51 protein-coding genes and 1 pseudogene (1 of these 52 cut by a window edge) are annotated in these 55,536 nt (G+C 73.3%); 22 read left to right on the top strand and 30 right to left on the bottom strand.

Annotation, left to right across the window (positions count from 1 at the left end; genetic code table 11):
• Positions 1–71: the 3' portion of a M16 family metallopeptidase gene (locus ACIBFB_RS00475; RefSeq protein WP_397224586.1), read on the top strand. It extends 1,264 nt beyond the left edge of the window; the window shows 71 of its 1,335 coding nt (coding positions 1,265–1,335); its start codon lies off the left edge, out of view; the stop codon is at positions 69–71.
• A 66-nt stretch (positions 72–137) separates the two neighbouring features.
• On the opposite strand, the gene ACIBFB_RS00470 is transcribed toward ACIBFB_RS00475, so the two are convergent.
• From ACIBFB_RS00470 to ACIBFB_RS00450, 5 genes are all read right to left on the bottom strand, one after another.
• A complete protein-coding gene (locus ACIBFB_RS00470) occupies positions 138–1,400 on the bottom strand; it encodes a Dyp-type peroxidase (RefSeq protein ID WP_397224584.1) in 1,263 nt (420 codons plus the stop codon).
• The gene (locus tag ACIBFB_RS00465) at positions 1,400–2,005 is read right to left on the bottom strand and encodes a copper chaperone PCu(A)C (RefSeq protein ID WP_397224583.1); all 606 of its coding nucleotides are present in this window, start codon (positions 2,003–2,005) and stop codon (positions 1,400–1,402) included. Before ACIBFB_RS00465 ends, ACIBFB_RS00470 begins: the two co-directional genes overlap by 1 nt.
• 81 nt (positions 2,006–2,086) lie before the next feature.
• Positions 2,087–2,554 (bottom strand): Hsp20/alpha crystallin family protein, encoded by a 468-nt coding sequence (locus ACIBFB_RS00460; protein ID WP_397224581.1) that lies wholly within the window; start codon positions 2,552–2,554, stop codon positions 2,087–2,089.
• Positions 2,555–2,596: 42 nt separating this feature from the next.
• A complete protein-coding gene (locus ACIBFB_RS00455; protein WP_397225397.1) occupies positions 2,597–4,141 on the bottom strand; it encodes a BCCT family transporter in 1,545 nt (514 codons plus the stop codon).
• A gap of 235 nt (positions 4,142–4,376) precedes the next feature.
• The gene (locus ACIBFB_RS00450; protein WP_397224579.1) at positions 4,377–5,168 is read right to left on the bottom strand and encodes an aminotransferase class IV family protein; all 792 of its coding nucleotides are present in this window, start codon (positions 5,166–5,168) and stop codon (positions 4,377–4,379) included.
• Positions 5,169–6,099: 931 nt separating this feature from the next.
• Between ACIBFB_RS00450 and ACIBFB_RS00445 the strand changes: the two genes are divergently transcribed.
• Positions 6,100–7,551, top strand: coding sequence for an SDR family oxidoreductase (locus ACIBFB_RS00445; RefSeq protein WP_397224577.1), 1,452 nt, complete (start codon positions 6,100–6,102; stop codon positions 7,549–7,551).
• 136 nt (positions 7,552–7,687) lie between these two features.
• On the opposite strand, the gene ACIBFB_RS00440 is transcribed toward ACIBFB_RS00445, so the two are convergent.
• Positions 7,688–8,404 carry a GntR family transcriptional regulator gene (locus ACIBFB_RS00440; protein WP_397224575.1) on the bottom strand — a complete coding sequence of 239 codons (717 nt, stop codon included), beginning with the start codon at positions 8,402–8,404 and terminating at the stop codon, positions 7,688–7,690.
• A gap of 161 nt (positions 8,405–8,565) precedes the next feature.
• On the opposite strand from ACIBFB_RS00440, the gene ACIBFB_RS00435 reads away from it, so the two are divergent.
• The 5 genes from ACIBFB_RS00435 (at position 8,566) to ACIBFB_RS00415 (ending at position 12,941) form a co-directional block, all read left to right on the top strand.
• Positions 8,566–9,813: an NRAMP family divalent metal transporter gene (locus tag ACIBFB_RS00435; protein ID WP_397224573.1), complete on the top strand. Its 1,248-nt coding sequence runs from the start codon at positions 8,566–8,568 to the stop codon at positions 9,811–9,813.
• An 82-nt stretch (positions 9,814–9,895) separates the two neighbouring features.
• Complete coding sequence (locus ACIBFB_RS00430) at positions 9,896–10,654, top strand: LamB/YcsF family protein (protein WP_397224571.1); 759 nt, start codon at positions 9,896–9,898, stop codon at positions 10,652–10,654.
• Positions 10,655–10,672: 18 nt separating this feature from the next.
• Positions 10,673–11,284, top strand: coding sequence for an allophanate hydrolase subunit 1 (locus ACIBFB_RS00425; RefSeq protein WP_397224569.1), 612 nt, complete (start codon positions 10,673–10,675; stop codon positions 11,282–11,284).
• Positions 11,281–12,135, top strand: coding sequence for a biotin-dependent carboxyltransferase family protein (locus ACIBFB_RS00420; protein ID WP_397224567.1), 855 nt, complete (start codon positions 11,281–11,283; stop codon positions 12,133–12,135). Before ACIBFB_RS00425 ends, ACIBFB_RS00420 begins: the two co-directional genes overlap by 4 nt.
• A gap of 14 nt (positions 12,136–12,149) precedes the next feature.
• Complete coding sequence (locus ACIBFB_RS00415; protein WP_397224565.1) at positions 12,150–12,941, top strand: putative hydro-lyase; 792 nt, start codon at positions 12,150–12,152, stop codon at positions 12,939–12,941.
• Positions 12,942–13,138: 197 nt separating this feature from the next.
• On the opposite strand, the gene ACIBFB_RS00410 is transcribed toward ACIBFB_RS00415, so the two are convergent.
• Positions 13,139–13,303 (bottom strand): hypothetical protein, encoded by a 165-nt coding sequence (locus ACIBFB_RS00410; protein WP_397224563.1) that lies wholly within the window; start codon positions 13,301–13,303, stop codon positions 13,139–13,141.
• Positions 13,296–13,529 carry a hypothetical protein gene (locus tag ACIBFB_RS00405; protein WP_397224560.1) on the bottom strand — a complete coding sequence of 78 codons (234 nt, stop codon included), beginning with the start codon at positions 13,527–13,529 and terminating at the stop codon, positions 13,296–13,298. Before ACIBFB_RS00405 ends, ACIBFB_RS00410 begins: the two co-directional genes overlap by 8 nt.
• A gap of 129 nt (positions 13,530–13,658) precedes the next feature.
• On the opposite strand from ACIBFB_RS00405, the gene ACIBFB_RS00400 reads away from it, so the two are divergent.
• On the top strand, positions 13,659–14,963 hold the full coding sequence (locus ACIBFB_RS00400; RefSeq protein WP_397224558.1) for a helix-turn-helix domain-containing protein: 1,305 nt from the start codon (positions 13,659–13,661) through the stop codon (positions 14,961–14,963).
• On the top strand, positions 14,914–15,090 hold the full coding sequence (locus tag ACIBFB_RS00395) for a DUF397 domain-containing protein (protein WP_397224556.1): 177 nt from the start codon (positions 14,914–14,916) through the stop codon (positions 15,088–15,090). Before ACIBFB_RS00400 ends, ACIBFB_RS00395 begins: the two co-directional genes overlap by 50 nt.
• Positions 15,091–15,304: 214 nt before the next feature.
• Here ACIBFB_RS00395 and ACIBFB_RS00390 read toward each other — a convergent pair whose 3' ends face one another.
• Positions 15,305–15,952, bottom strand: coding sequence for a winged helix-turn-helix transcriptional regulator (locus ACIBFB_RS00390; RefSeq protein WP_397224553.1), 648 nt, complete (start codon positions 15,950–15,952; stop codon positions 15,305–15,307).
• Between the two features lie 91 nt (positions 15,953–16,043).
• Here ACIBFB_RS00390 and ACIBFB_RS00385 point away from each other — a divergent pair, with 91 nt between their 5' ends.
• Positions 16,044–16,424, top strand: coding sequence for a hypothetical protein (locus ACIBFB_RS00385; RefSeq protein WP_397224551.1), 381 nt, complete (start codon positions 16,044–16,046; stop codon positions 16,422–16,424).
• Positions 16,425–16,458: 34 nt separating this feature from the next.
• Here ACIBFB_RS00385 and ACIBFB_RS00380 read toward each other — a convergent pair whose 3' ends face one another.
• Both ACIBFB_RS00380 and ACIBFB_RS00375 read right to left on the bottom strand, forming a co-directional pair.
• Positions 16,459–17,715: a serine hydrolase domain-containing protein gene (locus ACIBFB_RS00380; protein WP_397224548.1), complete on the bottom strand. Its 1,257-nt coding sequence runs from the start codon at positions 17,713–17,715 to the stop codon at positions 16,459–16,461.
• A gap of 248 nt (positions 17,716–17,963) precedes the next feature.
• Complete coding sequence (locus ACIBFB_RS00375; protein ID WP_397224546.1) at positions 17,964–19,304, bottom strand: VWA domain-containing protein; 1,341 nt, start codon at positions 19,302–19,304, stop codon at positions 17,964–17,966.
• Positions 19,305–19,469: 165 nt separating this feature from the next.
• Between ACIBFB_RS00375 and ACIBFB_RS00370 the strand changes: the two genes are divergently transcribed.
• Positions 19,470–19,973, top strand: a complete 504-nt coding sequence (locus ACIBFB_RS00370; RefSeq protein WP_397224544.1) for a TspO/MBR family protein — start codon at positions 19,470–19,472, stop codon at positions 19,971–19,973.
• A 147-nt stretch (positions 19,974–20,120) separates the two neighbouring features.
• A complete protein-coding gene (galE, locus tag ACIBFB_RS00365) occupies positions 20,121–21,101 on the top strand; it encodes a UDP-glucose 4-epimerase GalE (protein WP_397224542.1) in 981 nt (326 codons plus the stop codon).
• 7 nt (positions 21,102–21,108) lie between these two features.
• On the opposite strand, the gene ACIBFB_RS00360 is transcribed toward galE, so the two are convergent.
• On the bottom strand, positions 21,109–21,879 hold the full coding sequence (locus ACIBFB_RS00360) for an alpha/beta fold hydrolase (RefSeq protein ID WP_397224540.1): 771 nt from the start codon (positions 21,877–21,879) through the stop codon (positions 21,109–21,111).
• Positions 21,880–21,936: 57 nt separating this feature from the next.
• Between ACIBFB_RS00360 and ACIBFB_RS00355 the strand changes: the two genes are divergently transcribed.
• Entirely contained in the window at positions 21,937–22,284 is a 348-nt protein-coding gene (locus ACIBFB_RS00355) for a MerR family transcriptional regulator (protein ID WP_397225395.1), read from the top strand.
• Between the two features lie 24 nt (positions 22,285–22,308).
• Here ACIBFB_RS00355 and ACIBFB_RS00350 read toward each other — a convergent pair whose 3' ends face one another.
• Together ACIBFB_RS00350 and ACIBFB_RS00345 are read right to left on the bottom strand one after the other, a co-directional pair.
• Positions 22,309–23,271 carry an arsenic resistance protein gene (locus ACIBFB_RS00350; RefSeq protein WP_397224539.1) on the bottom strand — a complete coding sequence of 321 codons (963 nt, stop codon included), beginning with the start codon at positions 23,269–23,271 and terminating at the stop codon, positions 22,309–22,311.
• 268 nt (positions 23,272–23,539) lie between these two features.
• Positions 23,540–24,364, bottom strand: coding sequence for an NmrA family transcriptional regulator (locus tag ACIBFB_RS00345; RefSeq protein WP_397224537.1), 825 nt, complete (start codon positions 24,362–24,364; stop codon positions 23,540–23,542).
• A 90-nt stretch (positions 24,365–24,454) separates the two neighbouring features.
• On the opposite strand from ACIBFB_RS00345, the gene ACIBFB_RS00340 reads away from it, so the two are divergent.
• The gene (locus ACIBFB_RS00340; protein ID WP_397224535.1) at positions 24,455–25,408 is read left to right on the top strand and encodes a cupin domain-containing protein; all 954 of its coding nucleotides are present in this window, start codon (positions 24,455–24,457) and stop codon (positions 25,406–25,408) included.
• On the opposite strand, the gene ACIBFB_RS00335 is transcribed toward ACIBFB_RS00340, so the two are convergent.
• The 3 genes from ACIBFB_RS00335 to ACIBFB_RS00325 form a co-directional block, all read right to left on the bottom strand.
• Positions 25,356–26,312, bottom strand: a complete 957-nt coding sequence (locus tag ACIBFB_RS00335) for a GlxA family transcriptional regulator (protein ID WP_397224533.1) — start codon at positions 26,310–26,312, stop codon at positions 25,356–25,358. The genes ACIBFB_RS00340 and ACIBFB_RS00335 overlap by 53 nt on opposite strands.
• Positions 26,309–26,914 carry an isochorismatase family protein gene (locus ACIBFB_RS00330; protein WP_397224531.1) on the bottom strand — a complete coding sequence of 202 codons (606 nt, stop codon included), beginning with the start codon at positions 26,912–26,914 and terminating at the stop codon, positions 26,309–26,311. Before ACIBFB_RS00330 ends, ACIBFB_RS00335 begins: the two co-directional genes overlap by 4 nt.
• A gap of 68 nt (positions 26,915–26,982) precedes the next feature.
• Entirely contained in the window at positions 26,983–27,456 is a 474-nt protein-coding gene (locus ACIBFB_RS00325) for a GNAT family N-acetyltransferase (protein ID WP_397224528.1), read from the bottom strand.
• A 51-nt stretch (positions 27,457–27,507) separates the two neighbouring features.
• Between ACIBFB_RS00325 and ACIBFB_RS00320 the strand changes: the two genes are divergently transcribed.
• A complete protein-coding gene (locus ACIBFB_RS00320) occupies positions 27,508–28,110 on the top strand; it encodes a TetR/AcrR family transcriptional regulator (RefSeq protein WP_397224526.1) in 603 nt (200 codons plus the stop codon).
• On the opposite strand, the gene ACIBFB_RS00315 is transcribed toward ACIBFB_RS00320, so the two are convergent.
• The 3 genes from ACIBFB_RS00315 to ACIBFB_RS00305 form a co-directional block, all read right to left on the bottom strand.
• Entirely contained in the window at positions 28,091–28,549 is a 459-nt protein-coding gene (locus tag ACIBFB_RS00315) for a GNAT family N-acetyltransferase (RefSeq protein WP_397224523.1), read from the bottom strand. The two genes, ACIBFB_RS00320 and ACIBFB_RS00315, sit on opposite strands and share 20 nt — an antisense overlap.
• Before the next feature lie 69 nt (positions 28,550–28,618).
• The gene (locus tag ACIBFB_RS00310; protein ID WP_397224520.1) at positions 28,619–29,272 is read right to left on the bottom strand and encodes an HAD-IA family hydrolase; all 654 of its coding nucleotides are present in this window, start codon (positions 29,270–29,272) and stop codon (positions 28,619–28,621) included.
• Positions 29,273–29,282: 10 nt separating this feature from the next.
• Positions 29,283–30,302, bottom strand: coding sequence for an endonuclease/exonuclease/phosphatase family protein (locus ACIBFB_RS00305; RefSeq protein ID WP_397224518.1), 1,020 nt, complete (start codon positions 30,300–30,302; stop codon positions 29,283–29,285).
• Between the two features lie 256 nt (positions 30,303–30,558).
• Between ACIBFB_RS00305 and ACIBFB_RS00300 the strand changes: the two genes are divergently transcribed.
• From ACIBFB_RS00300 to ACIBFB_RS00285, 4 genes are all read left to right on the top strand, one after another.
• Positions 30,559–31,569: an NADP-dependent oxidoreductase gene (locus tag ACIBFB_RS00300; protein ID WP_397224516.1), complete on the top strand. Its 1,011-nt coding sequence runs from the start codon at positions 30,559–30,561 to the stop codon at positions 31,567–31,569.
• A 63-nt stretch (positions 31,570–31,632) separates the two neighbouring features.
• On the top strand, positions 31,633–32,457 hold the full coding sequence (locus tag ACIBFB_RS00295) for an aldo/keto reductase (RefSeq protein ID WP_397224511.1): 825 nt from the start codon (positions 31,633–31,635) through the stop codon (positions 32,455–32,457).
• A gap of 308 nt (positions 32,458–32,765) precedes the next feature.
• Complete coding sequence (locus ACIBFB_RS00290) at positions 32,766–34,358, top strand: BCCT family transporter (protein WP_397224509.1); 1,593 nt, start codon at positions 32,766–32,768, stop codon at positions 34,356–34,358.
• Between the two features lie 138 nt (positions 34,359–34,496).
• Positions 34,497–34,922 carry an Hsp20/alpha crystallin family protein gene (locus ACIBFB_RS00285; RefSeq protein WP_397224507.1) on the top strand — a complete coding sequence of 142 codons (426 nt, stop codon included), beginning with the start codon at positions 34,497–34,499 and terminating at the stop codon, positions 34,920–34,922.
• A gap of 148 nt (positions 34,923–35,070) precedes the next feature.
• Here the strand turns inward: ACIBFB_RS00285 and ACIBFB_RS00280 are convergent, their stop codons facing one another.
• The 4 genes from ACIBFB_RS00280 to ACIBFB_RS00265 form a co-directional block, all read right to left on the bottom strand.
• Complete coding sequence (locus tag ACIBFB_RS00280) at positions 35,071–36,300, bottom strand: benzoate/H(+) symporter BenE family transporter (protein ID WP_397224505.1); 1,230 nt, start codon at positions 36,298–36,300, stop codon at positions 35,071–35,073.
• 81 nt (positions 36,301–36,381) lie between these two features.
• On the bottom strand, positions 36,382–36,747 hold the full coding sequence (locus ACIBFB_RS00275; protein WP_397224503.1) for an antibiotic biosynthesis monooxygenase family protein: 366 nt from the start codon (positions 36,745–36,747) through the stop codon (positions 36,382–36,384).
• Between the two features lie 99 nt (positions 36,748–36,846).
• On the bottom strand, positions 36,847–37,287 hold the full coding sequence (locus tag ACIBFB_RS00270) for a VOC family protein (RefSeq protein ID WP_397224501.1): 441 nt from the start codon (positions 37,285–37,287) through the stop codon (positions 36,847–36,849).
• A gap of 81 nt (positions 37,288–37,368) precedes the next feature.
• Positions 37,369–38,184: an SDR family oxidoreductase gene (locus tag ACIBFB_RS00265; protein WP_397224499.1), complete on the bottom strand. Its 816-nt coding sequence runs from the start codon at positions 38,182–38,184 to the stop codon at positions 37,369–37,371.
• A 158-nt stretch (positions 38,185–38,342) separates the two neighbouring features.
• On the opposite strand from ACIBFB_RS00265, the gene ACIBFB_RS00260 reads away from it, so the two are divergent.
• A complete protein-coding gene (locus tag ACIBFB_RS00260) occupies positions 38,343–39,608 on the top strand; it encodes an NAD(P)/FAD-dependent oxidoreductase (protein WP_397224497.1) in 1,266 nt (421 codons plus the stop codon).
• Positions 39,609–39,636: 28 nt separating this feature from the next.
• Here the strand turns inward: ACIBFB_RS00260 and ACIBFB_RS00255 are convergent.
• A pseudogene (locus ACIBFB_RS00255) lies at positions 39,637–39,936 on the bottom strand (LuxR C-terminal-related transcriptional regulator); the annotation flags it as partial.
• Positions 39,937–39,992: 56 nt separating this feature from the next.
• On the opposite strand from ACIBFB_RS00255, the gene ACIBFB_RS00250 reads away from it, so the two are divergent.
• Positions 39,993–40,592 (top strand): TetR/AcrR family transcriptional regulator, encoded by a 600-nt coding sequence (locus ACIBFB_RS00250; RefSeq protein WP_397224495.1) that lies wholly within the window; start codon positions 39,993–39,995, stop codon positions 40,590–40,592.
• An 84-nt stretch (positions 40,593–40,676) separates the two neighbouring features.
• On the opposite strand, the gene ACIBFB_RS00245 is transcribed toward ACIBFB_RS00250, so the two are convergent.
• From ACIBFB_RS00245 to ACIBFB_RS00230, 4 genes are all read right to left on the bottom strand, one after another.
• Positions 40,677–42,341: a phytoene desaturase family protein gene (locus tag ACIBFB_RS00245; protein ID WP_397224493.1), complete on the bottom strand. Its 1,665-nt coding sequence runs from the start codon at positions 42,339–42,341 to the stop codon at positions 40,677–40,679.
• A gap of 56 nt (positions 42,342–42,397) precedes the next feature.
• Positions 42,398–42,520 (bottom strand): hypothetical protein, encoded by a 123-nt coding sequence (locus tag ACIBFB_RS00240; protein ID WP_397224491.1) that lies wholly within the window; start codon positions 42,518–42,520, stop codon positions 42,398–42,400.
• Positions 42,507–51,932: an amino acid adenylation domain-containing protein gene (locus tag ACIBFB_RS00235; protein ID WP_397224489.1), complete on the bottom strand. Its 9,426-nt coding sequence runs from the start codon at positions 51,930–51,932 to the stop codon at positions 42,507–42,509. The genes ACIBFB_RS00240 and ACIBFB_RS00235 overlap by 14 nt, the downstream gene beginning before the upstream one ends.
• 467 nt (positions 51,933–52,399) lie before the next feature.
• Positions 52,400–53,053 carry a TetR/AcrR family transcriptional regulator gene (locus tag ACIBFB_RS00230; protein ID WP_397224487.1) on the bottom strand — a complete coding sequence of 218 codons (654 nt, stop codon included), beginning with the start codon at positions 53,051–53,053 and terminating at the stop codon, positions 52,400–52,402.
• 126 nt (positions 53,054–53,179) lie between these two features.
• On the opposite strand from ACIBFB_RS00230, the gene ACIBFB_RS00225 reads away from it, so the two are divergent.
• Positions 53,180–53,668: a hemerythrin domain-containing protein gene (locus ACIBFB_RS00225; RefSeq protein WP_397224485.1), complete on the top strand. Its 489-nt coding sequence runs from the start codon at positions 53,180–53,182 to the stop codon at positions 53,666–53,668.
• Between the two features lie 77 nt (positions 53,669–53,745).
• On the opposite strand, the gene ACIBFB_RS00220 is transcribed toward ACIBFB_RS00225, so the two are convergent.
• Entirely contained in the window at positions 53,746–55,239 is a 1,494-nt protein-coding gene (locus ACIBFB_RS00220; protein ID WP_397224483.1) for a SulP family inorganic anion transporter, read from the bottom strand.
• Positions 55,240–55,536: the final 297 nt, after the last annotated feature.

Here is a 55,536-nt window from a genome sequence, read left to right as displayed (position 1 = left end):
CCGCCGACCTGCTCGCGCGTCCGCGCGCCCTCGCCGTCATCGGCCCCTACGACAAGGACCGCCGCTTCTAGCGGACCGGAGGCCCGAGGAAGCACACGCCCGGCGTGCCGCCCGGATCGGGGCGGCACGCCCGGGGGTCAGCCCTCCAGCAGGGTCTGGCCGACGTACCCGCCCTCCTCGCAGCCCGGCGGCACGGCGAACACCGCCGACCCCACGGCCGTGACCCACTGGTTGAGCAGATCGAGTTCGTCCAGTCGGCGCTGGATGGGCACGAACTGACGCAGCGGGTCGGCCTGGTAGGAGACGAACAGCAGTCCGGCCTCGCCCTCCACGCCGTCGCGCAGGTCGTAGTTGTAGCCGCGGCGGAAGATCCGCTCGTCCGGGTCGCCCGTCCGGGCCCGCCGCACGTGCGCGAACGAGGGGATGACGGTCAGTCCGTCGGGACCGGTGGCCTCCAGGTCGACCTCGTCGTGCTCGTTCTCACCGGTCAGCGGCGCGCCGTTGCCGAGTCGGCGGCCCACGACCGCCTCGCGGGCGGGCCGGTCGATCTCGTCCCACGTGTCCAGGTCGGTGGCGATCCGGCGCAGGACGAGGCCGGTGCCCCCGGCCATCCAGTCCGGGCCGTTCCCACCCCAGACGAGGTGGTCGAAGTCCTCCGTCCCCGGCGCCGGGTTGACGGTGCCGTCCACCTGGCCCATGAGGTTGCGCATCGTGGTGCCGTCGGGTTGGGAGCCGTGGGCGCGCCGGAACCCGCTCTGGGACCAGCGCGGCCGGCCGAACGGCCGGGCGTCCCGGACCATCATCCGCACCGCGTGCGAGACGGTGACCGGGTCGTCCGCGCAGACCTGGACGAGCAGGTCGGCCTCACCCCACTCCGGGCGCAGGTCGTCCTGCTCGAACTCCGGCAGCGGCCCGAGCCAGTCGGGTACGGCGTCGGCGTCCACCCGTTCGACCAGTCCCCGCCCGAACCCGAAGGTGGTGGTCAGGCGGGCCGGGAGCTCGGCCAGTTCGGGCTCGGTGTCGGTGAGCGCGGGAACGCCCTGGGTGAGACGCGCGGCGTTGTCACTGAGGATGACCATGAGCCGCCGCACCGCGTCGGCGTCCGCGCCGTCGTCCAGGTCGAGTGCGACGAACGTGGCGTGCGACTGCGGCGGTGTCTCCACACCGGCCTGGCGCCGGCCGTGGAACGGCACGGTGCGGCCGCCGTGGAGGGGCGCCGACTCCGATCCGGGAGCCGGGTCGGCCGCCCCGGCCAGCCGGTGCGCCGCGGTGGCCCCGGCCGCGCCGATGCCCACCGCGCCGAGACCGGCCGCGCCGCCCAGGAGCAGTCCCCGACGGCTCATCCGGCCGCCGCGCGCCCCGCGGCCGTGTCTCCCGTCCTCGGGGTTCGCGTCGGCCATCACTCGTCCCCGTACCCGTCGCCGGAGCCGCCACCGTCCTCGCCCTCCATGCCCTCCATGCCGCCCGCGTCCTCGCCCTCGCCGCCGTCGTAGTCCTCGTTGGCGCCGGTGTAGGGGCGGATGGCCGCGTCGAAGGAGGCGGTCGAGCCGTCCGCGAACTCCACGGTCACGGTGAGCTCGTTCCCGGCCTCCAGGTCCTGGGTCAGCTGCATGAGCATGATGTGGTAGCCGCCGGGCTCCAGCGTGTAGGTCTCGCCCGCCGGGATGACGAAGCCGCCCTCGACCTCGCTCATCGTCGCGTCGGTCCCCTCCATGGAGACCTCGTGCAGCTCGACCGTGTCGGCTCCGTCGGCCTCGGCGGCGACGATGGTCATCTCGGATCCGGAGGTGTTGGAGATCTCCCCGAAGACGCCGGTCATCCCCTCCTCCTGGGAGACCGCCTTGATCCAGGGGTCGGTGATCTCGAAGCCGTCGGCCGCCGTCGCCTCCGCGGCGGCCTCCTCGGCCGGAGCCTCCTCCTGCTCGGCGGCGCCGCCGCCGCAGGCGGAGAGGGCGAGGGCGAACAGGGCCGCCGCCGTGGCGGAACGGGTCGTGCGCTGGTACATCGGGTGACTCCCGTGTCGGGCCGCGGACGCGGCCGTTCACCGTGACAGTCGCTCCGGAGCGGCGCCCGGTTCCCGGCGTTCTCAGCGCCGCCCGCGCCGACGGATCTCGATCGGGGTGGGCGCGGCGGCGTTGGCCGCGCCGTGCACGGTGATCTTCAGCAGTCCCTCGCCGTAGTCGGCCTCCACGTCCTCGTCCTCGACGTTCCCGGGGAGGGTGATGTCGCGGCGGAACGCGCCCATGTACCGCTCGGAGGAGTAGTAGACGACGTCGTCCTCGTCGCGGCGGCGCTGTCCGCTGATGGTGAGGACGTTCTGGCTGAGGCAGACCACGACGTCCTCCTGGTACACCCCGGGGATCTCGCACCTGATCACCAGGTCGTCGCCGCGCGCGAGGATGTCGGTGGGCGGGCTCCACGCGTCGGCGAAGCCCCGCTCGCGCTCTCCGGCGTGGCTGATCTCGCTGGAGGACATGGTCTCGGAGATGCGGTTCATCTCGGTGATCATGTCCATGACCCCGTGGAACGGGTTGCCCATCCTCTTGCGTGTCACGGCCGCCTCCTGCGGGTCTCGGTCTGCGTGTGGTCCACGGGATCACTCCTCCCGGGGGCGCGGGGCCGTGGCGCGGTCCCGGGCGAGGATGACGGCCCCGCCGTGGCGCGGCTCCTCGGCCAGCGCCCTGCCCAGGCCCCACAGCATGAAGAGCAGGATCACGGCGAAGGGCAGGCCGGTCACGACGGAGGCGGCCTGGAGCGCGGACAGGGCGTCGGAGCCGCCCAGGACGAGCAGGACGAGGGTGACGGCGCCCTCGGAGATCGCCCAGAAGGCGCGCTGCGCCCGGACCGGGTGGAGGTCGCCGCCGTTGGTCAGCGTGTCGACCACCAGGGAGCCGGAGTCGGACGAGGTGACGAAGAAGATCGTGACCACCAGGATGAGGAGCAGCGCGATCGCGTCGCCGAACACAGGGGAGAACGTGAACATCACGTCGACGAGGCGGAACGCGCGCTGTTCCTCCGGCAGGTCGGACAGTCCGCCGCCCTCGAAGAGCTCGTAGAACAGGCCGGAGCCGCCGAACACGCCGAACCACAGGATGGACACGATCACCGGCGCGAACAGCGCGCCGACGACGAACTCGCGGATGGTGCGGCCGTAGGAGATCCGGGCGAGGAAGACGCCGACGAAGGGCGCCCAGGAGATCCACCAACCCCAGTAGAAGATGCTCCACGCCGTGGTCCACCGGGCCGCCTGGGGGTCGGCGTGCGGGCTGGGGAAGGACAGGCTGAGCGGGATGAGGGCGGCCAGGTACTCGCCCGCGGCCGTGGTCATGGTGCTGATCATCCACAGCTTGGGGCCGAACAGGAAGACCACGATGAGCAGGAGGAACGCCAGCCACAGGTTGATCACGGACAGGCGGCGGATGCCCTTGTCGATCCCCGCGAGCACGCTGAGCAGCGCGATGCTGGTGATGGCGATGATGATCGCCGCCTGCACGGGCTGGTTGACCGGCACGCCGAACACGTGGTTGAGACCGCCGTTGATCTGGAGCGTGCCCAGGCCCAGGGACGTGGCCAGGCCGAAGAGCGTGCCGAACACCGCGAGGATGTCGACGAGGTTGCCGCTCCAGCCGAACGCGCGTTCGCCGAGCAGCGGGTAGAGGGCCGAGGCGGGGCGCAGCGGGAGGCCCTTGCGGAACGCGAAGTAGCCCAGCGAGAGCCCGAGCGCGATGTAGATCGCCCACGGATGGAAGCTCCAGTGGAAGAAGCTCAGCGCGAGCGCCTCGTCGGCGGCCTCCGTGGGGGGCGCCTCGCCCTCGGGGACGAGGAAGTCGGCGTTCCTCGGCCAGGTCAGGTGGTGGATGGGTTCGGACACGCCCCAGAACACCAGACCGATGCCCATGCCGGTGGTGAAGAGCATCGCGAACCACGCCAGGGTGCTGAACTCCGGGCGGGCGTCGTCGGGACCGAGGCGGATTCGGCCGAACCGGCTGAGCATGAGGTAGACGGCCATGACGAGGAAGAACGAGGTCGACAGGACGTAGAGCCAGCCGAGCTGGTTCCCGATCCAGTCGCGGGTGGCCGTGGCCGCGTTGAGCAGCGGCTCGGTGGCGAGGACGCCGACGACGACGAAGGCGATGATCACGGCCCCGGACACGAAGAAGACCGCGGGGTTCGTGTGCTCCCGTAGGTAGTCGCGCAGGGTTGAGATGGTGGCTCCTCCCCAGCCCCGGAGGGTCGGCGGTGTCCGGGGTCGAATGGCGTCCGTGCAGGCCACGGCCGGTGTAATCCGGATGTTAGGGGGAGGTCCGCAGCGGGGCCCGGGTGGCGCGATCCGGGAGTTTCGGGCACCATCCCTGACGAATCGGGGGGCGGGCGGGTCAGAGCGGCTGGCCCGGCAGGGCGGCGTAGGCCTCGGCGAGGCGGCCGATGAGCACCGACCGCGGCAGGTGGACGCCGTCGATCGCGGTCACCGGGCGCACCCCGGTCGCGGCGTTGGCGGTGAACGCGCCCGCCATCCGGGTGCAGGTCGCGGAGGCGATCGGCCGGGTGGAGACCGGGATTCCCAGGCCCACGGCGGCCCGCTCGACGAGCTGGGCGGTCACGCCCGGCAGGCACGGGGCCTGCGGCCACACCAGGCCGCCGCCGTCCAGGAAGCCGATGTTCCAGGTGGGTCCCTCCGAGACGCGGCCGTCCGGGGCGGTGAACAGGGCGTCGTCGTACCCGTCGAGTTGGGCGGTGCGGCGTTGGCGGATCGAGCCGAACAGGCCCGTGCTCTTGACCTGGGGGAGGTCCCTGGTGAACGGCCGCGTCACCAGGCGCAGGGGGCGCGGCGGGGCGGTCGGGTCGGGGGCGGGCCGCGTGGTGACGAGGACCTGCGGTAGAGCGCGGGCGGCCGGACGGCCCAGGTCCAGGTCCGGATCGTAGACGGTGACGCGAACGACCCGGGGGGAGGGGTGGGAGCGGGCGGCGCGGCGGACGAGTTCGCGGACGCGGGGCAGGTCCAGCTCCGTGCCGAAGAGGGTGCGGCAGTCGCGGGCGAGCCGTTCGGCGTGCAGGTCCAGGCCGCGAACGCGCAGGTCCGTCACGAGCATGGTGGTGAAGTGGCCGTATCCGTACAGGGCGAGGCCGGCGAGTTCCCCGGTGCTGACGGGGCGTCCGTTCAGTTCCATGTCCTCCCCATCATGGCATTCCGGGACCGGACGTTTCCCGGACGCTCGACCCCAGGGGGTCGGACGGAAACCGTACGCGCCCAGGGTCACCGCGGGGGTCGACCTGTTCTCGGGTCCCCAGGGGGTTGGGGAGTGCGTGCCCGCCCCGGGTCACCGCGGGGGTTGTCCTGTTCTCGGGTCCATGGGGGGTTGGGTGTGGTGTTTTACTGCCCCGGTCACCGGTGGGGGTGTGGCTCGTCCGGAGGGCGTGTTCGCGCAGCGAATTCGTTCCGGAGGGCGAGGTCCCTCACCTATGGTCACCGCTGGCGGTCCACAGATATGCAGGCGGCGGTCACCACGTGGGAACGTGATTCCGAAGTGATGACACCCCCGGCCCCAGGAGCGGGGGGTGGACGGTCCAGCAAACACCCGCCCCAGGCCCCACACCGGTCCGCACGTCCGTCACTGGAAAGGGGGTTTGGGCACGCTCGACTGTTCGGGTCACCACAGGGGGTGTCCGGTCCAGCAAACACCCGCCCCAAGCCCCACACCGGTCCGCACGTCCGTCACTGGAAAGGGGGTTTGGGCACGCTCGACTGTTCGGGTCACCACAGGGGGTGTCCGGAAGCCCTCCCGCCCCGTTCACCTCAGGGGGGTCGGGGGCCACCGTCCCCGGGCAGTTCCTCGACCTCGACCCCCGGGCGGCCGGGGCGCTGCGCCTCCTCGGCTCGGCGGCCGGGGCGCTGCGCCTCCTCGGTTCGGCGGCCGGGGCGCCGAGGTCCGGGGAGGCACGGTGTGACCTGGGCGGCGGCCAGTCGGCTCCGGCGGTGAACCGGTCTCGGCCGGATGCGGTCGGCTCCCACGGGGAACACCGATGGGGAAGGCGCGATGGAACCCCGGAGAGGCGTCCGGCCGCCCCGCGGCACCGGGCCCGTGAGGAGGTCTGGGCGTCGTGCGAATACTGGTGACCGGAGCCAGCGGATACGTCGGGGGTCGGCTGGTGCCCCGCCTCTTGGACGCTGGCCACGAAGTCAGGTGCCTGGCGCGCAATCCCGACAAGCTCAGGGACCACCCTTGGCGCGACCGGGCCGAGGTGGTACGCGGGGACGTGCTCGACGGGTCCGGCCTGGCCGAGGCGTCGGCCGGGATGGACGTCGCCTACTACCTCGTGCACGCGATGTCCGGCGGGGGCGGTTTCGTGAGCCAGGACGCGCGCGGCGCACGCACCTTCGCCCGCGCCGCGGAGGAGGCGGGGGTCGGCCGTGTGGTCTACCTGGGGGGTCTGGCCCCGCCGGGCGTCGCGCTCTCCCCGCACATGTCCTCGCGGTCGGAGGTCGGCGAGATCCTGCTGGCGTCCTCCGTGCCCGCCGTGGTGCTGCGCGCGGCGGTGATCATCGGTTCCGGGTCGGCGTCCTTCGAGATGCTGCGGCACCTGACCGAGCGCCTGCCGGTCATGACCACGCCCCGGTGGGTGCGCAGCAGGGTGCAGCCCATCGCCGTGCGCGACGTGCTGCGACTGCTCGTGGAGTCGGCGGAGCTGCCGGAGGGCATCAACCGAACCTTCGACATCGGCGGTCCGGAGGTGCTCACCTACGCGCGGATGATCCAGAGGTTCGCGGAGATCGCCGGGATCCGCCGTCGGTGGATCCTCCCGGTACCGCTCCTGTCGCCGGGCCTGTCCAGCCTCTGGGTGGGGCTCGTGACACCCGTTCCGCCGTCCATCGCGCGCCCCCTGGTGGAGTCGCTGCGCCACGACGCGGTGACGCGGGAGGACGACCTGTCCGACCTGCTCGACGACCACGACCGGCTCCGGTTCGACGAGGCGGTGCGGCTCGCGCTGCGCCGGGTGGACCAGGCGCACGTGGACACGCGGTGGTCGTCCGCCGCCTGGCCGACCGCCCCGTCGGACCCGCTGCCCACCGATCCTGACTGGGCGGGCGGAAGCCTGTACACGGACGAGCGTTCGCGGGTCGTGGACGCGTCGCCCGAACGGCTGTGGTCGGTCATCGAGGGCATCGGCGGCGAGCAGGGGTGGTACTCGTGGCCCTTGGCCTGGGCCGCGCGCGGATGGATCGACCTCGCCGTCGGCGGCGTCGGTCCGCGCCGGGGCCGGAGGGACCCCGCCCGCCTGCGTACGGGTGACTCGGTCGACTTCTGGCGGGTGGAGTCCGTCGTTCCCGGCCGGCTGCTGCGGCTGCGCGCGGAGATGCGGCTGCCCGGACCGGCGTGGCTCGACCTGGGCGTCGAGCGGGACGGGGGCCGCACGGTCTACCGCCAACGCGCGCTCTTCCACCCCCGGGGCCTGTTCGGGCACCTGTACTGGGCCGCGGTCACCCCGTTCCACGGCCTGGTGTTCGGCTCGATGGCCCGCAACATCGCGCGGCGGGCCGAGCGGGAGGCGTAGAGCGCCGGGGCGTCGGCGCGTGTCGGCCGACGTCGTGTCGGCGGCGGCCCTCGCGGAGGCGGCGGTCAGGCGCCGGTCGTTCCCGTTCCGCTCGGCGTTCCCGGGCGCCTCGGCGACCTCGTGGACGGGTCGGCGGTCAGGAGCCGTCCGAACCCCGCTCCATCGCCGTGAACGCCGTGACCAGCTGTTCCTCGGAGGTGTCCAGGTAGCGGGACAGCTCGGCGGCGGCGGCGTCGGCGTCGCGTTGGGCCAGCAGGAGGTGGATCCGCCGGTTCCAGTCCAGGTACGGGGCGTGGAACTGCTCGGGCGCGTTCATCACGTGGAAGACCAGGCGGGTCTCGGCCAGCACCTGGCTCATGAACTCGTCGATGCGCGCGCTGTCCGCCAGCCCGGCCAGCGCCCGGTGGAAGTGCATGTTGGCCGTGCCCATGCCCCACCAGTCGGCCTTCTCACGCGCCGCCTCGCCCTCGTCCACGGCGGCGCCGACGGCGGCGACCGCCTCCGCGGAGGCGTGCCGCGCCCCCCGGACGGCGGGGATCTCCAACGTCCGGCGCGCGCTGAACAGGTCGCGGACGTCGTCGCTGGTCGGTCGGCTGACGAAGACGCCCCGGTGCATCTGGTGCACCAGGAGCCGCTCCCGTGACAGGAGGCGGAAGGCCTCGCGCAGGGTGTTGCGGGAAACCCCGTACTTGCGGCTGAGCCGCTCCTCGGACAGGCGCATCCCGGGGGCGAGCGCCCCGTCGATGACGAAGACCCGGAGCATGTCGGCGACCCGTTCGGCCTGGCTGGTCGCACGGACCAGGGCCTCCGGTGGCTCGGGGAGCCGGTCGATGAGGTCGTCCGTGGCCGTCACGTGGGCTCCTTCGAGGGGCGGGATCGTCCCTTCCATGTTACGTACGGCGGGATCGAATTTACTTACCGGGTCTTTACCAGACCCGTTGGATTGAAGTATTGTTCAACAATCCCACGATGGTGTGGGTCACACCGATCCCCCTCCACACCCGGAGACACCCCATGGACGACTCCTCCGCCCCCTCCCGAGTGCGCCCCCGCCCCGGACGCGTCGCGTTGAACAGCGGCCTGCTCGGAGCACTGTTCCTCATGGCCACCAGCGCCGTGGGACCCGGCTTCATCACCCAGACCACGACCTTCACCGCCCAGCTGGGCGCCACCTTCGCCTTCGCCATCCTGGTGTCGGTCCTGGTGGACATCGCCGTCCAGCTGAACATCTGGCGCGTCATCGGTGTCGCCGACATGCGTGCCCAGGACCTCGCCAACCGCGTGCTTCCCGGGGCGGGCTACCTGCTGGCCGCCCTCATCGTCTTCGGCGGCCTGGTGTTCAACGTCGGCAACCTCGCCGGGACCGGACTCGGCCTGGAGGCGATGACCGGCCTCGACCCGCGCATCGGCGCCCTCCTGTCCGCGGTCCTGGCGGTCGTCATCCTCGGCGTCGCGCGGCTCGGGGTCGCCCTGGACCGGATCCTGGTCGTGCTGGGCGTCGTGATGATCGCCCTGACCCTGTACGTCGCGTTCGTGTCCCGGCCGCCGGTCGGGGAGGCGCTGCGCCAGTCGGTCCTGCCCGACCAGCTCGGCAGCGACGTCTTCCTCGCCACCGTCACCCTCATCGGCGGCACGGTCGGCGGCTACATCACCTACGCGGGCGCGCACCGCCTGGTCGAGCTGGGCAAGGGCGGCAGGGAGAACGTCTCCGCCGTCACCCGCACCTCCGTCACCGGCATCGTCGTCACCGGCGTCATGCGGGTCGTGCTCTTCCTCGCGATCCTCGGCGTGGTCGCGGGCGGCGCCGCCATCATGGACGCCGCCAACCCGGCCGCGGAGGTGTTCCGCGTGGCCTTGGGCGAGGTCGGGCTGCGGGTGTTCGGCGTCATCTTCTGGGCCGCCGCCGTCAGCTCCGTGATCGGCGCGTCCTACACCTCCGTCTCCTTCGTCACCACCTTCCACCCGGTGCTCACCCAGCGCCGAGGCCTGCTGGTCGCCGGCTTCGTCGGGGTCTCGCTGGCGGTGTTCCTGGTCGCCGGGCAGGCGCCCACCACGCTGCTCGTCCTGGCGGGCGCGCTCAACGGCGCCATCCTGCCCGTCGGTCTCGGCGTCATGCTCTACGCGGCCACCCGCCGCTCCCGCGACCTGCTCGGCGGCTACCGTTACCCGCGCTGGCTGCTCGCCATCGGCTGGGCCGCCTGGGCGCTGACGCTCTACATGGCCTGGAACGCGCTCGGCGGCATCGCCGCGCTCTGGCAGTAGGACACACCCCGACCCCGCCGTGCCCCGCCCGGCCCCGGCCGCCGGGCACGGGCGGGGCACGACCCCTTGAGGAGGACCCACGTTGCGCATCGACCTCAACGCCGACCTGGGCGAAGGCCACGGCCGTTGGGAACTGGGCGACGACCAGGCCCTGCTGTCCGTCGTCACCAGCGCCAACGTCGCCTGCGGCTTCCACGCCGGAGACCCGACCGTGCTGCGGCGCACCACCCGCGACGCCGCCGACCGCGGTGTGGCCGTCGGCGCGCACGTCGGATACCGCGACCTCACCGGATTCGGGCGGCGCTTCATCGACATGCCGCCCGGCGAACTGGCCGACGACGTCCTCTACCAACTGGGCGCGCTGTCCGCGTTCACCGGGACGGCCGGGGACCGCGTCCGCTACGTCAAGCCGCACGGCGCCCTGTACAACGCGATCGTGCACCACACCGACCAGGCGGGCGCCGTGGTCGAGGCGGTCCGCTCCTTCGACCCCGACCTGCCCGTGCTCGGCCTGCCCGGCTCCGAGTTCCTGCGGCTGGCGGAGCGGGCCGGGCTGCCGACCCACCGCGAGGCCTTCGCCGACCGCGCCTACACCCCCGAGGGCACCCTGGTCTCCCGCCGCGAACCCGGCGCCGTCCTGCACGACCCCGACCGGATCGCCGAACGCTGCCTGCGCATCGCCCGGGGCGAGCCGGTCACCGCGATCGACGGCAGCGAGATCCGGATCGGGGCCGACTCGCTCTGCGTGCACGGCGACAGCCCCGGCGCGGTCGCGATCGCCCGCACCGTCGCCGACAAGCTGAGGGCCGAGGGCGTCGCCCTCGCCGCCTTCACCGCCTGAACCGGAAAGGAACCGAACGTGCGCGTCCTGAGGTGCGCCGACACCGGGCTGCTGGTGGAGGTCGCCGACCTGACGGAGGTGATCGCCCTGCGCGCCGCGCTCGCGGCGCACCCTGTGCCCGGGGTCACCGACGTCGTCCCCGCCGCCCGCACCGTGCTGCTGCGGGTGGAGCCCGGAACGAACACCGACGCGGTCGCCGCAGCCGTCACCGCGCTTCCCCTGGGCGGGGCGGGACGGGAGGCCGACGGCGGCACGGTCACCATCCCGGTCACCTACGACGGCGAGGACCTGGCGGACGTCGCCGCGCTGACCGGGCTCACCGCGGCGGAGGTCGTCAAGGCCCACACCGCCGCCACCTGGACGGTCGCGTTCTGCGGCTTCGCGCCCGGGTTCGGGTACATGGTGGGCGACGACCCACGCCTGCACGTCCCCCGACGCCCCGAGGCGCGCACCCGCGTGCCCGCCGGCGCGGTGGCCCTGGCGGGGGAGTTCGCCGGGGTGTACCCGCGCAGCTCCCCGGGCGGGTGGCAGCTGATCGGCCGCACCGACGTACGGGTGTGGGACCTGGACCGCGATCCCCCGGGGCTGCTGCGTCCCGGTGTGCGCGTGCGATTCACGGAGGCGGCGTGAGCGAGCTGGAGATCCTGGCCACCGGGCCGATGACCACCGTGCAGGACGCGGGGCGGTTCGGCCACGCCGACCTCGGAGTGGGGCGCTCCGGCGCGGCCGACACCGCGTCCTACGCCCTGGCCAACCGGCTCGTGGCCAACCCCGTCGGCGCCGCCGCCCTGGAGGCCACCATGGGCGGTCTGCGCGTGCGCGCCCGCGGGGCGGTGACGGTGGCCGTCACCGGGGCGCCCGTGCCGCTGCGGGTGGACGGGCGCGGCGCGGCCGTGGACTCCGTCGTCCACCTGCCCGACGGGGCGGTGCTGACCATGGGGGTTCCCGCACGAGGGCTGCGCACCTACCTGGCCGTGCGCGGGGGCGTGGACGTCGCCCCCGTGCTGGGGTCGCGCAGCACCGACGTCCTGGCGGGGCTCGGCCCGGCCGTGCCCGCGCCCGGGGACCGGTTGCCCGTGGGTCCGGCGCCCGCCGCGTTCCCCCGGGTCGACCACGTGGCGACCGCGCCGGTGGGCGGTCCGTCGATCGGACTGCGCGTCGTGCTCGGTGCCCGGGACGACTGGTTCACCGACGAGGCCGTGGCCACGCTGCTGTCCCGGGAGTACGAGGTGACCTCGCGCAGCGACCGGGTGGGGGCCCGCCTGACCGGTCCGGCGCTGGAGCGGTCGCGCGGCGGTGAGCTGCCGAGCGAGGGCATGGTTCCGGGTGCGCTCCAGGTTCCGCCGAGCGGGGAGCCGGTGCTCTTCCTCGCCGACCATCCCGTGACCGGCGGGTACCCGGTCGTCGCCGTCGTGCGCTCCGCCGACCTGCCCCGGGCGGCCCAGGCCGTTCCCGGGACCCGGGTGCGGTTCACACTCTGATCCGGAGGTTTCCGATGTCCCATCCCGCCGCCCGCGCCGCGCTGTCCCCCGACGAGGCCCGAGCCCTGTTCCGCCGTGGGCTGCGGGTGCCCACGGCCGGGTACAGCGCGGGGTTCGCGCAGGCCAACCTCATCGCCCTGCCCCGGGACCTGGCGTTCGACTTCCTGCTGTTCGCCCAGCGCAACCCGAAGGCGTGCCCGGTGCTGGACGTCGCCGAGCCGGGGCAGACCTCGGCCCCGGTGTTCCGGGGCGACCTGCGCACCGACCTGCCCGCCTACCGGGTGTACCGGCACGGGGAGCTGGTGGAGGAGCGCGCGGACGTCACCGACCTGTGGCGGGACGATCTGGTGGCGTTCCTCATCGGGTGCAGCTTCACCTTCGAGGCCCCGCTGCTCGCCGCCGGGGTGCCCGTCCGGCACGTCGAGGCCGGGACCAACGTGCCGATGTACGTGACCGGTCGCCAGTGCCGTCCCGCCGGGCGGTTCCGCGGGCCGCTGGTGGTGTCGATGCGCCCCGTTCCCGCCGACCGGGTCGCCGACGCGGTGCGGATCACGTCGCGGTACCCGGCCGTCCACGGCGCTCCGGTGCACGTGGGCGACCCGGAGGGGCTGGGGATCGCGGATCTGGCGCGGCCCGACTTCGGCGACCCGGTCGAGGTGCGGCCGGGCGAGGTGCCGGTGTTCTGGGCGTGCGGGGTGACGCCGCAGGCGGCCGTGATGGCGTCCGCGCCGGAGTTCGCGATCGGCCACGCGCCCGGGCACATGGCGGTCACCGACGTCCGGGACGCCGACTACCAGGTGCCGTAGCCCTCGGTGCCGCGCCCCGGGTCGCGGTGATGGTGTGGCCGCAGCGGTCGCAGGTGGCGGTGGCCGTCGTTCCGTGGCGGACCGGGGGTTGGTCGGGGACGTAGTCGTGGCCCCGACCGCCGGGGCACGCGGTCGTGCCGTCCATGGGTGTGCTCCGGGCGTTCTCGGTCCGGGGGGAACGGTGGGCATCGGGTGGTTCAGGAGTCCAGCGCGGCGCGGAGAACGGCCTGGAGCCGGGCGACCGGGTCGCCGTCGGTCTCCGGTCTGGGCGGCAGGATCAGCGCGAATCCGACCGCGTCGGCGAGGCTGAGGGGGCTCGGGATCTCCACCGGGTCAGGCTGGTCCTCGTGGTGGTCACCCATGGGCGGCCTCCGGGGGTTCGAGCGGGGAGTGCCAGACCAGGGTGTCCGGGCGGTGGTCCGGGCATGCGCCTCGGGCGACGCGGGTGACGTGGCCCCGGGTGGCGCCGTAGACGGGGCGGTTCTCCAGATCGGGGCCGAGGTGGCGGACGCGCGCGCCGTGGGCGGCGGCCCAGGCGCGCAGCTCGGACACCGTGGACAGTTCGCGGATGTCGCAGACCCGGGTCATCGGTGCGTCCCCAGCCGGGAGAGGCCGTCCAGGGCCGCGCGCAGGACGCATTCGGGGACGGTCGTCGAGCGGGGGCGGGGGATGTAGGAGCGGACGCGGTGGGCGCGCCGGGGCCGACGGGGGAGGGGGATGGGGTGGTCGTTTTTCCCGTTTCGCGGAATTCGGGAGCACGCGTCGGTTGAGTTTCGCATTGGTCTTCCCTTTCTTTGTTGGGGTGAGGCCCCGCGCCCTGGGCCACTCCTGTCGGCACAGGGCGCTTTGTCGTTCTTCGGGCCGCCCCGCCCTCCCCCTCGCCGGAAGGCGGGACGGGTGGCCGTCCCGCCTGGTGCCGAGGCGGGACGGCCGGACCACCGGGTCCGCCTGAGCCGTGAGCGGAGACCCGTCCCGGTGGCCGCCCCGACCCGCGAGGCGGGTCGGATGCCGCCCTGGCTTGCGGCGGCAGTTGCCAGAATCGCGGAAGGACAACGAGAGAGAAAGGATTTCGGCCATCCGGGGGATAGCGGAATATTGTTGGTATTCTCTGGTGGACTTCAGTGGACCTCCGGTGGGCGTGCTTGGTTTAATGAAGGGGTGGGGAATCAAAAGAAAAAGAACATATCAGACATACGATTTGGGCAGGCTATAGCAAGGGCGAGGAGTAAGTCCGGTATGACCCAACTTCGGGTTGCTGGGCACCTCGGGTATACCAAGGGCTTCATCTCGCAGGTCGAATGTGGCTGGAAGCGCCTTGACCCCTCGAAGGTGCAGGATCTCGACGACCTTCTCAGCGCGGGGAGCCGACTGGTGAGGCTGTACGAGGATCTCTACGCACCGGAGCGTGTTGACTGGCAGGAGCAGCTACACGTGCTCCAGGCCGGTGCCGAGCTGATTCGTCAGTACAGCGGAGTTCTGGTGCCAGGAAATTTCCAGACGAAGGACTACGCTCGGGCGGTGTTCGAGGCTGGTGCCCCCTGGATGAAGGAGCCCGATATCGAGGAGAAGGCCACGATCAGGACTGAGCGAGCTGCTCGCGTCCTGGACGAGGACGGTCCTCAGTACCATGCCGTCCTTGACGACGTGGTGGTTCTGCGTCCAGTCGCTGAGAACCGGGTCATGCGGGAGCAGATCGACAGGCTCATCGCGCTGGCAATCTCTGGGCGGTTGCAGCTGCAGCTCTACGAGTGGGGAACATTGCCGCATGCCGGACCTGACGGCCCCTTCTCGTTGATAGCGTCACCCTCGGCACCAGAGGTCCTCCACGCCGAGTCCGTCTACCTTGGGCAGACGACGGACGAGCCGCACATGGTTCGTGCCTTTGTGACTCTGTTCAGTAGGTTGCAGGCCAATGCGAGGTCCGTTCGGGCGTCCGTGGACTACCTCCGACGCGTGAGAAGGAAGTACGAAGATGACGAAGGCGGTCTGGCACAAGTCGAGCTACAGCGACGGGGCGCATAACTGTGTGGAGGTCGCCGAGGGTCCGGTGACCGGTGTCCGTGACACTCGGCATCGGGATCTGGGTCATCTCGCTGTTCCCGCAGGTGAGTGGGCCGCACTCCTGGCCTCGGTGCGCGTCGACCGCTGAGCGGGAAACCGGCTCCGCTCTCCGCCTCGTCGCGGCGGGGGCCGGTCCCCTGTCGAGGCTCACCCGTGTGGGCGAACCCGTGACGTCACGTGAGCGCACCACCGGTCGGCGGCCTCGGCCATCGCCGGGGATCAGAAGTAGGTGGGCGTGCGGGTCCTCGGTGGGTCAGGTTCCGACGCGGTCGCAGAGATCGCGGTGCGGGTGTCCCGGGCCGTCAGCCATGGGGCCCTCCCGCGGGCAGCACGCGTTGGAGCGCGGCGGTGGAGCCGTCCACGACCAGCCCCTCGGCGCGGGCCGCCCCCATGCTCAGTTGTCCGGTGAAGAGCGCGACGATCACCTCGGGGGGGCCGGTGACCGCGGTGTCGGGTCGGCGCCCGGTCGAGCACGGGCGGACGTCGACGCGGCCGCCGTCGGCGACGATGTCACAGCCGTCGTCGAGGTCGCCAAGACGCACAGTGACGCCCGGCTCGTCGGGGGCTCCGTCGCGGCACAGGTGGCGCAGCGGCAGCGAGAACCAGTGCATCCGGAACGCGTCGTCCCCCGGCGGGTCGATCATCAGCGGCGCACCCCAGCGGGTCAGTTCGCGGACGACGCCGCCGAGGTCCCGCCCCCGGTCGGTGAGGCTGATCAGTGTGGCGGCGATCGGGGGCGGCTCGTCGTGCCGAACGATCAGCGCGGCCGACTCCATTTCGCGCAGGCGCTGTGCGAGCAGGTTGCTGGCGATACCGGGCAGCCCGCGCCGCAGGTCGGAGAATCGGCAGGATCCCTGGGTGAGCAGTTCGCGGACGATCAGCAGCGTCCACCGGTCACCGACCAGGTCCAGGGTGCGCGCCATCGAACAGTACTGGTGGTACGAGCGCATGACGACGATTCTAGCAGGGTGGTTGCTCTTCTCAATCTTATGGTTTACTTTCTCAACCACGGCGACGAGGCCGTGGGAAGAGGAGAGCGACATGACCGTGGTCAGCGACAACGCACCGGCCGTGATCCAGGACTACTACCGGGTGCTCACGGGCGGGATCGACGGCTACGAGGACGGCCGGCACCTGCTGCCACTCCTCGCCGACGACCTCGATTTCGAGGGTTCCATCGCCGGGAGGGTGACCGGCGCGGCGCGCTTCGCGGAAGGCGTCAGGGGATTCATCGCCAACGTCACCGGGATCGATCTGATCCAGGAGGTCCACGACTCCCAGGGGACGGCCACGGTGTACGACGCGCACCTGCCGAAGGGAGCCGTCAGGATCACGGAGTTCTTCGGGTTCGCCGACGGCAGGATCCAGCGGCTGCGCCTGCAGTACGACCCGGCCGACTACATCGCCAAGGGCGGTCGCTGAACGCAGTTGCCTGGCTGGGCACGGACGGCGGGGATCAGAAGTAGATCGGCGTGAGGTCCTCGGTGGGCCAGGTTCCGACCCGGTTCACCGCGCTCCACAGGTTCGGGTCGATCTCGGCCCAGTTCAGGTCGTCGCCCTCCTTGCGCTGGTTGAACAGCGCCACGACGGTGTAGCCGTTGCTGCGGGCGAGGAAGGTGTACGTGCCCGGCATGCTCCCGTAGTGCCAGGTGTTCTGACCGCTGCTGGTGGGGCGCACGGACCAGCCCAGGCCGTAGTGGGTCGCGCCCCCGCCGGTCTCGGGCGCCGCGAACGCCGTGGCGATCGACGCGGGCGTGAGCACTCCGGCGGCCTCGGGGGTGTCGTAGACGGTGCAGAACCGCGCGAGGTCGGCGGCCGAGGCCACCCAGCCCCCGTTGCCCAGCTGGATCTCCAGGTTGAACCCGCCGTAGGGGTAGGGGACCTGCGCGCCCGAGGGGTCCACGGCGGAGGTCGCCGTGTACGTCGAGTTGTACTCGACCTCGCCCTCCTGTCCGGCGGCCAGCGACCGGCCGGCGCGCATCCGCGCGATGTCCACCGCGCCGAGGATGTCGGAGACGACGTAGTCCTCGTAGCTCACGCCCGTGATCTCGGCGATCACGCGGGAGATCAGCAGGTACCCGTAGTTGCTGTAGGCGTACCGGGTCCCGGGCGTGTGGTCCAGCTCCATCCCGCTCGTGTGGGCGACGACCTCGCTCTCGCCGAGCGGCAGCTCCCATCCCCGCTCACGGGAGATCCGGATGGTGCTCCACAGCGGGTCGTAGGACAGGCTCCGGTCCCATCCGCCGAGGTGCTGGAGCGCGCGCCGGACGGTGACCTGGCCCAGCCTGGGGTCGGCGGTCTCCCCCGGCAGCGGGGAGAGGTCGATCAGGTCGGCCAGCGGCGCGTCCAGGTCCAGGGCGCCCTCCTGGACGAGCCGCATGACCGCCGTGCCCGCGATGGGCTTGCTCAGGCTCGCGATCCGGAAGACGTCGGTGGGCTGGGTGGTCGCGACGGTGTCGTCGCCCCACGTGTACCCGCGCGCCAGGGCCAGCCTGCCGTTCCTCGCCACGGCGAGCGAACCGGCCGTGATCCCGCGCGCCCGCATGTAGTCGCCCATCACGTCGTCGAAGTGGGCGAGCGGGGCCACGTCCTCACCGGTGACCCGCCAGGTGCGCTCGGCGGCGAGGGCCCGTCCCGCCGTCCCGAGGACACCGGACGTCGCGGCGGCCAGGCCGGCCGCGCCGGTCAGTCCGAGCATTCCGCGGCGTGACACACCCGCGGGGGAACCGGGGGCGAGGGGGAGGGAGAGGGAACGGCGCGACACGAAACCTCCGGGGAAAACGCGGATACCGCTGATGACCTGCGACAAAGATGACGTTTCAGCCTATTTGCTATTCTCTGTCGCGAAAGGGGTACCGTACCCGCGTTCGCCTGCCCCGGCAAACGCGAAAGCAGCGGGGGTGAATTCTCCTTTCCCGTTGTTGCGCGGAACGTGAATTCACCCGCCGCGCCTCTCGCGGTTCACTCCCGCGCGTCCCCCGGCGTCCCCTGGTCGGGGAAGGACTGGTCGCGGCCGGTCTCCTGTCCGCGGATCTGCTCCCCGCCCTGGGACCTCCGACGCCGCGCGTACCCCGACTGGCTGGCGTACAGGGACTTCGACGTCCGCGACGCGTTGTCCCGGCGCGCCCGCCGGGCCATCCGCGCGAGTTCGTCCGCCTGCTCGTTCACCTGCGGATCGGCGTGCGCCGCCGACCCCGGGGGCGGCGCGGGCAGGTTCCGGCGCGCCTCGTCCAGGATGTCCGCGGCCTCCGACCGGTTCCCGCGCCGCAGCGCCTCGCCCGCCCTGCGCTTGGCGGTCTGGGCGCGTTGCAGCGCCTCCTCCGTGCGCACCTCCGGCGCCGGTGTCCTGCCCGCGGCCTCGTCCCCCGGCACCACGTTCACCGTGATCGGCAGCGTTACCGTGTACGTGGTCAGTGTCGCCGGGTCGACGTAGACGGCCTCCAGGGTGGTGACCGCGACCGTTCCCAGCTCCGACACGCCGGGCACCTCGACGCGCAGCAGCAGGCGGCGGCTCTCGCCCGAGTAGAGGTCGCCCAGCTCCACCATGAGCGAACCGTCCGGCAGCGTCGACGACGGGACCTCGCCGAGCACCTCGACCCCCCGCACGTGCGGGCCGGACGGGACCCGCAGCGACACCGCCTGCGCCGACTTCGCCAGCAGGTAGTCGGCCTCCTGCGCGATCAGCCCGCCCGCGGTGTCCGGGTCCTCCGCGAACAGCGCGCCGCCCGCGCCGCCGTCGGCGATCGCCCCGAGCAGCGCCTCGTCGTAGCCCAGCCCGTAGCCGAGGGTCGTCGTGCTGACGCCGTGGCCGTAGGCGTCGGCCGCCACCTGCCTGAGCAGGTCGTGGTCGGTCACCCCCTGGTTGGCGTGCCCGTCCGAGACGAGCAGCAGCGTGGCGCCCCGGCCGCCGCTCGCGCGGCGCGCCTCCTGGACCCCGCGCAGCAGACCGCTGGACAGGTCCGTGCCGCCGTGCGCGGTGAGCGCCGCGATCCGGCGGCGCACCTCCGCCCTGTCCGTCAGCGGCGCCGCCGCCACCTCCACGGTCGCCTGGGTGTCGAACGCGACCAGCCCGAAGTTGTCCGTGGGTGCGAGCCGGTCCACCAACGCCAGCAGGGCCTCGACCGCCCCGCGCAGCCGTCCGCCGCCCATGGAGCCGCTGCGGTCGAGCACCACCTGGAGCGTCGCGGGCGGGCGCTCGGTGTCCGCCTCGCGCTCGGGCGCGGTGACGTCGAGCAGGACGGAGACGGCGTCGTCGGTGTCCAGCGGGACGACGTCGAAGTCCAACAGCGCGGACAGGTGCATGGGGCACTCCCGGGGGTCGGCTGACCCCAGCGTAGGAACGTGGCCGGACACGCGCCGTGCTGTGGCCGGATCAGGCCACGCGGGGGCCGCACCGGGTCCGGTCGAGGCCGGTGCGGCGAGGCGGCCGACCGCCCGGCCGCGTCCCGTGGCGTTACGATGGGCGACATGTCAGCTACGGCGTCCTCCGGTGGGCGCGACGGCCGGGGACGCGGACTGCCCTCCCTGGCGCTGTTCGTCGGCGCGTCCTACCTGGTGGCGATCGCGGGGTCCGCGGCGGCCTCGGACGCAGGGGCGCTGTACGCCTCGCTGGAACGACCGCCGTGGGCGCCTCCGCCGTGGCTGTTCGCCCCGGTGTGGACGGTCCTGTACGCGCTGATCGGCGTCTCCGCGTGGCTGGTGTGGCGGCGGGCGGGACGGGGCGCGCGCACCGCCCTGCTGTGGTGGTGGGCGCAACTCGTCCTGAACGCGCTGTGGACGCCCCTGTTCTTCGGCGTCCGGCAGTACGGACTGGCGTTCCTCGACATCTGTCTGCTGTTGATCGCCGTGGCGGTGACGACGGTCCTCTTCTGGCGCGCGCACCGGGCGGCGTCCCTGGTGCTGGCGCCCTACGCCCTCTGGGTCGCCTTCGCCTCGGCCCTCAACCTGAGCCTGTGGATCCACAACGCCTGACCCGTGCGGCCCGATCGGCGGCCGAACCCGGGCGCAATCGCCGGTGACGACGGGAATGGCCTGCTTTCTCCGAATGCGTTTTCCCTGGTCATTGCCCTAGGGTGAGGTCAGTCACGCACGTGGAGCGCCGAACACGGGGGAACGCCGATGAAAATCCTGGTCACCGGAGGCGCCGGATACGTCGGCAGCGTCGTCACCGCCCGGCTCGTCGAGGCGGGTCACCGGGTCACCGTCCTCGACGACCTGTCGACGGGGCACGCCGACGCCGTCCACCCGGGGGCCCGCCTCGTGCCCGGCACGGTCCGCGACCTCGCGGGCGACGTGCTCGCCGAGGGCCAGGACGCGGTCCTGCACTTCGCGGCGCGCTCGGTCGTCGCCGAGTCGGTCGCCCACCCCGGACGCTACTGGGACGGCAACGTCGGCACGTCGCTCGCCCTGTTGGAGGCGGTGCGCGCCACCGGCACGGGACGCCTGGTGTTCTCCTCGACCGCCGCCGTCTACGGCGAGCCCGAGACCACCCCGGTCACCGAGGACGCGCCCGTCCGCCCCACCAACCCCTACGGCGCCACCAAGGCGGCCGTCGACGCCGCCCTGACCGAGCACGCCCGCATGCACGGCACGGCGGCCGTCAGCCTCCGGTACTTCAACGTCGCCGGGGCCGACCGCGGGGTGGGGGAGCGGCACGGGGTCGAGACCCACCTCATCCCGATCGTCCTGTCGGCGGCGCTGGGGGAGCGGGAGTCGGTGTCGGTCCACGGCGACGACTACCCGACCCCCGACGGCACCTGCGTGCGCGACTACATCCACGTGGCCGACCTGGCGCGGGCGCACCTGCTGGCCCTGGAACACGCCCGGCCCGGCACGCACCAGATCCTCAACCTGGGCAACGGGACGGGCTTCTCCGTCCGGCGGGTGCTGGAGGTGTGCCGCGAGGTCACCGGGCACTCCATCCCCGCCGTGCCCGCTCCGCGCCGGCCCGGCGACCCCGCGACTCTGGTGGCCTCGTCCGCGCGCGCCGCGCGGGTGCTGGGCTGGCGGCCCGAGCGCTCCGACCTCCACACCATCGTCGCCGACGCCTGGGAGTTCGCCCGGAAGGCCACCCCCGCCACCGCACCGGTCGCCCTCTGACGACCGGTCAGGGGTGTGCGTCGAGGAACGCGCGCACCGCCGCCCGCCACGCGTCGGGCGCCTCGGCCGCGACCAGGTGCCCGGACTCGACCTCCACGAACCTCGCGCCGGGGATCCCGTCCGCCAGTGCGCGGGAGAGCGCGGGAGGCGCGAGCCGGTCGAGCGCGGCGGCGACGACCAGCGTCGGCACCGCGATCCCGGGGAGGTCGGCGGTGGTGTCGGCGCGCCCGACCAGGTCCACGTGCCCGGGGGTGCCCTCCGGGATGGACGCGGCCAGGTCGGACACCGCCCGCTCCAGGTCCGCCGCGTCCATCGCCTCCAGGACGTGGTCACTGGGCGCCACGAAGGTGAGGAAGCGCGCGAGCAGCTCCCGGTCGCCCTCCAGCAGCTCCCGCCACGCCTGGACGGCCAGCCGCATCCGGTTGTCCGGCCGGGCGAACCCGGCGGTGAGGATCAGCCCGGTCACCCGCTCCGGGTGCCGGGTGGCGGCGCGGACGGCGATCGCGGCCCCCAGTGAGTATCCGAGGACGGTGAACCGCTCCACCCCGGCCGCGACGGCCGTCGCCACGAGGGTGTCGGCCGTGGCGTCCAGGTCGAGCGGGGACGCGCTGCGCGGGGTGCCGCCGGTCCCGGGCAGGTCGGGGGCGACGACGGTGTGCGTGCTGGTGAGGTCGTCGAGCAGTGGGCCGAAGTTGGGCTCGATCCCTCCGCCGGCGCCGTGCGCGAGGACGAGACCGGGGCCGGAGCCCTTGACCGTGTGGGCGAAATGTTCGATCATGCGGCGACGTTAGGCAATGACACCGGTGTGAAGGTCAAGTGTGAGGCGGGGCACGTCGTGTTGATCGGGGAGCTGTCGGAGCGGACCGGGGTGAGCCGGAGGCTGCTGCGGTACTACGAGGACCAGGGACTGCTCGACTCCACGCGCTCGGCCAACGGCTACCGCGTCTACGGCCCCGACGCGGTGCGCACCGTCCACCACATCCGCGCGCTCCTGGACATGGGCCTGTCCACGGAGGTCATCGGCTCGGTCCTGCCGTGCGCGCGGGGCGGGGCCGACGAGCCGCTGGACCTGGAGATGTGCCCGGACCTGCTGGCCACGATCCGCCGTGAGCTGGCCGAGCTCGACTCCCGGATCGACCGCCTCCGGGGCCGCCGGGGCGCGCTGGCCGCGCACCTGGTCTGACGTCCGCCGGGTCCGGAACCGCCGTCAGCCGGGCGGATCCGCGCGCCGCACCCGCACGAGCTGGCTGAGCACCGCCAGCACCGGCAGTTCCAGGAGCGGACCCGCCACCAGGGCGACCGCGATGAGCGGCCGGTCGGGGAAGGCGGCCACGGCCACGGCCAGGGCGACGGGCGAGTTGCGGGCGACCGTCGTCATGGTGAGCGTGACCCGCTGGTCGGCGGGCAGCCGCAGCACGCGCGCGGCGCCCGCCGCGGCCAGGGGCGCGGCCACGAAGAACACCGCCAGCGGCAGCAGCAGGCCGACCAGGTCCCCGGCGTGCTCGGCCACCGTGCGCGCCTGCCACGCGAACATCGCCAGCACCGCCGTGTACAGCAGCGGCAGCACCGCGCGGTTGGCCCATCCCATGAGCACCCTGTCCCGCCAGAGGGGGCCGCGCCACCACCGGGCGGACCGGCGCAGGGCCACCGCCGCCGCCATGGGCAGCACCAGGACCAGGAGCACGGCCCCCACCAGGGTCTCCACGCCGACCCTCGCCGCCTCACCGCCCAGCAGCAGCACGTACACCGGGAGCAGGACGAGCTGGAGCACCAGGTTCAGCGGCAGCAACGCCGTGGCCGCGCCCATGTGTCCCCGGGCCAGCCCCGTGAACACCAGGTACCAGTCCGTGCAGGGCGTGACCAGCAGCAGGAGCAGCCCGATCCGCAGGTCGGGGGCGTCCCCGAGCAGCCCCGCCCCCAGAGCCCAGGCCAGGACCGGGGTCAGGACGAAGTTCAGCGCCAGACTCGCCGCGACCACCCGTCCGGACTCGCGGGCGGCACGGACCTGACCGGCGTCCACCTGGGTGAACACCGCGACGAGGAGCAGGATCAGGGCGGGCAGGACCGCGTGGCCCGCGGCGGCGCCGACGGGCCACAGAGTGCCCGCGGCCAGCCCGGCCAGCGCCGCCGCGGCCACGATCAGGCCCTGGAACCTCTCGGACGTGGACACGGGGCCTCTCACCTGTGCGATCGGGCGGGTGGTGCCCACACTAGGGCGTGCCCGGTGGAGGTCGGGTCACGGGCTCCTTGGCCTGAATGCACGTCGAGGTTCGGTGCTGTGGGGCGGCGGAGTGGGACCGTCGTCGACACCGTGGAGAAGGTGACCGGCCGACCGGCCCGCACGTTCGGGCAGTGGGCGTCCGAGCACGCGGATCGCTTCCAGGGCTCCGCCCCCGCCGCGGACTCCCGGGGGAGCCCGCGGCGTGCGGGCGGGGTGATCAGCCCCAGACGCCGGTGCGGGCGGCGCGCCGGGCGTAGTCGGCGAAGTCGCCGGCCGGGCGGCCCAGGACGAGCGCCACGTCGTCGGTCGGTTCGGTGTTCCGTCCGTCCAGGATCTCCTGGAAGATCTCCACCAGGCCCTGGGCGAGTTCGCCGGGGAACCCGCCCTCCACCGCGGCGCGGACGTACTCCTCCGGCGTGACCGACCGGTGCCCGACCGCCCGTCCCGACGCCTCGGACAGGACCGCCGCGGCCTCCGCGAAGGTCAGCGACCGGGGCCCGGTCAGGTCGTAGGTCCGCCCGGCGTGCCCGTCCCCGGTCAGCGCGGCCACGGCCACCTCCGCGAGGTCGTCCAGGTCGATGAACGGCTCGGCGATGTCCGGGACCGGCAGGAGCGTGGTTCCCGCTCGGACCTGGTCGGTGAAGAAGGACTCGGAGTAGTTCTGCGCGAAGACCGAGCACCGCGCCAGGGTCGTGGCCGGGAAGGCGTCCCGGACCGCCCGCTCGGCGGCGAGCGCGCCGTCCTCCCCGCGCCCGGACAGGAGCACCGCCCTGCGCACCCCGTGCCCGGCGGCGCGGGCGGCGAACGCCGCGACGGCCTCGGCCGCGCCGGGGAAGGCCAGGTCGGGGTGGTAGCAGAGGTAGACGCCCGTGACCCCCTCCAGCACGGGGTCCCAGGTGGCGGTGTCGTGCCACTCGAAGGGCGGGACGCCCGACCGCGAGCCGACGCGGGTGTCGACGCCGCGCTGCTTGAGGAGGTCGGTGACGCGGCGGCCGGTCATCCCCGTGCCGCCGGTGACAAGGACTCGTTCGTGTGTCGTCATGCGTTCAGTACAGCAGCGCCGGATCAGACGGAACATGGTTCAGATGCTGGATCACATAAGAGATCGTCTGAATCGGAGTAGGGTGGAGGCATGGATCCCCTCACTCAGCTCCTCGACGGGCCCCGTGCCCGGGGCGCCTGCACCCTGCACACGGTCATGAGCCCGCCGTGGGCGATCGAGGTGCGCGACCGCGCCGCGCTCACCCTCGTCGTCGTCACCTCGGGACGGGCGCGCGTGACCAGCCCGCACGGGGAGGCCGACCTGGGCCCCGGCGACGTCGCGCTGATGCGCGGCCCGGACCCGTACACGGTCTCCGACGGCGCCGGGCGCACCCCCGCGATCACCATCCTTCCCGGGCAGCGGTGCGTGTCCGCCGAGGGGGAGGACGTGTGCCTGACCATGCAGCACGGGATCGGGAGCTGGGGCAACGACCCCGACGGCGAGGACACGATGATCGTGGGCGCCTACGAGGACGACAGCGAGGTCGGCCGACTGGCCCTGGCCGCCCTGCCGCCGATGGCGGTCCTGGCGAACGGTCGCGTCGACCCGGCGCTCGTGGACCTGCTGACCCGGGAGATCACCTCCGGCCGGGTCGCCCAGGCCAGCCTCAACGACCGGCTCCTGGACTCCCTGCTGGTCATGGCCGTGCGCGCCTGGCTGGAGGAGGACTGCGACCGCTGCCCCAGCTGGCTCTACGGGCAGAGCGACCCCGTGGTCGCGCACGCCCTCGACCTGCTGCACGACCGCGTCGCCGAACCCTGGACCCTGGACACGCTCGCCCGCGCCTGCGCGGTCTCCCGCGCCACCCTGGCCGCCCGCTTCCAACGGGCCGTGGGCACGCCGCCCATGACCTACCTGCGCACGTGGCGGCTGACCCTGGCCGCCGACCTGCTCACCGCCGACCCCGGGCTGAGTCTGGAGGCGGTCGCGGCACGGGTCGGCTACGGCAGTGCCTTCGCCTTCAGCACGGCCTTCCGCAGGCACACGGGGGTCAGTCCGTCCGGGTACCGTTCCCGGCCGCGCGTCGAAGCGGTGCCCTCGTGAACCGCGACCGCAGGCGCCGCAGCATCCGGGCGTCCTGGAACCCGACCGCCCGCGCCGCCGCCTCCACGGTCTCCCCCGCGCCGATCAGGTGCTCGGCGCGCTCCCAGCGCAGCGCCTGCTGGTAGCGCAGCGGCGTCAACCCGGTCGCCGAGACGAACGCGCGGGTCAGCGTGCGCTCGCTCACCCCCGCCTCCGCCGCCAGGTCCGCCAGCCGCAGCGGCGACCGGTACCGCGCGTCGATCGTGTCCTGGACCCGGTGCACGACGTCCACGACGTGCCCCCGGTGCCGCAGCAGGGCGCTCGCCTGCGGCTCGTCGCCGTTGCGGCGCGCGTAGACGACCATGTTCCGGGCCACCGACGCCGCCGCCGACGGACCGTGCCGGACGGTGACCAGGTGCAGGGCCAGGTCGATGCCGCTGGCGATCCCCGCCGAGGTGACCACGCCCCCGTCGGCCACGTACAGCACGTCGGGCACCACGAGCGCCCGGGGGTGGCGCCGGGCCAGCTGCTCCTGGAGGTCGTGGTGGGTGGTGCACCGCCGCCCGTCCAACAGGCCCGCCTCGGCCAGGGCGAACGCACCCGAGCACACGCTCGCCACGGTGCCGCCCGCCGCGTGGTGCGCGGTCAGGGTCCGCCGCTGGGAGCCGGTCAGCACCCGGCCCACCGGGGCGTCGCCGATCCTCCAGCCCGGGACCACGACCAGGTCGTCCGGTCCCACGTCGGGCCAGGACGTCCCGGCCCTCAGGGGCACGCCCTGCGCGGTGGGGACGTCCTCGTGCTCGGCGACGTACCGGGTCCGGTAGTCCAGTCCCAGGTGGGACGCGGCGGTGGAGAACACCTGAGCCGGGCCCGCGAGGTCGAGCAGGTGCAGGCCCGGTGTGAGGAGGAAGACGACGGTGGTCACGATCCGGTCAGTGTAGCTGCCTCCTCCGTGATCTCGGCGACCGTGCGCACCCGCGCGAAGCGGCCCGCGAGCGCGTACACGGTCCGCTGGACGACGGCGTCGGGGAGCAGCGTGGCGGGGTCGGCGAGGACCTCGCGCAGCGGACGCCCGGCGGGGGACCCCGGGGCCTCGATCGGCTCGGTGGCGGTGGCGTCGACCGCGAACGTCACCCGGTAGCCGAGGTCGGAGGCGACCCGGGCGGTGGTCTCGCAGCACTGCTCGGTGCGCACGCCGCAGACGGTGACCTCGTCCACGCCCCGCTCGGTCAGGTATCCGTGCAGGTCGGCCCCGGTCATCGCGTTGTGCACGGTCTTGGTGCGGACCGGCTCGCCGTCACGCGGCACGAGCCCGTCCATGAGCTCGACGAAGCCGCGTTCGGGATCGAAGACGGTGCCGCTGCCGGGCTCGACGTGCAGGACCCAGACCACCAGGTCGCCCCGGTCGCGGGCGTGGTCGACCAGTGCGGAGATCCGGTCGGCCACGTTCGGGTCGGAGGCGGCGGTCCAGCTCTCGCGCTGGAGGAAGGACTTCTGGGCGTCGATGACGAGGAGTGCGTGTGCCATGCGTCGATCGTGTCAGCCGGACCCGGACCGCGACAGACACGATCGGGGCCGTGGCCGGACCGATCCGGTCACAGTCGCAGCACCCAGGTCTGGCCGACGAGGTCCTTCCCGAACAGGTCGTGCGGCTCCTGGTCGACCAGCACGAACCCGGCGGCCTCGTAGACGCGCCGCGCGCTGGTGAGGACGTCGTTGGTCCACAGCGACACGCGCTCGTACCCCGACGCGCGGGCCCACTCCACGCACCGGTCGACCAGGCGGGCCCCGAGCCCGTGGCCGCGCGCGTGGGGGAGCACCAGCAGGACGCGGAGCTTGGCGGTGCCCTCCTCGTCCCCGGGGACGCAGAAGACGCAGCCCGCGCGCTCGCCGTCGGCCTCGGCGATCCACGCGCCGCCCGTCTCCGGGTCGTGGTCGGCCGCGATCCGCGCGACGAGGGCCTCGAAGTCGCGGCCCCAGCCGAACTGCGCGGCGTAGGCCTCGCCGTGCGCCATGACGACCCAGCCCAGGTCCCCGGGGCGGCCGAGGGGACGGATCTCGCTGCTCATGGAACCTCCATGCTACTGACACAAGTGTTTCAGTGACTTTAGTCTAGGACCGTGAACAGCACAGAACCAACCCCCTCGCCGCGTCAGGTGGAGTTGCTCGAGGCCGCCTACCGGTACGCGCTGGAGCACGGACTGGCCGATCTGTCGCTGCGCCCGCTGGCCGCCGCCGTCGGCTCCAGCCCCCGGGTGCTCCTGTACCTCTTCGGCAGCAAGGACGGGCTGATCCGCGCCCTGCTGGAACGGGCGCGCGCCGACGAACTGGACATGCTGGCGCGCGTGCGCGCGGCCGACCTGGACACGGCCGCGTTGAGCGTGTGGGAGTGGCTGGCCGCGGAGGAGCACCGCGCGCTGCTCACGCTGTGGGTCGAGGGCTACGCCCGCTCGCTCGTCGACGCGACCGGCCCGTGGGCGGAGTTCGCCGAGGCGACCGTCCGGGACTGGCTCTCCCTTCTGGCTGGCGCGCAGTCCGACGACGAGCGGGACACGCCGGTCGGGGAGGCCCGCCGTACGCGCGCCCTCGCGGTCCTGCGCGGCGGTCTGCTCGACCTGCTCGCCACCGGGGACGCCGACCGCGTCGGCGCGGCCGTGCGCGGGCACTTCGCGGCGGGCGGCGGGCCGCCGCCCGCGCTCACCGTCAGCCCAGGAGCTTCTTGAACCCGACGTGCGAGGGCGCGTACCCCAGGCGCTCGTAGAACCGGTGGGCGTCCTGGCGCGAGGCGTCCGAGGTCAGCTGGAGCAGCGCGCACCCGCGTCGGCGCGCCTCCTGCTCGGCCCAGGCCATGAGGTCGGCGCCGACGCCGTCGCCGCGCTCGTCGGCGTGCACCCGGACGGCCTCGATCTGGGCGCGCGTCGCCCCGCCCCGGGACAGGCCGGGGACGAAGGAGAGCTGGAACGTGGCGACCACCCGTCCGTCGCGGCGGCCGACCATGAGCAGTTCGCCGGGGTCCCCGTCGATGGCCTCGAACGCGGCCAGGTAGGGGGCCAGGTCGTCGCCGTGTTCGCGTCCGGCCCCCAGGGGGTCGTCCGTGAGCAGGGCGAGGATCGCCGGGACGTCCTCGGCGCGGGCGGGGGTGAAGGTGACGCGTTCGGGCACGGGTCCTCCTCGTCTCGGGTGGTGCAAAAGTAGCGAAACGCCCGAATTCGGTGCGCCGCGCCCCGCTCCTCACACCAGGAGCCTGGCGGCCTCCCGCAGGTCCGCCACCACCACGGTGGCCTCCGCCAGTTCCCCGACGGTGTGGGTCGAGGCCACCGCCACCACGGGCATCCCGGCCGCCCGACCGGCGCTGACCCCGGCCGGGGAGTCCTCCACCGCCACGCAGCACCCGGGGTCGACCCCCATGCGCTCGGCGCCGAGCAGATACGGCTCGGGGTCCGGTTTGCCCTCCGCCACCTGGTCCGCGGTCACCAGGACGTCCGGAACCGGCAGCCGCGACGCCTCCAGACGGGCGTGCGCGATCAGGTCGCCGCCGGACGTCACGATCCCCCACGCCCGGCCGCGCCCGTCGAGCGCCGCGAGCAGCTCCCGGGCGTGCGGCATCGCCGTGACGTCCTCGGCCCGCGCCACCTCGTGGGCCTGGATCCGATGGGCCTCCGTCTCCGGATCCAGGTGCGGGGCCACGAGGCGGGCCAGGCCGAGGTCGGTGCGCCCCGAGTGGTACCGCAGCACCTCGTCCACGTCCAGGCCGCGCTCCTCGGCCCACGCGGTGAGCCCGCCGACGATGCTCGCCCCCGAGTCGACCAGGACCCCGTCCAGGTCGAACAGCACGGTCGCCCCGCCGTATCCGCCCACACGTCCCTCCGCCCCGTCGCCGCGCACGCGCGGAACCCTACCGCCCCGCGGGCAGCGACACCTCGGCGAGCACGGCCCGGTGGTCCGTGCCGTCCACGTCCAGCACCTCGACCTCCGCGACCCCCGCGCTCGCGTCCACGAGCACGTGGTCGATGGCGACCCTGGGCACCGGGCCGTCGGCCGGCCAGGTGCCGGTCAACCCGGCCCCGGCCACGCGTGCGGCGCTGACGTACCCGGTGTCCAGGACCGCGCGCATCCGCGCGTGGTCGAGTGTGGCGTTGAAGTCCCCCGCCAGGATCCGCACGGTCCCGGCCCCCCGCGCCTCCGGCAGCGCCGCCAGCCCCGCCAGCCACCGCGGCACGGTGTCCGGCCTGAGCGGTGGCACCGGGTGCACCGACACCACCTCCACGTCCGCGTCGAAGCCCGGCACCGCCGCCCCCGCGTGCGCCATGTTGAACCCGCCGGACTCCCGCCCGGGGTCGCCCAGGTCGGACAGCGGGAAGGCCGCGTGGACGCTGCTTCCCGACACGTCGTAGGAGGAGTGGTCGACGGCGTGCGGCAGGAGTGCGTCCAGACCGGCCGCGGTCAGGCCGTCGACGAGCGCGGGGGTCGTCTCCTGCAGGGCCAGGACGTCCACGTCGCGGTCGCGCACGAGCGCCACCACGTCGGCGGGGTCGACGTTGCCCGCCAGTGTGTTGAGCGTCAGCACCCGCAGCGCTGGCCCGCCCGCTCCGGTGGTCCCGAAGGGCACCGCGCGCGGCGCCACCGCCGCCGCCAGCACGGCCACCGCCAGGAGCAGCACCGCGCACGGCGCCCACCTGCGGAGCAGACCCGCGCCGACCGCCGCCGCGAGCCCGGCCGCCAGCACGTAGGGCGTGAAGGCCAGCATCGGCACGAGCGGATACCCGCGCTCCCACCCGAACAGCCGGACCGCGGCGAACAGCGCGAAGAGCGCCGCGACGACCGCCACCGCCGCGGTCACGGCCGCGCTCCCGCGCTGCTCGGAGGCCCCGCGCACCGCCATCGGGCCGGGTCCCCCCGTCCGCGCACCGTCCATCGCCCCGTCCTCCCCGTGGTCCCGTGGGGACTGTCACCCCTCGACGCCCATGGGATCACACCGGGCCCGCGAAGGTTCGCCCCCGCGCGGCGCGGAGCACGGCGGTGCACTCCGCTCTCAGGGGACCCATCGGAAAACCTATGACCTTCCCAGGCATTTCTATTGGTCATGTGATCAGAGAGCGGTCTACTGTGGGCGGGTGCGCGACCTCGGCCGCGTACGTCGGAATGCCAGGTCAGAGGTAAGAGGAAGCACCATGTCCGTCACCAGCAGGGAAGTCCGTCTCGTCGCGCGCCCGGTCGGCGAGCCCAAGCCCGGGGACTTCTCCCTGGCCGAGACCACCGTCGCCGACCCCGGACCGGGCCAGGTGTTGGTCCGCAACGACTGGATGTCCGTCGACCCCTACATGCGCGGGAGGATGAACGACGCCGAGTCCTACGTGCCCCCCTTCCGTCTGGGAGAGGCGATGGAGGGCGGCGCGATCGGCACCGTGACGGCCTCGGGCAGCGACGCCGTCCCCGTCGGCGCGACCGTCCTGCACATGGGCGGCTGGCGCGAGTACGCCCTGCTCGACGCGGACGCGGTGCGCGTGGTCGACGCCGACCGGGCGCCCGCCGAGGCCTACCTGGGCGTTCTGGGCATGACCGGTCTCACCGCGTACGCGGGTCTGACCCGGATCGCCCCGGTCGAGGAGGGCGACGTCGTGTTCGTCTCGGGCGCGGCGGGCGCGGTCGGCAGCCTCGCCGGACAGATCGCGCGCCGGCTCGGCGCCTCCAGGGTCGTCGGCTCGGCGGGCGGACCGGAGAAGAAGCGCCGCCTGCTGGAGGAGTTCGGCTACGACGCCGCGATCGACTACCGCGAGGGCGACCTGGAGGGCCAGCTGGCCGAGGCCGCCCCGGACGGGATCGACGTCTACTTCGACAACGTCGGCGGCGACCACCTGCGCGCCGCCGTCGGCGCCATGCGCACCCACGGGCGGATCGCGCTGTGCGGGGCCATCTCCATGTACAACGCGACCGAGCCGGTGCCCGGTCCCGACAACCTCTTCCTCGCGGTGGGCAAGCGGCTCACGCTGCGCGGGTTCATCGTCGGCGACCACTACGACCTGTTCGGCGAGTACGCCCAGCGCGCCGCGGCCTGGCTGGCCGAGGGCTCCCTGCGCGCCGAGCAGACGGTCGTCGAGGGGATCGACCACGCCGTCGACGGCTTCCTGGACATGATGCGCGGCGCCAACACCGGCAAGATGCTGGTGCGCCTGGGATCCTGACCGCGACGGCCGGGTCCGGGCCCCGGGCCCGACCGTCCCGCACCGCACCCACGAGAGGCACACATGCGCAACGTCACGCTGAACGACGGCCACACCATGCCGCAACTCGGTTTCGGCGTCTGGCAGGTCTCCGACGACGACGCCCAGAAGGCCGTCGCCACCGCGCTGGAGGCCGGATACCGCTCGATCGACACCGCCAAGCTCTACGCCAACGAGGCGGGCGTGGGCCGGGCCGTCGCGCAGGCGGGCCTGCCCCGCGAGGACCTGTTCCTCACCACGAAGCTGTGGAACGACGACCAGGGCTTCGACCGGGCCCTGCGCGCCTTCGACGCCAGCCTCGACCGGCTCGGCACGGAGTACGTCGACCTGTACCTGATCCACTGGCCGACCCCGGCACGGGGCCTGTACACCGAGACCTGGAGGGCGCTGGAGCGGATCCGGTCCGAGGGGCGCGCCCGGTCGATCGGCGTCTCCAACTTCACGGCCGACCACCTGGACCGGTTGGCCGCCGAGGCCGACGTCGTCCCGGCGGTCAACCAGATCGAGCTGCACCCCTACCTCGCCCAGAACGCGATGCGCGCCGCCAACGCCGCGCACGGCGTCCTCACCGAGGCCTGGAGCCCGCTGGGCCAGGGCAGGGGGCTGCTGGAGGACCCCGTCCTGACCGCGCTGGCGGACAGGCACGGCAAGAGCGCCGCGCAGGTCGTTCTGCGCTGGCACCTCCAGCTCGGCAACGCCGTGATCCCCAAGTCCGTGACGCCGGAGCGCATCCGCGAGAACATCGACGTCTTCGACTTCGAGCTCGGCGCCGACGACATGGCGGCGGTCTCCTCGCTCGACCGCGACGGCCGGATCGGCCCGGACCCGGCCACGTTCAACCGGGCCTGACGGGGCCCGCGCGTCCCGCCGCCCGTCGCCCTCCACCGCGACGGCCGTCGCGCCGCGAAGGACAGGGCCTGTCCGGAGAAATCATCCCAGAAATAGATGATTTCTCCGGAAACAGGCCCTCGTGCGAAAAGGGCGGGAGATTTCCCCGTGTGTCTTTCGGTGGGTCGGGAAAGAACGCACGCGACGCCGGAGCGTCGGAACGGTGCCGGTCCCCTTTTCCCCCGTCCGTTGTATCGTGCGAGGTCGGAGCGGCAGGCGAAATCCGCTCCGGCGCGGTGGAGCGGGCCACGGACACCAGAGAGCACAGAATGATCGAAAAAGTGACAGCGCGGCTGGGGCTGCGGACGGACCCCGTCATCTTCGCCGTCTCCGCCGCGCTGGCCATCCTGTTCGTGGTGTCCGCGATCGTCTTCACCGACGCCGTCGACAGGGCGTTCGGCGCGGTGTCCGACTGGATTCTCACCAACCTCGGATGGCTCTACATCCTGGGCGTCACGACGTTTCTCGTCTTCCTCATCGGGATCGCGCTCAGCCGGTACGGACACGTCCGGCTCGGGCCCCAGGACAGCGAGCCGGAGTACGGCGACTTCATCTGGTTCTGCATGCTGTTCGCGGCGGGGATCGGGAGCATCCTCATGTTCTGGGCCGTCGCCGAGCCGATCAGCCACTACGCGGACCCGCCCCGCGGGGACGTGGCCCCCGAGTCGGTGGAGGCGGCCCGGCAGGCCATGGGCTTCACGCTCTACCACTTCGGCCTGCACACCTGGACGATCTTCTGCCTGCCCGCGCTCGCCTTCGCCTACTTCGTGTACCGGAAGGGCCTGCCGTTCCGGGTCAGCTCGGTCCTGCACCCCTTCATCGGCGACGGCATCCACGGACCCGTCGGGCGGACCGTGGACATCGTCGCCGTCCTGGGCACCCTGTTCGGGGTGGCGGTCACCATCGGTCTGGGCACGATGCAGATCAACAGCGGGTTGAACGAGCTGTTCGGGATCCCGGAGACCCGGCTGACCCAGGTCGTGCTCATCGGTGTCGTCACGTGCATCGCCGTGGCGTCGGTGGCCTCCGGTCTGGACATCGGCATCAAGTGGCTGTCGACCCTCAACATCGTCCTGGCTGTGACGCTGCTCGTCTACGTCTTCGTGATGGGTTCACCGGTGTTCCTCGCCCGCGGGATCATCGAGACCACGGGCGTGTACCTGGAGGCGCTCGTCCCGCTGTCGTTCTGGAACGACACCTTCGGCGACACGGGATGGCAGGGCTCCTGGACCGTCTTCTACTGGGCCTGGACGATCACCTGGTCGCCGTTCGTGGGCATCTTCATCGCCCGCGTCTCCAAGGGGCGCACGATCCGCGAGTTCGTGGTCGGGGTCCTGTTCATCCCGACCGCGTTCAGCATCGTGTGGTTCAGCGTGTTCGGGCTGTCCGCGTTCGACATCGAGATGCACGGCGGCGGAGGACTCGTCCAGGCGGTGGTCGTCGAGCAGGACCTGCCCGGGGCCCTGTTCGCCTTCCTGGAGCACTATCCGCTCACGGTGTTCCTGTCGGCGGCGTCGATCGTCATCGTGGTCATCTTCTTCACCACCTCCTCCGACTCGGCGTCCCTGGTGGTGGACATGCTGTGCTCGGGGACGGCGCGGAACCCCACGCGGCAGCGCGTCTTCTGGGGCGTGGCCGAGGGGGTGGTGGCCGCCACCGTGCTCACCGCCTCCGGCGTCGGCGGACTGGACGCCCTGCAACAGACGATCATCGTGTTCGGGCTGCCGTTCTTCGTCATCGCCTTCGTCATGATGGCGGCCCTTCTCCGCTCCCTCAGACGGGAGACCGTGGCGGGTTCGGCGAGGGTGCGCCCGCTGTCGGTGCGGCGGCGGCGACGGCCCGGCGGCGAGGGCCCGCCCTGACGGACCCGTGGCGGACACCGGCGCGCGCCCGCCGTGTTCACCGCCTTGCCGCCTTGACTCCGGTGAGCCCGACGCGTGAGCCTGGAAGGAAGAGGACATGAGGTCACTACGACACGCTTCAGGATCTTGGAGGTCGTCATGATGCTCATGCGTACCGACCCGTTCCAGGAGTTCGACCGGATCACCCAGCGTCTCCTCGGTGACGTGATGCACCCGGCCGTCATGCCGATCGACGCCTACCGCGAGGGCGACGAGTTCGTCGTGCACTTCGACCTGCCCGGCGTCCGCGCCGACTCCATCGACCTGGAGATCGAGCGGAACGTCCTGACCTGCAGGGCGGAGCGCCGGTTGTCGATCCCGGAGGGCAGCGACGCGGTCGTGGCCGAGCGGCCCGCGGGGAACTTCTCGCGGCAGCTCTACCTCGGCGAGGAGCTGGACACGGAGAACCTGTCGGCCGACTACGCGGACGGCGTCCTCACCGTGCGCGTTCCGGTGGCGGAGCAGGCCAAGCCGCGCAGGATCAGCATCACCGGCGGTGCGGGGGCACGGCAGATCAAGGGTTGAGCGCCACGCCCGCCAGGGGCCGGACCCGACCGTCCGGCCCCGCGTGCGCGGCCAGGTCCCGGAGGCCCGCTGGACGACCTCGAAGGCCCGCGGCCCGCCACCGGTCGCGGCGGGCTTCGCCGCGTCCCCGCCGCCGGGGGCGAGCGGGTCACCCCTCGGCCGGGACCCGCGCCTCGTCGGTGGCGCCGTCCCGCGTACGGCGACGCCAGGAGCTCGTCATGACCAGCGTCAGCACTCCGGCGAGCAGCCCCCAGAAGGCCGATCCCACCCCGAGCAGCGTGAACCCCGACGCGGTCGCCAGGAAGGTCACCACCGCCGCCTCGCGGGACCGCTCGTCCCCGACCGCCGAGGCCAGCGAGCCGCCGATCGTGACCAGCAGGCCGAGCCCCGCGGTCGCCAGGACCAGCGTCGACGGCAGGGCCGCCAGCAGCGTCGCGACGGTGGCGCCGAACACCCCCACGCACAGGTAGGCCACCCCGGCCCACACGCCCGCCAGATAGCGCCGCTCCGGATCCGGGTGTGCCTGCGGCCCCGTGCACATCGCCGCGGTGATCGCGGCCAGGTTCATCCCGTAGCACCCGAACGGCGCCAGCAGCATGTTCGCCGCACCGGTCCACCCGACGACGGACGAGACCGGCACCCGGTAACCGTCCCCCCGCAGCACCGCCACCCCCGGCAGGTTCTGCGACGCCATCGTCACCACGAACAGCGGCAGGCCCACGCCCACGAGAACCTGCCACGAGAACTCCGGCGTCACGAACACGGGCCGCGCCACCTCCAGGCGCACCCCGCCGAGGTCCAGCGTTCCCTCCACCGCCGCCACCGTTCCGCCCGCCGCCAGGGACAGGATGACCGCGTACCGGGGCAGCCACCGGCGGCACGCCAGGTAGGCCGCGAACATCGCGACCACGACGGTGACGTCGCCCTCCATGCTGGTGAACAACCCGACGCCGAACTGCAACAGCACGCCCGCGAGCAGCCCCGACGCCAGCGGGACCGGGATGCGGTCCATCACCCGCTCGAACCACCGCGTCACACCGCTCAGCGCGATCAGCGCCCCCGAGAACAGGAAGGCGCCGATCGCCTGGGGCATCGTCACCCCGTCCAGACCCACCACCAGCAGGGCGGCGCCCGGCGTGGACCACGCGGTCACGATCGGGGCCCGGTGCCGCAGCGACAGCCCGACACACGTGACCGCCATGCCCACGCCCAGCGCCAGCATCCACGACGCGAGTTCCGCGGAGGTGGCTCCGGCGGTCTCGGCGGCGGTGAACACGATCGCCGCGGAACTGCTCACCCCGACCATGACCGAGATCAGACCGGCCGAGACGGCGGACAGCGGCGCGACCGACCGGACGCGGCGGACAAGGTTCCTCATGACGGACCATCCTGACGTGCGGTCCGCCACGGCGTTCGCCCGGGTCCGGCCGTCGGGCTCCGGCCCCGGGCGAACGGGCGGTCAGGCCGTGCCGGGAACCCGCTGGACGACCTCGAAGCCCCACAGCTCGCTACCGGTCGCGGCGGGCTTCGCCGCGCCCTCGCCGCCGTGCCCGTGCCCGTGCCCGGTCTGTCCGGACTCCCGGGCGGCCTGGGCGTGTCCGCGCCTGAAGTCCTGGCTGTTCACCCAGTTCTGGAAGTCCTCCTCCGACCGCCAGCGGGTGTAGACCAGGTACCGGTCGGTGCCCTCGACCGGCCGGAGCAGCTGGAACTCCTCGAATCCGGGCTGGTTCTCCACGAGCCCGGCCCGTTGGGCGAAGCGCTCCTCCAGGGTGGCTCCCGCCCCCTCGGGGACGGTCAGGACGTTGAACTTGACGACACTGCTCATGGGCGACCTCCACGGTGACTCGGTCCGTACCGCCCAACCTAGGGCAGCCCGCGGGGAACGCGCGGCCGGGGCGCGCGTCCGCCGCACGCACCGCGCGGCTCAGCCGAAGACGACGTCGCCGTTCTCGTCGATCCGCCACCCCGGGTTGTGCGCGATCTCCCACACCACCCCGTTCGGGTCCTTCACGTGGGCGTGGAAGACGCCGCCGAACTCTCCGCGCTGGGGGCGCTTGAGCACCGTCCCGCCCGCGGCGAGCATCAGCGCCACGGTCTCCTCCACCTCCTCGGGGCCGTCGACGTTGTGCGCCAGCGTCACCCCCGACGCGCCGGTCGTCCCGGTCACGCCCGCCGCGCCGCCGAGGTCGCGGTCGAACTTCTCGGCGTCGAACAGCCCCAGCACCACGCCCGGCGCGATCTGGAAGAAGACGATCTCGCCCGGCACGTCCAGCAGTCGCTGCCAGCCGAGGCCGTCGCAGTAGAAGGACCGGGCCGCGTCGAGGTCGGCGGTGGCGAGGGTGATGAAGTGGACCTGCTGCTTCACGGTGGACTCCCCGGGTGGCTGTGGGTGGCCCCCACATCCTGCCGGAGACCGCGGACGCCCCCGGGGACCCCGACGCCCGTGTCAGAGCCCGTGCTTGCGCGCGACCATCCGCAGCACCACCGAACGCGGGAACAGCCGCCGCAGGGCGAACACCAGCGCGGCGTTGCTGCCCACGGCGTAGAACGGGCGCGGCGCGTCGGCCTCGACCGCGCGCACGATCGTACGGGCCACCGAGTCCGCCGGGATCCCCCGCGCCTCGTTGGCATTGAGCGCGCCCAGCATCGTCCGGTACTCGTCGGCGAACGGCGAGGCCGCCCCCACGTACTCGGTGCGCCGCTCGCTGATGCCCGTGTTGATCGACCCCGGCTCCACCGTGCTCACGCCGACCCCGTACGGCGACACCTCCCGGCGCAGGGCGTCGGCGAACCCCTTGAGCGCCGCCTTGGACGCCACGTACGACGACCGGAACGCCAGCGGGAAGCTCGCCAACATGGACCCCACCATCACCACGCGCCCGTACCGCCGCTCCCGCATCCCGGGCAGGACCAGCTGGGTCAGTCGCACCGCACCGAACACGTTGATCCGGAACAGCCGCTCCACGGCGTCCGCCGGCAGCTCCTCCAGGGGGCCGCTCTGGCTCTCCCCGGCATTGTTGACGAGCACGTCGACCGGGCCGGCGGCGGTCGCGCACGCCTCGATCGAGGCAGGGTCGGTCAGGTCCAGGGCCAGGTACTCGACGCCGGGGACCGGGTCGGTGACCGTCCCGGGCTCGCGGCTGGTCCCGTACACGCGGTACCCGCGCTGGACCAGGGCGGCGGCGACGGCCGCGCCGATACCCGACGACGCGCCGGTCACGAGCGCTGTCCTGGCGGGGCTGGCGGGGCTGGTGGGGGTCATCGGGGCTCTCCTCGGGGTCGGGGGGTGGCGGCCGGTGCGCACCGCCTCCATTCCTACCGTCCGGTAGCCAGGCGCGCGGTACCCGGGAAGGCCGTTTCCCGCCCGTCCACGCGGGCACTGCTCCACCACGGGTGTCGATCACCAAGGGGAGTCGTGTCATGACAGCAGGTGCGGGCGGGGTGCTCGTCGTCGGCGCGGGCGTCGCCGGTCTCAACGTCGCCCACCAGTTGCGCCGCCGCGGGATCGACGTGGCGGTCGTGGAGTCCCGCCATCCGGGCGCGGGCGCCTCCCACGGCAACGCGGGCTGGGTCAACCCCGCCCAGGCCGGTCCGGTCCCCGACCCCGTCCTGCTCGGCGACGCCCTGCGCGCCTTCCGCGACCCCGACGCCCCGCTGCGCATCGCCCCCGACGCCCTGCCCCTCCTCACCCCCTGGTTCCTGCGGTTCCTGCGCAACTGCACCCCCGCCCGCCACGCCCGCGGCGCCCGCGCCCTGGCCATGCTGGGCAGACGCACCTTCCCCCTGCTGGACCAGCTCGCCGAGGACGGCGTGGAGTTCACCCACACCCGCACGGACTTCCTCGCCGTCGCCCACGACCCGCGCGCGGTCGAGGCCTACCTCGGCTCCCTCGACCCCCTGCGCCAGGCGGGATTCGACCTGCCCACCAGCGTGCTGGACGGCGACGAGCTGCGCGAGGTCGAACCGGCGCTGTCCGTCCGCGTGCGCGCCGGGGTGCGCCTGCGCGACCACGTCCAGACCGAGCCGGACAGCCTCGTCGCCGGTCTGACCGCGCACCTGCGCGCCGGGGGCGTCCCGGTCGACGAGGGTGTGGCGGTGACGGGGATCAGCGCGCGCGGCGGGGTGGTGGAGGCGGTCACGACCACGGCGGGCGAGCGACGCGTCGGCGCCCTCGTCATCGCCACCGGCGCCAAGGCCGCCGCGCTCGCCGCCCGGCTCGGCCGGCGCGTCCCGGTGGTCGGCGGCCGGGGGTACAGCTTCGACGTGCCCGCCGAGCGGCTGCCGCGCGCATCCACCCTGCTGCTCGACGCGCACGTGGCGTGCGCGCCCATGGGCGGCAGGTTGCGCGTGTCGGGCGGCATGGACTTCGGCCGGGGGCCCGCACGGCCGGTTCCGGAACGGATCGACGCCATCACGCGCGGCGCGGCGCCCATGGTCGTCGGAGTGGACTGGACGGACCGGCGGCACGCGTGGGCGGGGGACCGCCCCCTGGCGCCGGACGGCCTGCCCGTGGTCGACCGGCTGCCCGGGTACGCCAACGCCTACCTGGCCACCGGCTACTCCATGCTCGGCCTGACGCTGTCGGGCCCGGCGGCCGAGGCGCTCGCGACCTTCCTGGTCGACGGGGTCCGCCCCGCCGTCCTGGAACCCTTCCGCGCCGACCGCTTCGGCCCCAGGCGGCACTGAGGCCGGGCTCGCGGGGCGCCGGGCCCGGTCATCGCCCGATGTAGCGCAGCACGGCCAGCACCCGGCGGCTGTAGCCCGCGGTGTCGCCCGGGCCGGGCTCGTCGAAGACCGCGTTGGCGTGCTTCTCGACCGCGCTCCGGGAGAGGAACAGCCGCTGGGCGATCGCCGCGTTGATGTGCCCCTGGGCCATCAGGTCCAGCACGTCGCGCTCGCGTTCGGTGAGCCGGTCCGGCGTCGCGTACCGCCGCTCCACGTACTGCGACAGCACCAGCACCCCCACACGGGGCAGCTCCGCCCGGATCCGCGCGCGACGCGATGCGCGCGTACCGACACCCGGAGTGACGGATGTGGTGCAATGCGGGTGTACGGGAGGACGGGGGAGCCATGCCCAAGCAGGTCGACCACCAGCAGCGGCGGGTCCAGATCGCGGAGGCGGTGTGCGCGCTCGTCTCGGCCCGGGGGCTGGAGGCGGCGAGCCTGCGGGACGTCGCGGCCCAGGCGGGGGTGTCGATGGGCCGGGTGCAGCACTACTTCCGGACCAAGGGCGAGATGCTCGCCTTCACGCTGGAGTACGCGGGCGAGCGCCACATGGCCCGGGTGCGCGCGTCGCTGGAGGAACGGCCCGGCCCCCTCTCCCCCAGGGAGGTGGTGCGCCTCATCCTCGGCGGGCTGCTCGGCGAGGACGCGCGGCGGGTGGACGGCCTGAGGGTCGGGGTGGCCTTCCAGGCGCGCGCCCTCGTCGACCCCGAGCTGGCCCGACGCGTGCACCGCGCCTACACCGGTGTCCGGGAGACGCTGGAGTACCTCATCCGCCGGGGGGCCGACGAGGGCCGGACCGGGACCGAACCGGACCCCGGTCTGGAGGCGGCCGCCCTGCTCGCGCTGGTGGAGGGGATGCGCGCCCAACGGCTCCTGGGACAGGTGACCGGGGAGGAGGCCGCGCGGGTGCTGGACTCGCGGCTGGACGCGCTGTTCGTCGACTGAGCGGAGCGGAACCGGACCGGCGGGAAGGGCGTGGCCGCCCGTGTTCCGCGGATCCCGCTCACGCGGTCGCCCGAACGCCGGACGTCAGGTCGGCCGTTCCCCCGGCCCCGGCCGCGGTCCCACCGGGATGAGCCGGTGGGTGGGCGGTGGTGCGCTCTCGTCCGCCTCCGCCCGGAACTCCCGGCCGTCGTCGCGGCACACGAACTGCATCACGTGCCGACCGGCGGCGGCGGCGCGGATCAGCCCGCCGGTGGTCGCCCACACCCCGGACATGTAGAACCCGTCGAGCCCCGGCAGTCCGGGGCCGTACTTCCTCACCAGCTCCTCCAACGTCTCGCCGCCCTCCGCGAACGGCTGCCAGCCGAGCACCGTCCCGTCCAGGTTGCCGGTGTAGCGCACCTGGGTCAGCGGCGTGGCGACGTCGCGCACCCTGACCGCGTCCCGCAGCCCCGGATGGCGGCGGTCGATCGTCTCCACCAGGGCGTCGGCCGCCCGGCGCTTGGCGCGGACGTACTCCCGGCCGCGTCGTACCGGCAGCGTGTGCACCTCCTCGCCCCGGTGCGCGCGGCTCGACCGCTCGGGTCCGGTGCTCAGCTCACGCCAGGGGCCGATGTCGCAGAAGTACGTCGCGTACACCACCGCCGTCCCCGGCGGCGACAGCTCCGGATAGTGGGCGCTGCGGAACTGGACGTTGACGCTCGGGTGCCGGATCCCGAGCAGGGGCGCGGCCTCCTCCTCCGTCAGCAGGTGGGTCGTGCACGGATCCGCGTGGGGGAACTCCCCGTTCAGGCCCAGGAAGACCGAGAAGTACCCGGGGAAGACCGTCTCCGGCTCGCGGATGGTCCGCGTGTAGAGGCGGCGGTACTCCCCGTTGAGGTAGCGGCCCCTCAGCAGACCGTGCATGGTCGTGTACCCGTCGCACGCCGCCACCACGATGTCCGCGCGGTGCTCGCTCCCGTCGCTGAGCCGTACGCCCACCGCCCGGCCGTCCTCCACCAGGATCTCCTCGACCCGGGCGTTGCAGGCGATCTCGCCGCCCAGCCGCCGGTAGCGGTCCTCGATCGAGCGCGCCAGGCCGAGCGAGCCGCCCTCGGGGACCCCCGCCGCACGGTCGGCGTGCGCCGCGAGCTGGAAGTAGAACGGCAGCACCGGGAAGTTGGGGTGCTTCTCGTAGAGGATGTGGTTGAACGCGTCCCTGAGCAGCGGGTCGGCGAACCGCTGGGAGTAGTCGCGCATCAGCACCGTGATCGACCCGCGGATGACGTTGAGGTACGGGACGAACCTTGACATCATGCGCGTCCGCTCCAGGGGGCCCATCAGCCCCACCGGTTTCAGGAACGGGTAGACGCGCAGGCACCGGATGAACCGACGCAACCCCCGGCAGAAGTCGCGGATGACGCGGGCGTCGGCGGGGGACAGGTCGAGCAGGTGCGCCTCCAGCCGGTCCGGATCCGAGTAGAAGTACACCTTCCGTCCGTCCCGCCCGCGCACGACGTTGAACACGTCGAAGTGGCGCATCTCCTTGCCCTGCAGCGCCCCCAGCTCCAACCAGATCCGGTGCATCTCGCTTCCCGGTCCGCTGCCGAGCAGCCAGCTCACACACCAGTCGAAGGTGAAGTCGCCCCTGTCCCAGGCCGTGCAGCACCCCCCGGGGATCTCGTGCATCTCGAAGATCCGCGTCCGGTACCCGTTCATCCGCGCGTACACGCCGGTGGACAGCCCGCCCACCCCGCCGCCGACGATGACCATCGACTCCCGGGGCCGCGCGGCGGCCCCGCCGCGCGGCGCGCGCCGGCGCCGACCCCTCATCGTGCCCGCGCCCGCCGCTCGTCCCGCGCGTCCAGCCGGGGGTCGCCACCGCCGAACCGCGGCCCGCCCGTGCCGCCCCCCGCGACGCGTACCCGGGGCGCGGTCTCAGACGGCGCCATGGTCGGCCTCCTCGGCGAGGACCTCGCGTACCAGCCCCGCGTTGAACCCCAGGTGCTCCTCGTCGAGCATGTCGGCGTGCTCGCCGGACCCGGCCACCACCACGGTGGCCGTGGACGAGGCGCCGTGCCAGGACCCCTCCTCGCCCTCCGCGAACAGGTCCGCCCTCTTCTCGTCGGCCACGACGGTGATCCGCGCCGCCACGGTCCCCGTGTTGGGTGTGCGGGAACAGAAGCCGATGTACTCCCGCGCCTGCTCCAGCGTCTCGGCGGCCACCACCTCGGACCCGGTGTGCCTGCGCAGGTGCTCGCCGAGTTCGAGCTCGAACACCGCCAGGTGCTCCTCGCCGGGCTCGAACTCCTCGCGGACCCGGTAGGCGTCCATGGCGACCACGTCCCGCACCCTGCGCCCGCGGCCCTCCAGCTCCTTGGCCACCTCGAAGGCCAGGTTCCCGCCGAGGGAGTACCCGAACAGCCGGCAGGGCCCCTCGGGCTGGACGGACTCGACGAGGTCGGCGTAGCGGGCCGCCTTGTCGTCGCCCGGCAGGTGGTTGAACGCCACCAGGTGGTGGTCGGGCAGGTACTCGGCCAGCCGCCGGTACACGAGCCCGTGGCCCCCGGCGGGCGGGAAGCAGAACACGTGCGGCTTGGCCCCGCCCCGGTTGAAGTCCAGGTAGGGTCCGGCCCCGTCGATCCGCCCCGTGACCACCCCCTCCAGGGTGGCCGCCATCCCGTGCAGGGTGGTGGCCCGGAACAGGTGGCCGACCAGGAGCGTGGCGTTGAACTCGTGCTGGAGGCGGTGGACCAGCTCGATCAGCAGGACCGAACCGCCGCCGAGCTCGAAGAAGTCGTCGCGCAGCCCGACCTCCCCGGCGCCCAGCAGCTCCCGCCAGTGCTCGGCCATCCGGGTCTCGTAGAGGGTGGCGGGCGGTTCGTGCGCCCGGGCGCGGGTCTCGGGCGCCGGAGCGGGCAGTGCGGCCGTGTCCACCTTCCCGTTGGCGGTCACCGGCAGCTCGGCCGTCTCCACGAAGGCCGCGGGGATCATGAAGGTCGGCAGTGCGGAGGCCAGGTGGCGGCGCAGTTCCCGCACGTCGAGGACGGTTCCCGGCGCCGGGACGCAGTACGCGCACAGGCGGGCGTTCCCGGCCGTGTCCGGGCGTACCGTGACCACCGCCTGCTCCAGTCCGGGCCAGGCGGCCAGCCGCGACTCGATCTCACCGGTCTCGACCCGGTGACCGCGCACCTTGACCTGGGAGTCGGCCCGGCCCACCAGGTGCAGGACCCCTGTGGCGTCCCAGCGGGCGAGGTCGCCGGTCCGGTACAGGTGCACCCGCCCCTCCTCCGCGCCGAGCGCCCGGGTGACGAACCGCTCCCGCGTCAGCTCCGCGTCGCCCGCGTACCCCTGGGCGACGCCGGTCCCCCCGACCCACAGCTCACCGGTCACACCGGGCGGCACGGGTGCGCCGCCCGCGTCCAGCACGTAGACCGCGCTACCGGGGAAGGGCCGTCCGATCGGCACCGTCCGGCCGGGATCGGCGGCGTCCACCGACCCCTCGAACCACGTGGTGTCGACGGTCGCCTCGCTCAGCCCGTAGGAGTTGACCACCCGCGTGTCGCGCCCGCACAGCGCCCGCAGCCGCAGGTACTCCTCGTTCCTCCACACGTCCGAGCCGACCACCACCAGCCGCAGGAAGTCCAGGGAGCGGCCGTCGCGCTCGCAGTGCGCCATCAGGCCGCGCACCACCGAGGGAACGAACTCCCCGCAGTCCACCCGCTCGCGGACCATCGTGTCGTACAGCAGCGCCGAGTTGAGCAGCAGCTCCCGCGAGGCGAGCACCAGCGTCCCTCCCGAGCACAGCGCCCGGACCAGGTCGCCGGTGAACACGTCGAACGCCGGGCCCGCCGTCTGGAGGTGGACGCGCACATCCTCCTCCAGGCGGTAGGCGTCGCGCCAGCCCGCGTAGGCCGCGGCCAGGTTGGCGTGGCCGACGCGGACCAGCTTCGGCCGACCCGTGGAGCCCGAGGTCGCCACCAGGTAGGCGGTGGGGTCCTCGGCGTCCGCGTCGGGTGCCGGGTCCGCGCCCGCTCCGCCGGCGGCGCGCGCCTCGGCCGTGAGGGCGAGGTCGGCCGCCGACACCACCGCGACCGGGACCCCGGCCAGCCGCTCCGCGCCCCGGCCGTCGGTCACGAGCAGCCGCGCCCCGGCCGCGTCGACCAGGGCCGAGAGCCGGTCCACCGGGTACTCCGGGTCCAGCGGGAGGTAGGCGGCCCCCGCCCGGAGCACCGCCAGCACCAGGGTCACCAGCTCCGGCGACTTCTCCAGGCACAGCGCCACGACCGACCCCGCGCCCACGCCCGTGCCGCGCAGGTGGGCGGCGAGGAGGGCCGACCGCTCGTCCAGCTCCCCGTAGGTGAGCGCGCGCGTGTCACCCGACTCGGTCGGGACCGAGACCGCGACCGCGTGCGGGGCGGCGGCCGCCGCCCGTCCGAACAGGACGTGGACGGGCTCGGTGGGCGCGGCGGGCACGCGTCGCCCGCTCCAGCGGTCGAGGATGAGCTCCCGCTCCGCGGCCTCCAGCATCGGCAGGCGCGACACCGGCAGATCGACGGGGCCCCGCGTCAGACCCCGGAGCAGGTTCACGTAGTGCGACAGCATCCGCCGCACGGTGTCGGCGTCGAACAGGTCGGTGTTGTACTTGAACACGCAGTGGAAGAGGCCGTCGGCCGCCTCCTCGTGGGCGGAGAGCGTGAGGTCGAACTGGCCCTCCTCCTCCGGCAGCTCGACGTACTCCAGCCGGTACCCGTGCCGCTCCGTGGACACGTTGTGCGTGAGCAGGATGAACATCGCCTGGAAGACCGCGGACCGGCTGGGGTCGTGTTGCAGGCCGAGTTCGTCCACCAGCAGCACGAACGGGTACTCCTGGTGGTCCAGGCCGCCCAGCACGCTCGTGCGCACCCGGTCGAGCAGCTCGGCCGCGGTGGGGTCGCCCGACAGGTCGGTGCGCAGGGGCAGCGGGTTGACGAAGTACCCGTACACCGACGCGAACTCGGGGCCGGTCCGACCGGTCACCGGACTGCCGACGACCAGGTCGTCCTGGCCGGAGTAGCGCTGGAGGAACAGGTAGTAGGCGCTGAGCAGGACCACGAACACCGTGACGCCGCGCTCCTCGGCCAGCGCGCGCACGCGTGCGCTCAGGTCGGCGTCGAGCGTGAAGAACTCCGAGGCTCCGTTGTCGGTCCGCACCAGAGGGCGCGGCCGGTCCGTGGGCAGGTCGAGCGCGGGTACCTCCCCGGACAGGCGGCCGATCCAGTACTCGCGCGTCCGCGCCGCGTCGGGACCGGCGAGGAACCGGTTCTGGTGGTTGAGGAAGTCCAGGTAGGTGGCCGCGTGACCGGGCAGCTCGACCGGACGCCCCGACCGCAGGCCCTCGTAGAGCGCGAACAGCTCCTCGATGAACGTGAACGTGGAGACCGCGTCCGAGACGATGTGGTGCACCGCCTTCACGACCACCCAGTGGTCGTCGGCCCGGCGGTAGAGCCGGAACCGCACCAGCGGGTCGCGCTCCAGGTCGTAGGGCTCGCGGTAGGCGTCCACGATGAGCCGGTGGATCTCCTCCCACGGCCGTCCCCCGACGTCGACGAGCGCGTGGTCGAACACCGCCTCCCCGACGGGGCGGACGCGCTGCACGGGGCGGCCGTCGCGCGTGACCACGTTGGTCCGCAGGCTCGGGTGGCGCTCCACGACCGCGCGGAAGGCGGCGAACAGGGCGTCGGGGTCGAGGACGGCGCGCACCTGGACGGCGCCGCCGATGTTGTAGGCGAACCCGTCCGGGTTGAGCCGGGTGAGGAACCACAGAGCCTTCTGGTTCTGCGTCAGCGGGTACTCGGCGGGGTCGGTGAACGGCTCGACCGCGCCCGCTCCGTCGTCCGCGTCGTCGGCGACCAGCTCCGACAGCCGGCCGCCCAGCTCCTCCACCAGGGCTCCGACCGATCCGGCGCCCAGGAGGGCGACCACCGGCACGGTCACCCCGATCTCGGCCTGGACACCGGAGCGGAGCTCCATCGCCAGCAGTGAGTCCATCCCCAGGGAGTTCAGCGTCGCGGCCGGGTCCACGCGGTCCTCCGGCAGGCGCAGGACCCGCGCCACGACCCCCGTGAACCGCTCGGCGAGCAGGTCCCCCTGGGACTCGGCGGGCGTGGCCGCGTAGACCTCGGGGAAGGAGGCCGCCGCGCCCGTCGCGTCGTCGGACGCCGCCGCCGTCTCGGCCAGGTGCGACACCAGGGGAGGCGGCGGCGAGTACCAGGCCAGGAAGGCCGGCCAGTCGGCCACGGGGCAGACCAGGAGCTGGGCGCGGTCCTGCTCGATGACGCGTTCGAGCACGGCCGTGCCCGCCTCGGGGGACAGCGGGCTCATCCCGCGCGCGGTGCGGTAGTGCTCGACCAGGCCGAGTTCCTCGATCATGCCGGTCGCCCACGGTCCCCAGTCCAGGCTGAGCGCGGGCAGCCCCCGTGCCCGGCGGTGGTGGGCCAGGGCGTCCAGGAGGGCGTTGCCAGCCGCGTAACCGGTCTGGCCCGCCGTGGTGAGCAGCCCGGCCACGGACGAGAACAGGACGAAGTGCTCCAGCGGCTCGTCGGCCAGGAGGCGGTGCAGCAGACGGGCGCCGGTGGCCTTGGGAGCGAACACCGTGTCGAACGCGGTGCGGTCCATGGCGGGCAGCAGGGTGTCGTCGACGTGTCCGGCCAGGTGGAACACCCCGCGCAGCGGCGGCGGATCCTGCGCGCGCCGGGCGGCGAGCCAGGCGGAGAGGGCGTCGGCGTCGGTCAGGTCCAGGCAGACCGGTTCGACGTGGGCGCCCAGCCGCTCCAGGTCGCGGACGAGGCGGACGTCGCGGCCCGCACGGGTGCCGGGGTCGGTCGCCCGCCACTCCGCTCGGTCGGGCAGGGGCGTGCGGCCGACCAGGACGAGGCGGCGCGCCCCCCGTCGGACGAGGGTGCGGCACAGCGGACGGCCGAGCGCGCCGAACGCGCCGGTGACCAGGTAGGCGCCGTCGGCACGCAGCCGCAGCGGCAGCGGGCGGGGCAGGTCGGTGACCGGCAGCAGGCGGCTGACGTACCGCCCTCCGTCGCGCAGGGCGACCTCGTCGTCGCCGGTGTCGGCGGTCAGCTCGGCGAACAGGGCGGCGGCCTCCGTGCCGTGGTCGTCCGGCCGGGGGCCGAGGTCGACCAGGACGCCCCGGTGGTCGGTCAGCTCCTGCTGCCACAGGACACGGCCGACGCCCCAGGCCGGGGCGCCGAGGGGTTCGACCTCCCCGCCGGGGAGGACCCCCTGCGCCTGGCGGGTCACCACGTGCAGGGCGCCGCCGACCCCGCGTTCGCCCAGGGCCTGGGCCAACGCCACCAGGGAGTAGGCGCCGGTGGTCTGGAAGGCGTCGGCCTCGGCGTCGCCGGTCCCGTCGAACGGCGGTGCGTCCAGGTTCCACAGGTGGACGACGCCCGTCAGGGCGCCGACGCGCTCCCCCAGGTCGTCCAGAAGGCGGCGGAAGTCCCCGGCCGAGTCCGGCCGGACCTCGAAGGCCAGGCCGTGTTCCTCCACCCGGAATCCGTCGCCCGGCCGGACCAGGCGGCACCGGCCTCCGTGCTCGGCCACCCGGGCCGCGAAGGCGTCGGCCAGACCAGAGGCGTCGGCCAGGACGAGCCACTCGCCGCCCGGTCGGCCGGTGCTCCGAACGGTCTCGCTCGCCACGCCGGTCTCGTGAGTCCCGGCAGGCGCGTCCTTCGCTGTGGTCGCGTACGCCTCCACGGGTGCGACGCGGGGCGCGGGCACCCATGCCACGTCCGAGAGCCAGCCGTCGATCGTGCCCGTGCCCACGGACGTCGACGCCCGTTCCACGTCCACCGCGCGCAGGCCGGTGACCGTCCCCAGCGGTGTCCCGTCCTCCGTGTACAGCCGGATGTCCCCGGTCAGCCCGTCCTCGTCCTCGTCCGCGACCGTCGCGTGCGCCCACACCGGCCGGTCGCCGACCGGCTCGATCAGCGCCTCGGCCGCCGACACCGGCAGGCGGATCCCCGTACCGCCCTCCCCGGCCAGCCGGGTCGCCAACAGGGTCTGGAAGCAGGAGTCCAGGACCACCGGGTGGACGTGGTGGCCGGCGGCCTCTCCCCGAACCGGTGCGGTCGGCCGGACGAGCGCGAGCGCCTCGTCCGCGCCCGTCCACACCCGTTCGATGCCCCGGAACGCGGGCCCGTAGTGGTACCCCCGCTCGCCCAGCGCCGCGTAACACGCGTCGGCGTCGAGGACGCGGGCGGCACGCCCCCGGACCGCGTCGACGTCCAGGGCCGGGCCGAGGCGGCGGGGCTGGCCGCCGCGCACCGTCCCGACCGCGTGCACCGACCGGTCGTCGGCGGACCCGGTGGTGACGGTGAAGGTCGCGTCGTGCGGCGCGAAGGACACCCTGGCCCGGGTGACCGAGCCCGCGGGCAGGAACAGCGCCCGGCGGAACTCGACGTCCGCCAGCCCCGCGCGCTCACCGCCGGTCAGCGCCCGCGCCGCCTGGATCGCCATCCCCAGGTATCCGGCGGCGGGGAACACGGCCTTGTCCTGGATGCGGTGGTCGGCCAGGTAGGGCATGGCCTCGGTGTCCAGCGACGCCTCCCAAGCCGGATCGGCGCCGGGCAGCCGTCGGCCCAGCAACGGGTGGTCGACCCGGCCCAGCCGGACCCGCGCCACGTTCTCGGGCTCGGCCCAGTACCGGTCCCGTCGCCACGGATAGGGCGGCAGCGGGACGGGCGCGCCCTCCGGGTGCAGGGCGCTCCAGTCGACCTCGAAGCCCAGTCCGTGCAGGGCCGCCAGGGACGCGGCCATGCGTTCGGGCTCGTCCTCCCCGCGTCGGATCGAGGGCAGGCACCGGCCCCGCGCGCCGCGGGCGTCGAGGCACTCCCGGATCGCGTGGCCCAGGACGGGGTGCGGTCCGATCTCCAGGAACACGCCGTGGCCGTCCCCGGCCAACCGGTCGACCGCCGCTCGGAACCGAACGGTGCCGCGGACGTTGTCCCACCAGTAGCGGGCGTCCAGCTCCGGCCCGTCGGCCCGGCCCTCGCGCCCGGTCAGGTACAGCGGCGCCTCGGCGGGCTTGGGACGCAGGTCGGCGAGGGAGGCGAGCAGTTCGTCCCGGATGGCGTCCATGCGGGCACTGTGGTAGGGCACGGGCACGTCGAGGAAACGGTGGAAGGTCCCCTCGTCCGCGAGCCGGGCGGCCAGCTCCTCCAGTGCGTCGGCGTCGCCCGCGAGCGTCACGCTCGCCGGGGCGTTGACGGCGGCCACGGAGACGCGGTCGCCGAACGGCCGAACGCGCCGTTCCGCCTCCTCCCGGGCCAGACCCGCCGCCAGCATCGTGCCGGTGCCGACCAGGGTCTGCTGGAGCCTGCTGCGGTGGACGACCACCGAGACCGCCTCCTCCAGCGTGTACACCCCGGCCTCGTGGAAGGCGGCGACCTCTCCGGTGCTGTGCCCGACCACGGCGTCCGGGCGCACCCCCCACGACCGCCACAGCGCGGCCAGCCCCACCTGGACGGCGAAGTTGGCGGGCTGGGCGAGCCATGTCCGGTCCATCCGCGAGGCGTCCTCGTCGGCGGACATCTCCTCGACCAGCGACCAGCCGGCGTGCCGGGCGATCTCACGGTCGCACCTCTCGACCGCCGCGCGGTACACGGGCTCGGTCTCGAACAGCTGGCGGCCCATCGCCGCCCACTGCGGCCCCATCCCGGTGAAGACCCACACCAGCCGCCTGTCGGCGCTCTCCAGGACACGGCCGTCGACCGCGCGCGGGTGGCTCTCGCCCCGGGCGCGGGCGTCCAGCGCCTCGACCAGGGACGCGCGGGAGGAGTACACGACCGACAGACGCGACTCCAGGTGCTCGCGGCGGTGCGCGAGGGTGTGCGCGACGTCGGCGAGCGCGGCGCCCCCGGAGGCCAGCTCGTCCCGGATGCCCGCCGCGATCTCCGGCAGGGCCCTGGGGTCGCGCGCGCTCAGCGGGAGGACCGCGTACCCGTGGGAGCGGCGCGGCCGAACGGCCGGGGCGGGGGAGTCACGTCGCGGGGGCGCCTCCTCCAGCAGCACGTGCGCGTTGGTGCCGCCGAACCCGAACGAGTTGACCCCGGCGCGGGCCGGGCCGTCGTGCCGGGGCCAGGGCGTCGCCTCGGTGGGGATCGTGTAGGGCAGGGATCCGGCGTCGATCCCGGGGTGGAGCTCGTCCAGGTTGATCTGCGGTGCGATGACTCCGTGCTTGAGGCTCATCACGGTCTTGATCAGCCCGGCCACCCCGGCCGCGGACTCGGTGTGCCCGATGTTGGCCTTGACCGACCCCACGTAGCAGGGCGCCCCCGCGGCCCTGCCCACGGCCAGCGCCCGGCCGAGCGCACCGGCCTCGACCGGGTCGCCGACCGGCGTGGACGTGCCGTGCGCCTCCACGTACTGGAGGTCGCCGGGGGTGATGCCCGCCTCGGCGCACACACGCTCGACCAGACGCACCTGGGCGTCCGGGTTCGGCACGGTGATCCCGTCGGTGCGCCCGTCCTGGTTGACACCGGTCGCGGTGATCACCGCGTGCACCGGGTCGCCGTCGCCCAGGGCGCGCGACAGGCGCTTGAGCGCGACCATCCCCACGCCCTCCGCGCGGACGTAGCCGTCGGCGGAGGCGTCGAAGGTCCGCGACCGGCCGTCGGCGGACAGGAACCCGCCCTTGGTCTCGGCGATGGTGTACTGCGGGGTCATGTGCAGCAGCGCGCCGCCCGCCAGGGCCACGGTGCTCTCCCCCCGCCGCAGGCTCTGGCAGGCCATGTGCACGGCCACCAGGGACGAACTGCACGCGGTGTCGAGGGACACGCTGGGCCCCCGGAAGTCGAAGCAGTGCGAGATGCGGTTGGAGACCATCGTCATCATGGTCCCGGTCGCGGTGTGCGCCGTCAGGGTGTCGAAGTCCAGGTCGGCGAACTGGAGGATCTGGTAGTCGAGGGTGAAGGCTCCGACGAAGACCCCGACGTCGGTTCCGGCGAGGCCGAACGGCTTCTGGCCGCCGTCCTCCAGCGCCTCCCAGGCCACCTCCAGCAGTTTGCGCTGCTGCGGGTCCATGTGCTCGGCCTCGCGCGGGCTGATGCCGAAGAACTCCGGCTCGAACCGGTCGAACCCGTCGATGTACCCGCCGCGCCCGCCTGCCAGCCGTCCCGGCCTGGCCCGGTCCCGGCTGCCGAGGGTGGCGACGTCGTACCGGTCGGCCGGTGTGGGGACCAGGCAGTCGCGGCCGTCGACGAGGTTCCTCCAGAAGGTGCGGTAGTCGGACGCGCCGCCGGGGAGGCGGCACCCCATGCCGATGATCGCGATCCTGTCGTCGGTGAAGGATGATCCGGGGTCGGTCAGCATCGTTTCCTTCTGGATTCTCGGGTGCGTGCCACATCCGCCCTTTCCCGGCACGGCACGCGTTTTCGGGCGCGCCGGTGCCGCGGAGAAGTCCGATTCCAGCGAAATGGCGTGCTCGTGTCGCGCGCTGCTTCCCCGGGTTCTGTCCTTGGTCGGCGGGACGTGGGCCCGGGTGCGCTCCGGCGGCCGTTCGGGACGCGGAGCGGCGGTGGAGCGCGTGGTTCGTGCGGGCTGGACGCGGGTCGCCGGTGCGGGCCGCGCCGGGACCCGCGGATTTCGTCGCGGCCATTCGAAAAGTACCAGACCGACCCCCGGCGCGCCCGTAGTCGGAATTCGTTTCGTCCTGATCTGCTGGATATGTGGACATGCACAACGGCGGTCCTGGGGGAATGCGGGTGTTATGTCATCACTTAACGGCCAGGATTCCCAAGGGTATGTACTCGCCCGGATCGCGTACGGTTCCGCGGGCCTCAGCGGGGCGGTTCCAGCCGCACCGCGCCGAGCAGGGCGTCGAAGGCCCGGGAGACCTCAGCGACCAGGAGCGCGCGGTCGTCGGTCGGCTCGTGGCCGGTCCGGTCGCGCCGGTGGCGCAGCCAGTTCTTGGTGCCGTAGCGGATCGCGGACAGCGCCATGTCGCCGAGGAGGCGGAGCCGCACGTCCTCACGGCCGTCGACGCCGAACTCGTCCTCCATCAGGCGGACGAGGCGGGCCTGGAGCTCCTGGCTCGTCCCCGAGTGGTGTGCCCGGAGCGCGGGCGTGCGGGCGGCGAGGCCGCGTGTGGCCGCGTAGCGCTCCGTCCAGTCCCGGGGCAGGCTCCGGACGGCGGCGGCGTAGCGGTCCCGCAGGTGCTCGCGGACGGGTCCGGTGACGGCGCACCGCTCCACCTCGACGGCGTAGGCCTCCCAGAGTTCGCCCTCCGCCGCCAACGCGACGTCCTCCTTGGAGGGGAAGTAGCGGAAGAACGTTCGCACGGAGACCTCGACCTCGCCCACCAGGTCCTCCAGCGTGGTCTCCTCGAAGCCCCGGTCGAGGAACAGGCGCAGCGCGGTGTCGGCGAGCGCGCGCCGCGTGCGCAGCTTCTTGCGCTCGCGGAGCGACGGTGCGGAGTTCTCGGCCGTGGGCACCGGGCCAGCATAACCACGGCCCGGGGGGCGGAGGAAAAGCCGTTGCCGTTCCGCGCCAGTGATGGAATAGTGCCAGTGACTGGCATTTTGTGCGCACCCATCCGACCACGTCTCCCGGAGGCCCCCATGGCACGACAGCACTCCGAGTCCGCCGAAGCCGACCGCACCGTCCTCCTGGGCGAGCAACTCGTCAGGATCCACGACCTGCTCCGGGGACAACTCGCCGAACTGCGTCGGGACCTCGCGGCGGCGAAGCCGTCGGGCCCGCCGGTTCTGGAGGACGAGCTCCGCAGGAAGTGCCTGTCGTTCTGCTTGTTCCTGCACGGGCACCACACGGCGGAGGACGACCACATGCTTCCCGGACTGGCCGCCAGCCACCCCGCGCTCGCCCCCGTGCTCGAACGCTTGACCAGGGAACACGCCGTGATCAGCGATCGGCTGGACCGCATCCAGGAGTTGGCGGACAAGGGCGACCCGGTCTCGGTCCGCGCCGACGTGGAGAGGCTGGCCGCCGAGGTCGAGGCGCATCTGGACTGGGAGGAGGCCCAGATCGTCGACGCGCTCGACTCCTACGGGCCCACGGTGATCCCGGCAGGGGGCCCCGACCGGGACTGAGGCGCCGGAACACGGGAGGCCGCCCTGAGGAGGGCGTACCCCAGGGCGGCCCGCGTCCGCGCGTGTTCCGCCGGGCGTCAGTGTCCGCCGGACAGCGTGCCCGTCAGCTCCCTGTGCAGTCGCTGGCTGGGCTGGTTGAGCCCGGTGATCTCGACCTCGACGCCGTGCTTGCGGAAGTGCTCGGCGACGTGGTCCAGGGCGGCCACGGCGGAGGAGTCCCACACGTGCGCCTCGGACATGTCCACGACCACCTTGGTCAGGCCCTCCTCCTGGTAGTCGAACCGGCCGACGAGCTGGTTGGTGGAGGCGAAGAACAGCTCGCCGTGCACCGTGTACACCCGTGTGCCGCCCTCGGGGTCCAGCACACTGGTCACGTCGGCCTGGGTGGCCGCCTTCTGCGCGAACAGCACCATCGACACGATCACCCCGACGATCACGCCCAGGGCCAGGTTGTGGGTGTAGACCACGACCGCGACCGTGACCACCATGACCAGGGTCTCGGTCCACGGCATCCTGCGGACCGTGGCCGGGGCGACGCTGTGCCAGTCGAACGTGACGACGGACACGAAGACCATCACCGCGACCAGGGCCGCCATGGGGATCATGCCGACGACGTCGCCGAGTCCCACGCACAGGATGAGCAGGAACACGCCGGCCAGGAACGTGGAGATGCGGGTGCGGGCGCCGGAGGAGACGTTGATCATCGTCTGGCCGATCATCGCGCATCCGGCCATCCCGCCGAAGAAGCCGACGATGACGTTGGCGACGCCCTGGCCGCGCGCCTCACGGGAGTGGTCGGAGGAGGTCTCGGTCTGCTCGTCGACGACCTTGGCGGTCATGAGCGACTCCATCAGACCCACCAGGGCGAGGGTGAGGGAGTAGGGGGCGATGAGGGTGAGGGTGTCCCACGTGAACGGCACGTCCGGCAGGAACGGCACCGGCACGCTGTCGGGCAGCTGGCCCATGTCGCCGACGGTCCGGGCCTGCAGGCCCAGCGCGACGGAGGCGACCGTCAGCACCACGATCGCCACCAGCGGCGCGGGCACGGCCCTGGTCAGGCGGGGCAGGCCGAAGATGATCGCCAGGCCGACGCCGACCATGACGTAGACCGGCACGCCCACGTCCACCAGATGCGGCATCTGGGCCAGGAAGATGAGGATGGCCAGGGCGTTGATGAACCCGGTCATCACCGACGGGGGGACGAACCGCATCAGCTTGGCCACCCCGAGCAGGCCCAGCACGACCTGGAACAGGCCGGCCAGGATCGTGGCGGCCAACAGGTGGTCGACCCCGTGCTCCATCGACAGCGGGGCCGCGACCAGGGCCATGGCGCCGGTCGCGGCGGAGATCATCGCGGGACGGCCGCCGAGGAACGCGATGGAGACGGCCATGACGAAGGACGCGTACAGGCCGACGCGGGGGTCGACCCCCGCGATGATGGAGAAGGCGATGGCCTCGGGGATCAGGGCCAGCGCGACGACCAGCCCGGCGAGCACGTCGGCGCGGATCTGGGCCGCGCTGGGGACGCGCGACTTCCACGTTCGGGAGGAGGTCTTCAACGGCAGATTCATGGAACCGATCCGGGGTCGGGCAGCCCACAGCCGGGGCCGCGGTGTTCGGGTCTGGTGGTGCGGTGAGGCGCGCGCGGCGGCCCGCACCCGTGTGGGTGCGGGGTGGCCCTGGTGTTCCGGCGCGGGTCGGTGCGCCGGAGCGCGGCTGCGTCGCCGCGTGCCCGACCGTGGTCTCCGGGGAGCGTGTCGCCGGGAGGGTCGGGAAGTCGTCGGTGGGTCAGCGGAGGATGCGTGGGCCCAACGAGACCGACTCTACCGTTACGTGAGGTTTTGCGTCACTGTGCGCGATTGAGACAA

Origin of the sequence: Nocardiopsis sp. NPDC050513, assembly GCF_044457925.1 — a bacterium.
Lineage (GTDB): Bacteria > Actinomycetota > Actinomycetes > Streptosporangiales > Streptosporangiaceae > Nocardiopsis.
The sequence above is the reverse complement of the archived record's forward strand: the minus strand, read 5'-3'. Positions and strand labels throughout refer to the sequence as shown.

Bases quoted from the DNA above. Each gene is read 5' to 3' on its own strand.
- ACIBFB_RS00385 (WP_397224551.1), top strand. From the start codon at position 16,044: ATGACCGTGGTCAGCGACAACGCACCGGCCGTGATCCAGGACTACTAC.
- ACIBFB_RS00410 (WP_397224563.1), bottom strand. From the start codon at position 13,303: ATGGGTGACCACCACGAGGACCAGCCTGACCCGGTGGAGATCCCGAGC.
- ACIBFB_RS00370 (WP_397224544.1), top strand. From the start codon at position 19,470: ATGTCAGCTACGGCGTCCTCCGGTGGGCGCGACGGCCGGGGACGCGGA.
- ACIBFB_RS00450 (WP_397224579.1), bottom strand. From the start codon at position 5,168: ATGGAACTGAACGGACGCCCCGTCAGCACCGGGGAACTCGCCGGCCTC.
- ACIBFB_RS00390 (WP_397224553.1), bottom strand. From the start codon at position 15,952: ATGCGCTCGTACCACCAGTACTGTTCGATGGCGCGCACCCTGGACCTG.
- ACIBFB_RS00325 (WP_397224528.1), bottom strand. From the start codon at position 27,456: ATGAGCAGCGAGATCCGTCCCCTCGGCCGCCCCGGGGACCTGGGCTGG.
- ACIBFB_RS00345 (WP_397224537.1), bottom strand. From the start codon at position 24,364: ATGACGACACACGAACGAGTCCTTGTCACCGGCGGCACGGGGATGACC.
- ACIBFB_RS00330 (WP_397224531.1), bottom strand. From the start codon at position 26,914: ATGGCACACGCACTCCTCGTCATCGACGCCCAGAAGTCCTTCCTCCAG.
- ACIBFB_RS00465 (WP_397224583.1), bottom strand. From the start codon at position 2,005: ATGTACCAGCGCACGACCCGTTCCGCCACGGCGGCGGCCCTGTTCGCC.
- ACIBFB_RS00340 (WP_397224535.1), top strand. From the start codon at position 24,455: ATGGATCCCCTCACTCAGCTCCTCGACGGGCCCCGTGCCCGGGGCGCC.
- ACIBFB_RS00285 (WP_397224507.1), top strand. From the start codon at position 34,497: ATGATGCTCATGCGTACCGACCCGTTCCAGGAGTTCGACCGGATCACC.
- ACIBFB_RS00360 (WP_397224540.1), bottom strand. From the start codon at position 21,879: ATGATCGAACATTTCGCCCACACGGTCAAGGGCTCCGGCCCCGGTCTC.
- ACIBFB_RS00300 (WP_397224516.1), top strand. From the start codon at position 30,559: ATGTCCGTCACCAGCAGGGAAGTCCGTCTCGTCGCGCGCCCGGTCGGC.
- ACIBFB_RS00220 (WP_397224483.1), bottom strand. From the start codon at position 55,239: ATGAATCTGCCGTTGAAGACCTCCTCCCGAACGTGGAAGTCGCGCGTC.
- ACIBFB_RS00375 (WP_397224546.1), bottom strand. From the start codon at position 19,304: ATGCACCTGTCCGCGCTGTTGGACTTCGACGTCGTCCCGCTGGACACC.
- ACIBFB_RS00280 (WP_397224505.1), bottom strand. From the start codon at position 36,300: ATGAGGAACCTTGTCCGCCGCGTCCGGTCGGTCGCGCCGCTGTCCGCC.
- ACIBFB_RS00260 (WP_397224497.1), top strand. From the start codon at position 38,343: ATGACAGCAGGTGCGGGCGGGGTGCTCGTCGTCGGCGCGGGCGTCGCC.
- ACIBFB_RS00400 (WP_397224558.1), top strand. From the start codon at position 13,659: ATGGGGTGGTCGTTTTTCCCGTTTCGCGGAATTCGGGAGCACGCGTCG.
- ACIBFB_RS00305 (WP_397224518.1), bottom strand. From the start codon at position 30,302: ATGGACGGTGCGCGGACGGGGGGACCCGGCCCGATGGCGGTGCGCGGG.
- ACIBFB_RS00290 (WP_397224509.1), top strand. From the start codon at position 32,766: ATGATCGAAAAAGTGACAGCGCGGCTGGGGCTGCGGACGGACCCCGTC.
- ACIBFB_RS00435 (WP_397224573.1), top strand. From the start codon at position 8,566: ATGGACGACTCCTCCGCCCCCTCCCGAGTGCGCCCCCGCCCCGGACGC.
- ACIBFB_RS00295 (WP_397224511.1), top strand. From the start codon at position 31,633: ATGCGCAACGTCACGCTGAACGACGGCCACACCATGCCGCAACTCGGT.
- ACIBFB_RS00235 (WP_397224489.1), bottom strand. From the start codon at position 51,932: ATGCTGACCGACCCCGGATCATCCTTCACCGACGACAGGATCGCGATC.
- ACIBFB_RS00470 (WP_397224584.1), bottom strand. From the start codon at position 1,400: ATGGCCGACGCGAACCCCGAGGACGGGAGACACGGCCGCGGGGCGCGC.
- ACIBFB_RS00395 (WP_397224556.1), top strand. From the start codon at position 14,914: ATGACGAAGGCGGTCTGGCACAAGTCGAGCTACAGCGACGGGGCGCAT.
- ACIBFB_RS00405 (WP_397224560.1), bottom strand. From the start codon at position 13,529: ATGACCCGGGTCTGCGACATCCGCGAACTGTCCACGGTGTCCGAGCTG.
- ACIBFB_RS00225 (WP_397224485.1), top strand. From the start codon at position 53,180: ATGGCACGACAGCACTCCGAGTCCGCCGAAGCCGACCGCACCGTCCTC.
- ACIBFB_RS00245 (WP_397224493.1), bottom strand. From the start codon at position 42,341: ATGGTCATCGTCGGCGGCGGGGTGGGCGGGCTGTCCACCGGCGTGTAC.
- ACIBFB_RS00250 (WP_397224495.1), top strand. From the start codon at position 39,993: ATGCCCAAGCAGGTCGACCACCAGCAGCGGCGGGTCCAGATCGCGGAG.
- ACIBFB_RS00240 (WP_397224491.1), bottom strand. From the start codon at position 42,520: ATGGCGCCGTCTGAGACCGCGCCCCGGGTACGCGTCGCGGGGGGCGGC.
- ACIBFB_RS00275 (WP_397224503.1), bottom strand. From the start codon at position 36,747: ATGAGCAGTGTCGTCAAGTTCAACGTCCTGACCGTCCCCGAGGGGGCG.
- ACIBFB_RS00415 (WP_397224565.1), top strand. From the start codon at position 12,150: ATGTCCCATCCCGCCGCCCGCGCCGCGCTGTCCCCCGACGAGGCCCGA.
- ACIBFB_RS00265 (WP_397224499.1), bottom strand. From the start codon at position 38,184: ATGACCCCCACCAGCCCCGCCAGCCCCGCCAGGACAGCGCTCGTGACC.
- galE (WP_397224542.1), top strand. From the start codon at position 20,121: ATGAAAATCCTGGTCACCGGAGGCGCCGGATACGTCGGCAGCGTCGTC.